We start from the raw sequence: 57,671 nt of genomic DNA on the forward strand, positions 1-57,671 counted from the left end.
TAACGATTGAAAACAACTCAAAACAAGAAAAAAATAAAAGAACCACAGAACTCTAAAATAAAAACTAAAACCAAATAAACTTAAAAATAGAAAAAACAATAAAAATTAAGAAAAAATGGATTTATTGACAAACCCCTAAAAAAAGAAAAAAAATTAGTGAGAAAATGAATTCCCACTATTTAATTGTTATTTTTACTGATTTGCTTGAAGCTTTGTATGTTACGTCACCATCGTATTTAATGGAAGCGGTGAATTTGCCTTTTTTGGTTATTTTAAGGCTGAATGTTGCCTGACCTTTAGCGTTTGTTTTTGCTGTGTAGGTTTCACCATTGATTTTAAGGGTGACTTTTTTAGCTTTTGCAAGGTATGTTTTTCCATCGATTGATGATCCTTTGATGGTTTTTAAAGTTACTGTGTATTTTTTGGTTTTTGCAGTAGCTTTAAATGTTTTTGCGCTTGCAGAGATGGATGTAGGTTTTTTGTCGATAACTACTTTGTGAACTGCCATGGAAGCTTTGTAGTTTTCATCACCGAGGAATACTACTACAAATGTGTATAGACCTGCGTTTTTCAGGTTAATCTGAACAGCTGCATAACCGTTTGCATCAGTTGTTCTGTTTAATGTTACACCGTTGTAACCGATGTAGATGGTTTTATTTTGAAATCGCTACCTGCGTAGCTGAACTCAACAATAGCATTGTTGGTATTTTTAAGCAAGAACCAGCCATTCTCATCAGTAGTGATGTTTGCTTCAGCACCATTGATTTTGTAGACAACTGTAGCGTTTGCAATAGGATTACCCATGCTGTCAACTAAAACAGCATCAATATAACCTGATCCGTCAACAGTAACATTGACAAAATCGCTTGAAATCACAGAAGCGGCAAATGTTGCAGCTTTGTGGAATCCTGCATATGTATCGTCACCATCGTAGACAACAACAACACTGTGTTCGCCAGCAGTCAAGTTTTCAATTGGAATAACAGCATTACCGTTTTCATCTAAAGGAACAACAGTTTCAACACCATCGATGATAACTGAAACATTGCCTGTAGCACCAGGAACAGAAACAGTCACATTAGCAGATTCACCAGCTTTAACATCACCAGGAGTTGTAATTGTAGCATTTGAAACCTCTTTTACCGGTTCTGTCTGATTGGTATTAACAACAGCAGTACCATTTACATACTCAATAGGATACTCAACACCATCAACAATAACAGTTTTAGTCTTATTAGCTAAAGCTTCTTCTAATTGACGAGTTAAATCATCAATTTTAGCATTAGCATCAGCAAGATCATCAGCCAACTTAGTAGCATTAGCCTTAGCATCAGCCAACTCACCAGTTAAATTATCAACCTTAACCTTAGCATCAGCAAGATCATCAGCCAACTTAGTAGCATTAGCCTTAGCATCAGCCAACTCACCAGTTAAATTATCAACCTTAACCTTAGCATCAGCCAACTCACCAGTTAAATTATCAACCTTAGCCTGAGCATCAGCAAGATCTTCAGCCAACTTAGTAGCATTAGCCTTAGCATCAGCCAACTCACCAGTTAAATTATCAACCTTAGCCTTAGCATCTTCTAATTGTTCTGTTAAATTAGTGATATTCTGTTTAGCTTTTTCAAGTTCTTCTGGTAAGTCTGTATTAACAGTAGTGCCGTTCACAGGAGTAATATTGTATTCAACATCATCAATGATAATAGTAATATTATCTGGTAATTTGTCTCCAACATCAATAGTTTGTACACCAGATTCTGCAGCGTTATATTTATCATCACCACTGTAAGTAGCAACTACAGGATAACTACCAGCACCTAAAACAACCTCTAATCCACCATCAGCAACATCAACAGCATATCTAGTACCATTAACATCAATAACAACACTACCAGATGCACCATCAGTAACATTAAACTCAATGACTGATTTCTCACCAGATTTACCAGGAACAACAGTCAAATTAATATCAGAAGCTAATTTATCAACAGCAAATGCATATGTATCAAATCCTGCAGTATAAACATCAGTTTCCGGACTTTCAACAGTCACAATATAAGTTCCAGCTTTAGTGACTTCATAATCTTCAGAAACCTCTTTACCATTAACTTTAATAGTCAAAGCACCATCAGTTTCATTAACAACCTTAATTGATACATTATCACCGACTTTAACATCATTAATCGGATCTATTTTAATTACAGCATCTTTTTTAGCTACATTATAACCTATTGTTATTTGAGAAGAATCATATTTTGAACCTTCATTTGCAATATATTTAACGGTAATGTTGTTTTTACCAGATTTTGTTTGAGCAGGCAATGCGATAACAGTTTTCTTACCTGTGATTTCATATTCATTATCATTAATTTTTATGATTCCTTCTGCATCATCAGGAAGAGTTACAGTGACATTCACTTCATCACCAATTACTGTGTCTTCAGCTTCTACGTCAAATTCGTATTTGTATATTGGCCTTACTATGAATTCCTTTGAAATAGTGTTTTCAGTGTATCTTGAAGATCCGTAATATTTTGCAATTATTGTGTAATTTCCAACTCCTAAATCAGCGTTTGTATATTTATAATAATTATAGTTTAAGGTTTCAATTGCTGAATATAACACTTGTGAGTCTTTTAATAATTTGACATATACTTTACCAGGGTCAGGTACTGTAATATATGCATTTTCAGCTTCTCCAACAGTTATATTAGCTACATCCAAACCAAGTTGAGGTTCGATTTTATTTACTGTAATTGTTATTGTAGCTGATTTTTCTAAGTATTTTTCATTTTCAAGTGCAGTTACAGTAATGGTTACTTTACCACTCATAAGTCCATATACGACACCGCTTTGAGACACATCAGCAATTTCACCATTACTGCTTTCAAATACAAGTTTTCTGCCAGTAGATTCTGTTATGACTTCTAAAATCATTGTACCAAATACATCAATGCTTGTTGCACCATATACTATGATTGTTGAAGGATTTTTGTTTACTGTTACGGTAATGTTTTTACTGCCCGGAAGGTATTCATCGGTTTCTGCAGCATAAACAGTAATGTTTGCAGTTCCTGCTTTTTTACCTGTAACCTTACCAGTATTAATATCAACAACAGCAACACCAGTATCATTAGATTCATAAGATAAGACAGCACCATTAGCACTAGCATCAATGCTTAATATTTTATCTACACCAACAGAAGCTGATTCTCCATTATTAATGGTAATTATCGGATTAATTTTATTTACTGTTACAGTTGCGGTTGTACTTCCTTCACGATATTTATCTGTTTCATTCCAGCTCAATAAGATTACAGCATCTCCACCTTTAAGACCTGTGACATCACCGTTAGTATCAACAGTTACATTTTCCGGATTTTGAGAAGCATACACAATAGTTCCTTTAAAATCATCAGGTATACTTACAGTTAGATGTTTGGTTTCAAATACATCTAAAACCAGTGCCTCTGGAGTAATTACTGCATCAATCTTATTTACAGTTACTGTTAAGTTTTTACTGCCCGGAAGGTATTCATCGGTTTCAGCAGCATAAACAGTAATGTTTACAACACCACCAATAATACCAGTAACATTACCATCATCGCCAACAGCAGCAATACTAGAATTACATGAACCATAAGATAAGACTGCACCATTCGCACTAGCATCAATAACAAAACTATCATCAGCATCAACAGAAACAGGCACAGCATTGTTAATAGTGATAACCGGATCAATCTTATTAACCTGAACAGGTACATCAACACTGCCTGCATTATATCTTTCAGTTCCAGTCACACTTACAGTTATAACAACAGGATAACCTGTAACTCCCCTAATATTTCCTCTAGTATCAATAACAGCTCTACTTTCATTACCACTAGCATATTTTAAAATACCATCACTGTCTGTAGTGACATTAATATTAACTGTAGATTTCACATCAACAGAAACAGGATTTCCATTATTAACAGTAATAACAGGAGTGAGCTTATTAACAGTCACAATAATGTTTTTAGTTAACTCATTATATTTAGGGGTTTCAACTGATTTAACGGTAATATTTACAAGACCACCGGTTACACCAGTGACATTACCTTCAGCATCAACAGTTGCAACATTAGTAGCATTACTTGCATAAGTAATATCGCCCTTACTGGTTGTGTTAGCTCTTATAATCAAGTTACCATCCACATCAACCACATCACTCTCACCATTATAAATAGTGATTTGAGGAGTGAGTTTATTTACTGTTACAGTTAAGTTTTTACTGCCCGGAAGGTATTCATCGGTTTCAGCAGCATAAACAGTAATGTTTACAACACCACCAATAATACCAGTAACCTTACCATCAGCGCCAACAGCAGCAATACTAGAATTACATGAACCATAAGTCAATACAGCACCATTCGCACTAGCATCAATAACAAAGTACTCATCAGCATAAATGGAAACAGGTTCCTTATTGTTAATAGTAATAATCGGATTAATCTTATTAACCTGAACAGGTACATCAACACTGCCTGCATTATATCTTTCAGTTCCAGTCACACTTACAGTTATAACAACAGGATAACCTGTAACTCCTCTAATATTTCCTCTAGTATCAATAACAGCTCTACTTTCATTACCACTAGCATATTTTAAAATACCATCACTGTCTCCTTTAGTTGCATTAATATTAACTGTAGATTTCACATCAACAGAAACAGGATTTCCATTATTAATAGTAATAGTAGGAGTGAGTTTATTAACAGTTACAATAATGTTTTTAGTTGACTCTTTAAATTTGTCGTTTTCAACTGATTTAACAGTAATATTTACTTTTCCACCAATTATACCAGTGACCTTACCTATCGCATCAACAGTTGCAACATTAGGAGCATTACTTGCATAAGTAATATCGCCATCACTGGTTGTGTTAGCTCTTATAATCAAGTTACCATCCACATCAACCACATCACTCTCACCATTATAAATAGTGATTTCAGGAGTGAGTTTATTTACTTTAATTATTTTACTTACAGTTAAACCACTGTATTCAAGTGTTTCAGGCAGTGTTATTGTTACTTTAACTTCCCCACCTTTAATACCGGTCAATTCATTGCCAGATAAACTAGCAACTGATGTATCATTTATAGAATAAGTTAAAGTTCCATCGCTATTAGTGGTAGCATTTATAAGTATAGTTCCATCCACATCAACGGAATATGCCTGACTATCTGAAATAATAATATTTCCGATTTGCTTGTTTGTTACAACAACATTCACTTCAATGTCCTGTGAAGTGTAGTTTTCACTTTCGCCAATTGATATTTTTAAGGTGGTTGGACCATCACTAACACCTGTAACATTACCCTTAGTGTCAACAGTCGCAATATTGGTGTCTGTAATTTCATAGCTTAATGCGCCATTACCTAAATGTGTTGCAACAACAGGTTCTGTGTTTCCAACATGGAGCAGTACAGCTTCTGCTTGGAGGTTTGGTGAAGTTTTGACTACTTTTACAGGCACTTCAATACTATCTGAGTGATATTCACCAGTCCCTGAAATAGAAATAGTCAAAGTGGTTTCACCAATTTTCAATCCTTTTACATTTCTGTTTTCAACAGTTGCAATGTTGTTATCTGCAATTTTAAAGGATAATACACCATTGCTGTCATGAGTTACAGATATTTGTTTTGTGTGATTATATTCAACTTCCAAATTTTGTGCATGAAGATTTGCAGGTAGCTTTTCAACATGTACATTGACATCATAGCTTCCAGAGAGGTACTTTTCGGTTTCTTCCCAACTAATAGTGATAACCACATCTCCACCTATTTTACCTGAAACAACACCATCCTGACCAACATATGCAATATTATTATTCTGACTTTCAAAAGTAATTTCGGCACTAGGATAATCATCAGGTCTTTGAACAACAAGAGAATTGGTATCTTTCACATTAACAACAATTTCACTAGCATTAATTTTAGCTTCAATTTTATTGACAGTTACAGTAATGTTTTTGCTTCCTGGCAAGTACTGGTCATTTTCAGCTGAATAAACTGTAATATTTACAACACCAGAAATAACACCTGTGACAACACCATTTGCATCAACAGTAGCAACAGCAGTATTATTAGATTCAAATGTTAATGTTCCACTACCAGTAGCTCCAATGTCCAATGTAGAACCAGCATCAACTGAAGCGGTTTCACCTTTTTCAATTGTTATTGTAGGTTTGATCTTATTTACAGTTACAGTTACAGTTTCACTGCCTTCAAGATATTTAGGAGATTCAGCCCAGCTTAATGTAATAACTACGTCTCCACCTCTAAGACCTGTGACATCACCGTTAGTATCAACAGTTACATTATCTGGATTTTGAGGTGTGTAAACAATAGTGCCATCAAAATCACCAGGTTTATTTACAGTTAAACCTTTAGTCTCACTAACATTAACTGTTAAAGGAACTGCAGAGATATCTGCAGTAATTTTTTTGACAGTTACAGTTACATTATAGCTTCCTTTTTTGTATAAGTCTGTTTGAGTCCATTTGATAGTAATTATAGCATCTCCACCAGTAATACCAGTAACTTTACCATCATTATCTACACTGGCAACAGCAGGGGTTTTGCTTTCATAAGTGATTTCACCGTTATAGTCTGTAGGTTTATTGACAGAAATTTCCTTATCTGCATTTACATCAACATTAAAGTCAGAAGCATCAATAACAGCATCAATTCTATTGACTGTGATTGTAATGTTTTTGCTGCCTGCTAAGTAATTATCAGTTTCAGGCACGCTAACAGTTATATTAACTTTTCCTGCTTTAAGACCAGTTGCAACATTGCCTTCCAGACTTACAATACCTGTTTCATTAGGGGTATATGTTAAGTCTGCACCACTATCCACGTTTGCATTAATATTTATAGAAGATTTTACATTGACAGAGTCTGTTTCGCCGTTTTTGATTGTGATAGTAGGAGCAATTCTATTTACAGTAATGCCTACTGTTTTTGAAACTGCATTATGGTTTCCGTCTGGGGTTGTAGTTACGTTTAATGTGTATTTGCCTACGGTCAAATTACTTACAGTAATAACATTGCCGGTCAAATCAATTACCGCTTCATCATGGTCAATGACTTTGATGTTTGCTTTCTCCACAGTACCTCCAGTTACAGTGAATGTGGTTGTGTTTGATGAGAGATAATTAAATACTATATAATCATTGCCTAAGATTAATTCTGAGTCAACTTTGTTTACTGTAACAGTAATGTTTTTCTCACTGGCCAAATAATCATCACTTTCTTCATATCTGATTGTGAGATTTGCTTTTCCAGCACTTTTAGGTGTGATTTTACCGTTTGTATCAACAGTGAATACGGAAGTGTTTGTGCTTATAAATGTTAATCCTACACTTTTTAATTTATACAGATTATTTAAATATTCCGGAGTTAAATTCACATTAATATCTTTAGGCTCGCCATCATAGTCAAAGGAGATTGGCTCAGCAGTAATTCCTGATGTGTCCTTGTTTACAGTAATGTCAAGAGTAATGCTTGAAGATACATAACTATCATCTTTTGTCGGATTAAATGTAATAGTAAGCTGTGCAGTTCCTGCTTTTAATCCTGAAATTGATTGAGAATTGGTAACATCAATTATTGTAGAATTATCAGTTGTATATGAAAATGTACCTTCAACACCTGAAGGAGTTACGACTGGAGATATTTCATCTAAAATGTTGTGATGAGCAAGTACGCTAATGCTTGTATCATCTAGTGAAATTTGAGTTGGGGTTTTACTGATTTCAAAAGTGATATTCACATATTTATCAGATACACCTAGATTTTTAAAGAAATTAGCAGTAATATTACCGGTACCTAATTGTGTTGGAGTGTAAGTGATTTCATCACCCATTTCAGCTGATCTCTTATCAATTTCACCATTTTCAGCAGATAGTGTCAAGTTAACATCATGGAGTTTTGATGCATCATAATTGGAAACTTCACCGTTATTATATGATTGGAATACAAACTTACCAAGATATATGTCTGTAATATTCATTTCCCTGTCAAAAGTTGCATTTACAAACAGCCAGTTGTCAGGTACAACGTCACCATATTCATTAATTGGTACTTGGTCATAATTATCTATTGTACTACCATACCAGTTGTTATCTATTGTAAATGGTCCATTACTAAATACTCTTCTTGCATGATTGTTTAAAAAGATTGAATTTGAAACGACTGTATCTGATTGACCGTACACCATAGCAGCCGAATAGTCTTCACCCATATTTTCAATGAAAAGACATTTATCAATTTTTAAATTGTCCTTATCATTATGAACTATAGAGCGAGTACCAGTCTCCCGATTTTTTATGAAAGTACTGTTAAATATTAAGGAATTAGATGCTCCAATATATACTGCAGCACCACAATCACCAGAATTGTTAAAGAAAGTTGAATTTATGATATTTGAACCATCTGACCAGGCAGTACAAATAGCACCTCCTTTTTGGTCAAAACCTGCAGAGTTATTATTGAAAGTACTGTTAACAATAGTTAAATTATTTCCATAATTGGCAATCGCACCACCTTCTCCAGTTACAGTATTATGGATAAAAGTACTATTGATAACAGTTAAATTAGGTTTATCATTTCTAATAGCTCCACCTTGTGGTGAGGTATTATTAATGAAAGTAGTATTATATATATAAACATCCTGAGCATAAGATTGGATAGCACCACCTTGTTCTTTTGCAGTATTATTAATAAGTTTACTGTTTATAAGTGAGAATGCTTTTGTTGCACGAATAGCACCACCACCCCAACCTGAAGTACCATTAATAAAAGTACAGTTAGATATAATTGAATTTTCACCATCCATATATATAGCACAACCATCGACAGAGGTACCGTTTATGAAAGTACAACCAGAAATCTGTGTTCTGCCAGCATATTCATGTAAATAAATAGCACCCCCCGGAGAAGAGGCAGTACCATTTATAAAAGTACAATTTGTCACATAAGAAGTATATAAAAGATAAACAAAACCGCCACCATATGCAGTACCATTGACAAATGTACAGTTTATAATATGCATGTTTGAGTATGAAAAAATAGCTGAACCCCAGTTAGAAGTTTTAGTATTGGTAAATTTAATATTTTTTAAGTCTACACCAGGATATTCAGCATCATGTATATTAAATATATTACACTGATTTTTTGCATCAATTGTAAAACCATGACCATCAATTGTTAACTTTTTAGTAATTTCAATCTGAGTATCACCAGTTTGATATATGAAATCTCCATACAGATTGATGACATCACCAGCATTAGCTTCGTTGATGTATCTTTGTAGTCTTTCAAAATCAGTTTCACCGATAACTCTTCTAAATTTAGAAGTTTCATATTCAGCAGTAATGGAACCTTTAGCTGAAACGGAAGTGTATTCAACATCATACTGACCTGATTTATTTAATTTTATTTCAGTCTCATCGAAATTAAGGTTTTCTTTAGATAACTTAAATGTAATGTCAGGCAGGTTGTAGTCATCATCGATACTGCTTTGTTTTGTTGTGGCATCATATAATTTTAATGTAACGATTGCATGGTTGGCTGTTTCATCATCAATATCCAGATAGTACCATGACTTAAGTGCAGAAGACGGAGCTACATATTCACCAAAAGTATAATTTTCACGTGTATGTCCAAACCAGCACTTTTCAATAGTTGCAGAATCTGTCACAGAAATCTGATTTTCACCATTATTCAATAAAATAGAATCATATACCTTAAGATTATTGCCTTCAGAATATATTACTGATCCTTCACTAGCAGAACCATTTGTTAAAATGAGATTCTTGATAGTTACACCCTGAGCATTTTCAGTTACATTAAATATTCTTGATTGACCTCTTGCATCAATTGTAAAACCATTACCGTCAATTGTCAATCCAGGCTTATCGATAACAATACCATTAACAATAGAATCTATATGAGGAGTATAGGTGTAGTTACGTGTCAGTTTAATCTCTTCATATGCATTAGCACTGTTTATTAACTCTTGCAAAGCATCAAATTCAGCTTCTTTTATCTCCAAATCATATTTGAATGTCTCATATTGAACACTTAACAAACCAGTTTCAGAAGTTAAAGCATATTCAAGGTCATATTGTCCTGTTTTATTCATTTTCATTTTTCTATTGTCAATTGTTAGGTTTTGCGGAGTTAAGCTGAATGTGATGTCTGGCAGGTTATAGTTTTCAACAACACTTGACTCGCCGGTTGAACGATTATATAATTTTAATGACCAAATTAAATGATTTCCTTTACTTGTTACATCAAAATAATACCAGTTATCAACAAATGGCCTTTCATTAACTATTAACGGACATTCATCAAAGTTATCCGCATCATTTCCAAACCAATTATTTGAAATGATTGGATTATTACTAAAAATATATCTACCTTCATGATTTAAGAAAATGGAATTTGTAATTTGAGCCATATAATATATTGCTGAAGTACTTTTACTCACATCAGAAACTGTATTATTAATAAAAATACATCGGTCTACAATACCTCCATTTCCATCATAATTGTAAATAGCTCCACCATCATTTAATGCAAAATTGTTAATAAAAGTAGAGTTTGCAATACTTCCTAAATCATTATTAATAGAATAAGTACCCCAGATTGCACCACCATTATTTGAAGCGTTATTATTTTTAAAAGTAGAATTGTTAATTTGAATTCTTCCAGAATGAGAAGCTATTGCGCCACCCAACTTAGCTGAATTATTAATAAACATTGAATCAGCACTAGTTATATTAGATTCATATGCATATATAGCTCCACCATAATAATTTGCAGAATTGTTTATAAATTTGGAATTAATAATATCCAAAGTTACGGAATTAGAATATATTACAGCTCCTCCACTATTACTTGATGAATCTGTATTGTTTACAAAAGTTGAATTATTAATTTTAATATTTCCTTTGGAAGCATATATTGCACCACCACCAGAGCTATCAGAATTATTAATAAACTTTGAATCAATACTAGTTATATTAGATTCAGATGCATATATAACTCCACCATAATTACTTGCAAAACTGTTTATAAATTGTGAATCAATACTAGTTATATCAGATTCAGATGCATATATAACTCCACCCCAATAATAATTTGAAGAAGTATTTATAAATTGTGAATTAATACTAGTTATATTAGATTTGGATGCATATATAGCTCCACCATAATAATCTGCAGAATTGTTTATAAATTTTGAATTAGTACTCTTTATAATACTTCCAGATGTACCATATATAACTCCACCATGATATATTCCTTTATTATTTTCAAAAGTTGAATTGTCAATATAATTATTATTTGAATTATATAAATAGACTACTCCACCATAAGTAGCTTCATTATTTTCAAAAGTTGAATTGTCAATATAATTATTATTTGAATTATATAAATAGACTACTCCACCAGAACTACCAGTATTTTTTTCAAAAGTTGAACTGTAAATTTGAATTTCTGCAGACCATGCATATATTACTCCACCAGAACTACCAGTATTTTTTTCAAAAGTTGAATTGATAATTTGAGTAGTGGCACTATATAAAAAGATTGCACCACCATATTTTCCAGAACTGTTTATAAATTCAGAATTCCTAATAATAAAATCACCAGATACTGCATATATAGCACCTCCACCATAATTTGATGAATCTGTATTATTTATAAAAGTGGAATTTATTATATTCCAATTATTAGAGCGAATGTTTATAGCCCCTCCAGCATAATTTGTTCCTAAATTCGTATTTTTTATGAATGTACAATTAATCACATTTCCTACAACTTGCTTGGAAGAATAAATAGCCGCACCACCATAATATGCTTTACCATTCATGAAAACTATGTTCTTAAAGGTCACATGCAACCCGGGATTAACAAGAAAAATAGCACTTTCACCTTTACCATCTATCTTATGGTTTTGACCATCTATTGTTAGATTCTTATCAATTGTAACACCATCATACCTAGTTTCATAATCAGACCCCATATCATATTCATAATCCCTATCCAAAACAATAGTTGATCCATCTGTTGCACTATTTATAGTTTGTTGTAAATCGGATAATGCATTTTCATTATCTGCCTTCAAAATTTCAACATCATCATTACTTTCCAGACTATAATCTTGAGACGTAGCTTCTACAGTCTCATTAGCAACACCAATAGTGACATCATCACTATCAGCAGCACTAATTGCCGAAATTGTAAAAAGCATACATATAATCAACATTATAGCGATTATCTCTCTTTTAAATTTCATATAAAATCTCCATAAATAAACTATTAATTTATAATATTATTATTTATTCACAATATAATATTTAAATTATAGTGAACTTAATGTAAAATAATCATTCCAAAAAAATAAACAATTTTATAATATAATTTTAAAAAAATATATTAACATTGAAAAATAATTAAAAAATATAAGATTAATATAATAAATATTACAATAAAATAAATTATTTTCAATTAAGATATTTTTCTTAACAAAAATTTCAAGTTAGTATCTAGATTGTTCAAATAATATTCCATCATTTTTTAAATATATTTAAAACTTACAACTAATTTATAAAATATTTTTAACAAATTGATGAAATTTTTCTCTTAAGCCACAATATTAATAAAATGTTAATTCAAAAAAAATATTAAAAGATTGTTCAAATATGAACCCAAATCCATGATGAATCTATCAACATGAAAAAGAAAAGTAAAATGAAAAAAAAAGAAAATTAAAAATTATTTTTCAATCCATGCTTTTACAGTGTCCTTTGCACCGTAAACATTTGCACCGGGAATTGACAATCCCTGTTTTATCTCAGCACCTTCACATAGCTTTGCCAAATCCTTTTGTGATGAACCGAAACCTGATCCTTCATGAGTTACAAACGGCTTTACGGTTTTTCCTGCAAAATCCAGCTGTTCCAATTGGGTAAACATTGGCATTGGAAATGTTCCCCACCAGTTTGGAAAACCTATGTAGATTGTATCATACTGATCAATGCTGTCTAATGTCTCTTTTATTTCAGGTCTTGCATCTGCCTGCTGTTCTTTTTTAGCCACATCAATACATTTCATGTAATCTACAGGATATTCTTCAGCAGGTTCGACTTTAAAGAGATCTGCACCGTCCAATTCCTGAATGTATTCTGCAATGACTTCGGTGTTTCCTTTTTCAATGTCTTTAAGTTCACCGCCGAAGTAGTTTTCACCGCTTCTTGAAAAATAAATTACTAAGCTTGACATAATAAAACCTCTTTAATTAATATTATAATAAGTATGCTATTTAAATGTTGTTATTCGCAACAATTTTATTTAGGTTTACTAAAAAAAGGCCATATAACTGATATTTTTGGCAATCCTAAATAATAATAGCTTTAAAAAATAGTATAAATTAATATTCTCATGTGGATTATTTAAAGAATTTTGTTCATTGGCTGATGACCCATAAATTCTTTCCACACTTCCGTTCGTTTTATCAAAATTTTCAATTTCATCATTTTGTATAGAATATTTTTCCTGTGAAATATCAATTTCGTACTGACCACTAGAGATACCCAAATCATGCGTTATCGTTGAATTATCAATATTTTGCGCACAAATAACATTTAAACCTAAAATCATAATCATTAAACATATAAGCATCATTAATAGCTTTCCTTTCTTGATATTTTCACCCCCTTTTATAATTAATTTAAAAAAAAAGAGGAACAAATTAATATGCTAAGCATAGCTATTTGTTCCTCATATAAAATTTAGGCTAACCTAATATATAAAAGTTTAGGTATACCGAAACAATTTGCGAGTATAAAAACTAAACATGAAAAGAAAATCAGATACAAAAAAATATACAAATTAATAAAAAAAATAGAAAAAAGAATAAACTCAATTATTCTTTAATTGAACGAGCAAGTTCTGCACCTTTTTCGAATGCTTCAGCCATTACATCCTCATCAGGTACAAACAAAACATCCAAAGTATCGGTTACAGTAAAACCTGCAGTTTCCAAATCGTTCTGGAGTTTTGCAACTGCTCCTCCACCCCAACCTTTGGATGAAAAGATTAAAGCGTTTTTCTCACTGCCGGTTCCCTTGAAGTTGACACAGTCAAGCCAGTACATCATGTTACCGATTCTTGGGAAAGGCTTGTTCATCATGGTAGGAGCACCTAATGCAATAGCTTTGGAGTCCAAAATGTCTGTAATTACATCATCAGGACCGTCTTCCTGCATGAAGTACATTGCAACTTCAACACCTTCGCTCATAATACCTTCAGCAATTTGATAAGCCAATTTCTCGGTTGAATGGTGCATTGTATCATAGATAACTGTGATTTTGTCTTTACATACTCCTGATCCCCATTCACTGTATTTTTCAACGATTGGAGCAGGGTTTTTCCAGATTTGACCGTGACATGGTGCAATCATCTTGATTTCATTGATGAGTCCAGTGTTGGTTAACTCATCAAGTTTCATACGAAGCATTGGAGATCCTAATGTTACAAGGTTAGCATAGTATTTCTGTGCTTCTCTTAAGAGATATTCCAAATCATAGTCTTCATCAAATCTTTTTGAACGTGCAACGTGCTGTCCGAATGCATCGTTTGAGAACAATATTCCTTCTTCAGCTAAAAATGTGAACATGCTGTCAGGCCAGTGAAGCATTGGAGCGGAAACAAATTTCAGGGTTCTGCCTCCGATGTCAAGTTCATCGCCTGTTGCAACTGCATTTATTTCTAAATCTGAGAAGTTATGATACTGTGCTTCCAAAAAGTTAATACAGTTTTGTGATGCATAGATTTCAGCATCAGGATTGTACTGTTCAATAGTTTGTCTTAAGAAAGTGGAATGGTCCATTTCAGAGTGATTTTGAACAAATACATCAATCTTGAATTCTTTTCCTTCCTGTTCGAATGCGTCTTTAACTCTTGCATCGAACTGTTCAAACATTCCTCTGTAAACGTTATCGATTAATACGGTTTTTTCTTCACCAAATACAAGGTATGCATTGTAGGTGGTACCTGGAATTCCATATCCGTGGAAAGTTCTGCTGTGCCAGTGGATTACACCAACCCAATAGACACCATCTGCTATTTTTACTGCTTTTGCTTTCATATTAATAACCTCAAAATAATTTAAGTTATATAAATATATATTCTATATTCTATATAAATTAGTATATTAAATACTAAGAGGTCATATTTTGAACAAAAGAATCGATTTACATATGCACAGTCTCTTCAGTGACGGGGAACTTCTGCCGTCTGAACTTGCAAGAAGAGCACTGAAACTAAACCATGAAGTTATAGCAATTACAGACCACGTGGACTGGTCAAATGTAGATACAATTCCAGCAATTCAGGACGCAATTGATGATATCAATGCAAACTGGGACATTACTGTTGTTTTAGGTGCTGAGGTAACCCATGCACCATGCGAATCCATTGACGGAATTGCTGCAAGAGCAAAAGAATTAGGTGCAAAAATCGTAGTTGTACATGGTGAGACATTAAATGAACCGGTAACTCCCGGAACAAATCGTGCAGCTGTTGAATCCAAACATGTTGACATTTTAGGCCATCCTGGTCTGATAACAAAAGAGGAAGCTGAAATAGCTTTAAAAAATGATATTTATCTAGAAATTTCAGCACGTAAAGGACACTGTCTCGGTAACGGTCATGTTGCAAATATTGCACGTGAAGTGGGAAACAAGCTCTTGGTTGATACAGATACACATGCGCCAGGAGATTTGATTACCTTTGATAAATCCTATGAAATAGCGTTAGGTGCGGGATTAAGTCATGATGAAGCTATGAAAGCTATTGTTGATAATCCTCGTGAGCTTTTAAAGTCAAAAGGAATTTTATAAAATTTATGTAAAGATTATCTTTTTGCTTGAAGAAATTGCAAATTTAACCAAACATTTAACACAGATAGTTATAATACTTTGAGATGAAAAAGATAATCTTTTTTTAAATCCACCATTTGATTATTACAATTTTAATATCCTGCTTTCTGAAAGTCATTTAAAAAAAAAAAAGTCTTCATCTTTAGAATATAAACCTGTTAATTTCAATTGATATGGATTTATGATTATTAAAAGACAGTCTTTTTATTAATTGCCTACAGTTTTTTCAAATCTGATACATTTTGGATTTAATAGTGAGTTATTGATCATACTTGCATACATATTAATCATTGAACAGGCATTTGAGTGATTAGACTATATATGAAATCTCATTTAAAAATCTTTGGGAAGAAATGAGAACAATTACATACTCAGACAATTTATCAGTTAAAAAGAAAAATAATTATTTTAAAACTTTATAAGTTAAAATCAAATCCTTTCCAAGAGAATATGAATCAACCAACTCTAATCTGACAGCTTCATCCATCAAATCAAAGCCTTCACCATCAAAGAAAGTCTTTGAATCTGCTCCCCCTACAACCATAGGAGCAACGCATATTCTTATCTCATCAATAAGACCTGCTTTTATCATTGAAAAGTTGAGAGTAGCTCCACCTTCAAGCATCAGCTTTTCAATCCCCTCTTCATGAAGATAGCTCATAAGTGATGTCAAATCGACCCTTTCATCACCGCTCCAAAAAAATTTAACTCCTTTCTTTTTAAAGTTTTCATACCTCGCAGAAGCTAGAAAATCTTCTTTATACTCATTAGCACATGCAATGATGGTTTTTGCATCGCTGTTGGTTATCCTTGCCCCGTCAGGAGTTCTGCATTTGCTGTCAACCACAACACGTACGGGATTATCTTCGGGATTTGCATCGATTTTGTGAACAGTGAGTCTTGGATCATCGGCTAAGACTGTACCTATTCCAACCATGATTGCATCGCACTGCTTTCGAATCTCATGAACCCTTTTTAAATCTTCATCGCCGGAAATATTGGAGCTTCCGGTTTTTGTTGCAATTTTACCGTCCAGTGTCATTGCCGCATTCAATATTACGTAAGGTCTCATCATGTTATCATCCCATGTGATAGAACATTTCCTTTATCTGGAGGAAGTTCATTAAAGTCTGGTTTTCAAGCATTCCAGGCATTATTAAAGCAACAATAATACCCAATATACCAAATACTATTCCGATTGCCCAGATGATTTTAACCGCATTCTTCTCAGCAATTGGTTTTCTTAAAATAAGTCTTATTAATGATTTGAAACCGACATCCGGCCTTACCAGTTTTCCTTCATCGTTTAGCTGTGTAGGTTTTTGCTGGGAGCGGTTCATTACACCTGCAGAGTAGAATTTTAAAGCCGCATCGATAATGTTCGGCATCAGTACAATAAGCGCAATAAGTTTTACCCTTCCGATAAATGCAATACAGACTATAGCTGCTCCGATAATAAGTGTACCAGTATCGCCCGGGAAAATTTTAGCAGGATATCTGTTAAAGTATAGAAATGCAAGAAGTGCACCGAGCATACTCATGGAAATGATTGTAACGTCGTATTTTCCCAAAAGGATACATGCAATGGTCAGTGATGTCATTGAGATAACGCCCAGACCTGATTCTATACCGTTTAAACCTGCAAGCATGTTTGTCAGATTTGATCCGATTGAAAGTGCAATAGGCATTGTAATCAGATATAATATACCAACATTAGGCGGTGCAGCCCACATCAGAGGAAGACCTGCGATAAAAAGCAAAAAGAACTTGGATTTTGATGAAAGTGCTAATAAATCATCGAGAATACCTATCATTCCTACAAGAAGTATTACAACAAGCACTATAACAAGCGGAAATGCCAGAATGTCGTGCATGTAGATTCCGGAAAACATTCCAAGTACAAATCCGAATATGATACCGAATCCTCCCATTTCTGCAACAACCGGCTTCCAGGATTTATGGATATCTTTTCCAACAATATCAGCTTCTTCAAGCTTTTGAATAATTTTCGGCATGAATAATCTGGTCATTGAAAAAGACAGCAATCCGCAGATTATTGCTATTACGTATAAAGGAAGTTGTGGTAAAATCATCATATTTAATTATTTAATACTCATTATTAAAAAAAGTAATTATTTATATAATGATGCATCTCTGCATTTAAAAAAAAAGAAAAAAGGTATAGCTTAAAAAATTAAGCTATATCAGAATATAATAACCCGACTGCTCTTTGAGTAAACAATACAAGATACGGAGTTATTATAATTGAAAGGAATGATAAAATAGGTACGATATTGAAGATAGCGGATAAAACAAAGTTGACAACAAAAATTACAACCATCACTAAGATTATCACTATTAATACTTTAGCTATACCAATCCTTTTGATGTCTTTTGCAGATTCAAAAATGCTTAAAGCTTCAAATAAATCACCAGTATTTGCTAATCTTGCCTGAGCCATAACTTCAAGGAATGAAAAGACTACAAATACGATTACAGCAACTGTTAAAGTGATTGTTAAAGAAATAATCAAACCGACTATTGCATCGGCCATTGCACCGAATACTAAAACAGAAAAGTCTCCGGTGGTTATAACACTTAAAATCTGTGCTAAAAGTCCTTCAAATACTATCCAAATTTTACCATAAATATCTGTTACTAATCCTGTAAGTAAAACAATTAAAGCCGGAATTAAATAGTATACGAATGATACTACAAAACTGTAAAAACCGGTGATAAAGTCTTCCCACCAATCAAATCCAGGAACTTTATCGTCAAGATTTATACCGGATTTAATAACACTGATTGAATAACCGGACATCAACCATCCGATTACCATTGCAATTATTACTGCTATTCCACCCCACATGAAGCATTCAGGAATAATAATTCCTAATACATATACTCCAATTCCAACAGTAGCAAAAATTGATGATACTATTGACAGAAGAATATAAATTGCTAGCATTTTAACATCTTTAGTCGGGAATGTAAAAGCGTCCTTAATTATTTCCATTACTTCCATATTTTCACCCATTAACTTAATTTATTTCACTCTTAATAAGAGACAATAATATATATCTAAAAAGTACTATTTAAAGTTGTTTAACAATTTATAAGAAAAATAAATTTTTAAAATTATTTTTAATTAATTTTTATATACAATAAAATACAACCTTAAATATATAACTGTTTTATTCAGCAAATGTGATTGAAAAAAATACTTGTTAGTCAAAAAAATAATGAGGGAGTGTTAATGGAGAGAAAAAAATTAATTATAATAGCTGTAATACTTTTAATAATTGCTGCAGCAGCCCTTTTTGTAATACTTACAACAGTTCATTATGAAAAAATTGAAATAACACCGAACGGAACCACTATAGACGTTCCGGCAAATCAGACTAAATATAACGGAGAATACGAAAGTGCCAAAATCTGGAACTGGAACAGCGGAATACTCCTAACATACAACAGCAATGCAGACAACAATCTTATCAAAGTAACCGAATTGGGTTTCAATACGGCAAATGACTTAATAAAAAAAGGAGAAAGAGAGGATGTTGACGGTTTAACATGTTATATTATCAATGCTGATCAGCTGTTGGAAATCCACATATTTGACATAATTAAAGTTAATTACAACGGCAAATTCTATTGCATACCTCTGACTAATGAAACAACACATGACAATATCATAATATGCTGCAAAGACAAAAACATGGCTGTGCATATGGCCAAATCAGTACAGTACAAAAATGTTTATCCCGACAAACCTAAACTGGACAATGCCGTTTCCGGCGTGAAAAACATGACCGATGATTTGCAGTCAAAGGCAACAGATTTAGTAAACAATAACAATTTAAGCAACGTCAAATCCACAATTGAAGAACAAACCGGAATTAATTTAGATGATGCTAAAACAGAAATAGAAAAATACACAGAACAATTACCCATATAATTAAAATAATGATAACGTGATTGATATGGAAATTATTAATGAAAAACAGACCCCAAAAAGAAGCTTGAAAAGAAGTTTAATCGTATTTATTGGAAATATCATAGGAATATATCTGATAAGTATTTTAGGACTGGGAGTTGAAATCAGCCATTCAGGAGACATAATGCTTTTAGTGCTGTTCTTAGGAATTATTAATGCTATACTATGGCCAATATTAACAAGAATAGCTATGCCGTTTTTAGTTTTAACATTCGGTGTAGGGACATTGATACTGAACGGAGTGCTGCTTCAGCTTTTAGCACCAATGTTTGGAATAGAAATTAAAGGTGCTGCACTTATTCTCGCACCGCTGGGAATGGCTGCCGTTACAACCCTGCTTTCAACATTAATAACCATTGAAGACGACAGTTCATATTACAGAGCTGTTTTAAACGATGCTGAAAAGAAAAGAAAAAGCGACGTCAAAGATTATCCTGGAGTGATAATTGTTGAAATTGACGGACTTGCTTATGATGTTTTACGTGAAGCTGTTGAAAAAGGCGACATGCCTACCATGAAGGAAATGATTGAAAGCAACGATTACAACCTCAGAATGTGGGAAACCGATCTTTCGTCACAGACAGGTGCAAGCCAGGCGGGAATCCTTCACGGAAACAATGAAGGCATCGTCGCATTCAGATGGATAGAAAAAAGCAACGGCAATCAGATGATGCAATGTTCAGGAATCACTAAAGTGCCTGAATTGGAGCAGAGAATTTCAAATGGAGACGGTCTGCTCGTGGACAACGGAGCAAGTAGATCCAATTTATTCTCAGGAGATACCGACAATGTGATTTTTACATTCAGTAAGATTATGGATTTCGGCAAACTCTACAATAAGGCATGGTATTCTGTATTTTCCAATCCAAGTAATTTTGCACGTATAATTGCCCTGTTTCTGGCAGATATTGTACGTGAAATCTGGTCACAATTCACACATTCCGTGAAAAATGTCAGACCAAGAATTAAACGTGGAATTATGTACATTCCAACAAGAGCCGCTACAAATGTATTCATGAGAGAAATCAACACTTCAACTTTAATCGGAGACATGATGGTTGGAGACGTTGACGTTGCATACTCAACATACCTCGGTTATGATGAAATAGCTCACCACTCAGGAGTCAGAGACAGTGACGCATGGATAGCATTAAGGCAGATGGACAAACAGATTAAGCATTTAGTCGATGCAAACAAGTACTGCCCTAGAAACTATCAGTTCGTAATTCAGTCAGACCACGGTCAGACAAACGGTGCTACATTTACCCAGAGATACGGTCAGACATTTGAGGACTTTGTAAAGTCACTTCTTCCTGAAGACATGACAATGTTTGCAAAAATGACATCAAACGACGACCACTTTGTAGGGGATTACACTCCGTTTGCAAGAAAAGATAAAAAAATAGAAAAAGAGAAAAAAGAAGCAAAAGAATTAAGTGACTCTGAAGTCATCGTACTGGCTTCAGGTAACCTTGCAATGATTTATCTGACCCAATGGAGTAAAAGACTGACCTATGAGGAACTTAACAGCTATTTCCCTGAACTGATACCTGGACTAATAAACAATGAATATGTCGGTTTTATTTTAGTCAGATCCCAGGAACACGGAGACCTTGCAATCGGTAAAAATGGTACATACTACCTCGACAGCGATAAAATTGAAGGTGAAAATCCGCTTAAAGGATTCGGAGACAATATCGTCAGACATTTAAAAAGAACCAGCTCATTTGAACACACACCGGATATCCTTGTTAACAGTTTTTATGATGAGGAAGCTGATGAGGTATGTGCATTTGAAGAACTTGTCGGAAGCCACGGTGGAGCAGGCGGAGACCAGTCAAAACCGTTCATACTCTACCCTTCAAGCTGGAATGTAAGTGATGATGATATTATCGGTGCAGAAAATATTTATAAACTTATAAAAGAGAATTTAGCAGAATTAAAAAAATTGAAATAAATAAAAGGTATGGAATTTAATCCATATCTTATTCTTTATTATTTTTAATCAATGATTCCAATTCATCCAAACGTTTATTTAACTCTTTTTCACGTTTTTGGCTATGTTTAAGTAAAATTGCAGCAGTTAACGTAGCAGTACCTACACCGGATATGATGTATCCTCCCCAAACTAAAAGGATACTTATTAATTTACCAACACCTGAATTACCAAGTACAGCATAACCGTTACTTGTAAATGCATTTGAAACCATAACTGCAGAATTTAAAGGTTCAACACCCTCTGCAAATAATGTTACAACGAAACTGAAGAATACAATGGAGAATAATAGCATAATAGTAATTCCAAGACCGTTTGTCTCGGTATATTGTCTGAATTGGTCGAAATACATCTTAATGAAATATGCATATACAAGAATATGAATCAGATAAATCGGCCAGAACATTAGAAATTCGCCAAAAACAAGGAATACCAATGATTCATAAGGCACCATGAGGAAGAACAATATTTTATTGTTCCAGGAGCTATAATCCAAAGTTAAAGCAACATATAATGATATAAGAATTTGTAAAACCGCAATCGGAAGTAACTCTTTTCCTTCAAATATCATAATGTATAATATGAAAACAAAGAAAATCAACATCATGACCAAATAATAAACCTGGTTTAATGTTTCAAGTTCCTGTTCGGGGAAATATTCCTTTGGATTAAAAAATCTGCTGTTACTGTTAACCAATTTATTAAAAATTAATTTTCCAACAGCAAACAGCACACCAAACACTAAAATTGGAATAATCAGTTCACCTACAATCTTCAAAATTTCCATATTAAGTATTTTTATCAGTACTTATATTTAATGTTTTAATCTATTCACACCATTACATGATTTATACATGAAAAATGAACAGTTTAAGAAAATACAATTTTTAATGCATTGTCAAACAATTTTAACACTACTATAAGAATAAATTATTTTAATTTACTATAAACTAAACTATCTTAATGGAATTCGTTCAATGACATATAATTTTAATGCAATTTTTCAGATGTGCAGTTACTTAGAACAACAAAGTATTAAAGAAGCATGAGAATTTCGTACAAAAATGTTAAAAAATCATCAGTATAAATTAATAACAGTTATTTAGCTACAATTAAAAGTGATATGAGTTTTAAAAATGAAAATATTTTAAATATAATGTAGATTAAAATTATAATTAAAAAGAGCAGATTAAATTTTAAAAAAGAAATTTTCTAAAAAAAAAAACACATGATGGAGGCTATACAATGATTGGAAGCATGTTAATGAATTTTATTAGAATCTTAATAATAGTTTTTATAATATATGCAATATTTAAAGGCTTAAAAACAGTATTAAAAATAGCAATAATTCTATTTGTTATTTCTATAATATTGGGATTTTTCGGATTCTAAAATCCCACTTCCTAAACTTTTTTTCAGTATGTTTACATTATATCACAAACACCAAATTATTATAATTTTTTATGAAAAATTTTAATTTAAATGTACAAAAATTGACATTCATCAGAAATTTTTCAAAGAAGATTAATCAGAACAAATTAAATGAAAATTAAAGCATTACATATTTTAAATTTAAAAAAAGTACAAAAATATTTTAAATAGGAAAGATAAATGATAAAATATGGTATAATAATTGAACATATCATAAATTGAGAAAATAACATGATTAAACTTAAAAAAATGGAGGATAATTAAAATGAATGTAACAAAAAAGGAAGCTTCATGGGGTGCACTATTAATTATAGCTCTAGCTTCATTTATTGTAGCTTTGGATGCAACATTCATGAATGTAAGTATTTCTCAGGTCGTTGCTGATTTGAATACAGATGTAAGTACTATTCAAATGATCATGTCTTTTTATACACTCATTACTGCTGCATTCATGCTTTTAAGCGCAAAGTTACAGGATATCGTCGGGAAAAAGAAACTATTTTTAATAGGTACTGCACTTTATGGTGTCGGAACATTTACAGCATCAATAAGTGCGAATTCAACAATGTTATTTATCGGATGGTCTGTAATTGAAGGTGTTGCCGGAGCATTAATGTTGCCTGCTACAGTTTCACTTATCAGTGGAACATACAGCGGTGAAAAACGTACAGTTGCTTTGGCAATTGTGGGAGTTATGGGTGCAGTTGCAGCTGCTATCGGTCCGCTCTTCGGTGGAATCATGACAACATTTCTCTCATGGAGATACGGATTTGCAACCGAATTAATAATAGTTTTCATAATATTAATAATGAGAAATAAAATACCAAATTTCGAACCTACTGAATCTAGAGAAGATTTGGATATTACCGGTGCAATAATTTCATTTATAGGTCTGGTATTATTAGTTCAAGGTGTTTTAACACTTTCAAAAGATATCACAACCAGTATAATTATAGTTATTCTGGGATTAGTTGCATTAGCAATCTTTGCATTATTTGAAACAAGAAGAAAAAGAAACGGTGATGTGCCGTTATTAGATATGGACTTATTTAAAGACAGAAATTTACGTACAGGAACTGCAATTTTATTATTAAGTTTCCTTTCAATGGGAGGAGCATTATTTGCGGTATCACTGTATCTGCAGAACGTATTACAGTTAAATGCATTTAATACTGGTATAACTACTCTTCCAATGACTATAGGTCTGCTTGTATTTGCTATTTTTGCTCCAAGTTTATCTAGTAAATGGGGTCATAAAGCAGTTATGGCTATAGGATCTATAATGGCAATCGCAGGATGTCTGCTTTTAAGCTATCAATTCAAGCTTGATGCAACATTCTTTACTTTACTGCCTGGACTCTTAATATTAGGAGCAGGACTTGGATTTAACATGTCATTATGTACTGATATTTCCATATCCAACATCCCTGCAGAAAGCCAAAACAACGCATCCGGTGTTAATTCAACCGGTCAGTCATTAGGTGAATCAATGGGTACAGCAATTATAGGAATAATTCTAATTCTCGGATTTATGGGAGGTGTTTCTCATGCAGTCGATGTATATGCACCTCAACATTCAGGAGACGAACACTTCCAACAAGTTGTAATTGAACAGTTCCAGAAGGTAGGTAATATAAACGATATTAAGTCAGATCAAACTGTAGTTCAAATTGTAGACACAGTTATTCAGGAAACCATGGCCTTTGTAATGCAGATTACGGCTCTGATAATGGGTATTGTATTTATTCTAACGCTACGGCTGCAGAATCCAAATATTAAAAAACAATGAGAGTCCCACTCTCATTTACTTTCTTTTTTTTGAATTTTTTACTAATTTTCCACTAATCTGTAAAAAGCATTAGAGATTAAAACATTATATTTTAAGCAAAACATAATTAATATAACATGAATGACCGGAAACCATCATTTTATAATATCTGCAATTAATTTAATTACAGACAGTTAAAAAAAAAGAAAAAAAAGTATAGCTACGTATATAGATAAATTTTTAAAAATAAAAAAATAAAAGCAATCGGAAAGATTGCTTATTGACTTCTATTCAAGATATAAACTTACACCTTTAACGATTAAGCTTACTCCTATAAGGATTGGAGCGAATAAAGGCTGATCGATTGAAAGTCCTCCAAGAACAAATGAAATAATACCGAATATTATTATCAAGATAGAAGCGATTTTTGACATTTGCGGACCTGAGAAAAGACCAGTAATACCTGCTAAAATCATTAGGATACCAATGACATAGAACTGCAGTGAAAACAGAATTGCCAATGCCGCAATATTAAATGTAAATGCAAACCCAACTATAATAGCCAGAATACCAATAATAATATTGAATGCTGTAAATCCGCTTAATATCAATACTATACCAAGGAATACTAAACTTAATCCAATAAGAACAGTCAATGCTACTGAACTAAAAATAGGACAAATTATAAAGATTAATCCTAAAATAATGGCTAATATTCCTGAAGCTTGATTTCTTTCCATGTTTTTTTCCTCCCATAAATTGTTTTGTTCACTATCCAAGTGAAAAATATAAAAATCCAAAAAGCAAAATGCTTCTTAATTATTATTTATCTTTTTTCAGTATATAATTATTATTACATGCATCATAGAAAATTTAGATTTTACCATGAAATTTTTTATTTATTATTTTAAATATGAACGCAATCATATAATTTCAGTTAAAAAAATATATGCCTGTAATTTTTTATACAACTTTTGCAGAAAAAATTAAAAATATAAAACACTGAACTAATTTTCTTGGTTAATTTAAATTTAAATACAATTTTGACAATCCAAATTAAATTTTGAGTCCATACAATGAAAAAATCAACTAAAATATCTTGAACAATAACACTAATAATTAAATACTTTTAAATAGATAATTAAAAATAATAAAAGCAGTTTGCTTTTTGAATTTTTAAGTATTGCCTTGAAAAAGGGAATATAACAATTTTATGGGAGGTAAAACATGGAAAGAAATCAGGTATCCGGAATATTGTCAGTACTCTTAGGGTTAATTTTTATTATATTCCCGACAATTAGTTCTGTAACACTTTCAGTTCTTATCGGAGTAAGCTTAATATTCTTAGGTATATCATTCATACTGGGCGGATTTTCAGCATTCAATATCATTATTGGAATTCTGGCCATCATATTCGGGTTATTGTTCACATTTAACTTTTCTGCAGTGTCATTCCTTTTAGGATTACAATTCTATATCATTGGTATTCTAATGATTATAGCAGGTATTCTTGGTCTTCTTTCAGGAACACAAGTATCTAAAATCTTTTCAGTATTGATGATAATCTTAGGTATAATCTCATTTGCTCTTGGAGGATTATCACTCGACCAGCCAATATTCGCTGCAATTCTTATCGGAGTAGCTTTAATCGTTCAAGGTATAAGATTATATTTGGAATAGAAACATGAATAAGCAATCTTTTGATTGCTAAATTTTCTTTTTTTAAAAATATCAATTAAATAATTATTATTTTTTATTTAAAATATAATAAACACTTCTTAACGGAATATCCAGCTTTTTAGAAATTTCTTTTGCAGATAATCCTTCTTCTTTAAGGCTTTTAACCTCATCATGATTATTTTTACGTTTTCTGTTATCAAAATTAGCTTTGCTTTTTTTAAGCAAATAGTAAACACGGTTGAGAGTAATATCCAATCTTTCAGCTATCTCTTTAGGTTTAAATCCCTGATTTGACAATTCAAGAACTTCAAATTCAGCACCATTGCTTTTGGATTTTGCTCCCCAGTTGTATTTTTTAACAACTTCAATATCAAGCTGGCTTAACGCATCAATATATGTCTGTGAAGTTCTTTTATAGACACTTGGCGAACAGGTTATCTCACTTAAATTGGGAAATTCTTCTATCAGCTCCACAATCATTGAAGATGAGAGAGCCTTAGTTATATGAATTGTAGTTACGTCTTCATCCATATAATCACTATTTTTTGATTAAATCAAGGAATTTTTTGGATTTGTCGCTTTTCGGATTTCTAATCTGGTCAATGTGTTTGATTTCCTTTTTGATTTTGGATTCATTTACATTGAATGCATTGCTTATTTCTTCAAGTTCAATGTCTGAGTTCTGATGAACCAGCGCAGCCCCTAAAGCAACCTGATTGAATTTGATATTGGAATTTCTTGACTGCTTTTCAAACTTGAACTTTTCATACAGCAGCAGATCCATTTCATGTACTGGGATGATTTTAATATCTGTAAAATTATTTAAGGTTTCAATTACCTTGGTGTAGGTTGTCTGGAAAACCTTTCTCTGTTCACGGTCAAGTTCAACACGAATATACGGGAAGGGTCCAAGAACGATTTTACGGGAATTATTGGATGTTGTCATATAATACCTGAAGATATCCCACATTATTATTGCTGAGGCAATATTTTTAAAGGCATTCTTAAAAATTGACTCCCGTATTTTCAAGTCACGGCTTAATGACCTTTTGATATTACCGAATCTGTCGACATAGTTCAATTTTTGGAATTCCTTTTGAATCTGTGACTGTCTCCATTCCTCAATTGCATTTTGGTCGTATTTATCAATAAAATCAGGTGTCTGGTTTTCATATTCTGCAATAATTTCAAAGTATCTGTTCATACGTTTAAAATCTGTAAGTCTTCTTTTAAGGATATCATCTTTAATTTCGCCGATTATTGATTCGGCGTATTTGACATATGCCAGCGCCAGTGCGGTTCTTGCATGCTTGTCATCTATGATTGCAGGTTTTGTTCTGTGGAATCTCAGGGTTTCAATCCTAACGTTTCTGCCGTACTGACGTCTAACTTCCTCTTCGTAATTGTTGACATAATCAGAACCAAGAGAAACGTTTTTTCTAATTAAACGATTGTTTTTGTCCCTGAATCTTATGACCAGAGAAATTGTCTTAACAACACCTTTACGTTCCTGTTTAAGTAAATTCAGAACCTGTTTAAAAGATTCTCTGCCGTATGATGACAGTTCACTCATCAAAACCATATAATTTCCGGATAACGGCAGATAAGGTATAATCTGCAGGCGGTGAGTGGCTTCCTTGTTGACTTTAAATGTAAATCCCTGAGATGAACAGGTACATTTTCCGTCAATCTGACCGTATTCGTCAATTGAATATTTCTTGTAGCAGTTGTTGCATTTTACATATCCGAACTGCTCAAGGTTTCCGATTGCAATTTTATGTGAATCAATAGCTGATTTGACCCTATCCAGAATGTTCTTTTTTGAGTTGGCTTTCATTCTGAATATCTGGTTGTGACGGCTGTTTTCACCAACCTCTTCAAGAGACACTTCGGAAACTGATTTTGTTCCGTATCTTGAAAGTGATGTAAAGGGAGTGGTGTATCCCTGTGCATCCATATCGTCTTTAAGGTTTTGCAAATAGTTTAATCTGTCGACTAGCTTAAAGTAAAGACTTTTGAAATTGTCAAAATCTTCAATATCATTTAAGATGATTGAATCATTTGCAATTTCTTTCAGATAGTTCTCGGCTTTATTTACCAGGACAGATTCTTCCATTTAAATCAATTTTATTGTATTCTTTCACCGACTTCAGCGTTTTCATCAGGTGTGAGAAGTGCTCCGGAAGCTCCAGTTGCTAAAATCATACCTTCAGATAATGTTCCGAAGAGTTTTGCAGGCTGGAGGTTAGCGACTACACATACTTTTCTTCCGATGAGTTCTTCTGCATCATAGAATTTTGCAAGTCCTGCAACGATTTGTCTAGGTTTTTCTTCACCTAAATCCACCTGCAATTTTAATAATTTGTCGGATTTTTCGATTTTTTCCGCTTCTTTAACTTCACCTATTTTTATTACGAATTCATCAAATTGATCAATAGTTACTAAATCACTCATAGTTTCATCCTCATTTTCTTTTAAGTTTTCCTTAAGTTTAGCCTTTTGGGCTTCAATTTCTTTATCTTCAATCTTTTTGAATAATGGTTTGGCTTTGTTTATTTCATGACCGGTCGGCAATGGAATTTTAGCATCCTCCCAGTTGTCCAAAGTGCCGAGATTCATAATCTCAGCAATCTTGTCCGCTTTTGTTGGAAGGAAAGGTTTGAGCATGTAGGCCAGAGTTTTTGCCAGCTGATTGGATAAGTATAAACAGTTTGCCGCTTTTACTTTGTCTTCTTTTACGGCTTTCCATGGTTCTGCATCGTTGAAATATTTGTTTCCTTTTTTAGCTACTTTAAATATTTCAAGGAGTGCTTCTCTGAATTCATAGTTTGCTATGTATTCACCGGCTTTGTCAGGCAGCTCTTCAATAGCAGCTCTGAACTCTTCATCCTCTTCAGTAGGATTTGTGTATTCAGGGATTTTGCTTTCAAACTGTTTTTTGGTGAAAACAAATGTCCTGTGAAGGAAGTTTCCGATAACATCTGCCAGTTCGTCGTTGTTTCTTCTCTGGAAGTCATCCCATGAAAAGTCTGAATCCTTGTTTAGAGGAGCGTTAATTGTCAGGTAGTATCTGAGCAAATCAGGTTCATAGTCTTTTACAAAATCAGCTATCCATATGACCCAGTTTTTACTTGTTGACATCTTTTCTCCTTCAAGGGATAAAAATTCACCTGCATAAATCATGTCAGGCAGTTTGCATCCGTATGCTTTTAAAAGTCCCGGCCAGAATATTGAGTGGTGGTAGATGATGTCCTTACCGATAAAGTGAACGACATAGTCATTCCAGTATTCTTCCCATTTCCTGCCGGATACGTGTGACCATTGTGATGCTGATGAGATGTAACCCAGGAATGCTTCAATCCAGACGTATAATACTTTACCTTTTGCTTCATCAAGAGGTACCGGAATACCCCAATCCATATCACGAGTTAAAATCCAGTCGGTTAATCCTTCTTCAAGCCAGTTTGACGCATAGTTTTTAACGTTTGCCGGAAGATTTTCATTATTGTTGATGTATTCTTTTAACTCATCCTCCAGTTCGGACAGCTTGAATGCATACTGGAATGTATCCCTGATGACAGGTGTTGTTCCACATGTAATACAGTGAGGTTCGTCAAGTTCAGTCGGGTTTAGAGCTTTACCGCATTTTTCACAGTGGTCTCCGCGAGCTTCTGAACCGCATACAGGACATAATCCTTCAACATATCTGTCCGGAAGGAATTTGTTACAGTTCGGACAGTACAGCTGCTGTATATCCTCCCTGTAGATATATCCGTCATCGTATAATTTTTTAAAGAAATTTTTAGCAATTTCATAGTGAGCTTCATCTGTAGTTCTTGTAAAATTATCTAAAGAAATGTTCATTGATTCTACATCGCTGACAATCATGTCATGATATCTTTTGGAAATTTCAATAGGTTTTTTATTCTCTTTATCTGCCTTAACTGCAATTGGAGTTCCATGTTCATCAGTAGCACAAACCATCAGCACGTCATTTCCAATCATCCTGTTGTATCTTGCATAGATGTCTGCAGGCAAATATGTAGAACGGATATGGCCTAAATGACATGGACCATTTGCATAAGGAAGTGCACATGAAATAAAAATTTTTGACATTTAACTTTTCTCCTTAATTATTTTAAACATGATATAATTATGTCATTTATATATAATAAAGTATTATTTTTAACAGTGTTATATGCTCATGAAATGAACTTTTTAAAAATAATGGAAAACAAGCCGAATTTTCAAACAGAAAACAATATTGCTTTTTAAAATGAGTTAGCTATTTAATAGATGAAATAAAAAGTTAAAATCATGGCTGAAGTTTCATATATCAACCCATTGTCAAATGAGGGAAGACAAATTGTTAGACAATACGGTGATTTAAACCAGATTTTTGAAGAAGACGAATCACTGATAGATACCATTATCCACACCACAAACCAGAGAATTTCTGACGATTCCCTGATTCCAAAATCATATGCAGATTATGCTATAAAGCGCATGCAGTGGGCTATTGAAAAAAAGAACAACAAAAATTACACACAGGCAGAATTTGAATTTCTAACCAATTCAGATTTGTTTATGCAGGACGTTGTTATATTCCATATCCTGTGCCAGGCAATAGCTATACAGTTCAATACAGGTTCACGTGAAACAAGGCTTTTTGTTGAATCCCAAGGGACACTGATTTTAGAAAGACTTGCAAAAATACCTCCAATGTCAAGAGCGGAAATCATTGATGAGGTTTTGGATGAAGTAAAAGTTGACGGGTCAATCAACTGGAAATCCCTAAGGGACGTAGTTTCAACAAAAAAACTCAAATTAACAGATCTTCTTATTGACAACGGTGAAATAATTCTCCAGCAGGATGACTTTCTCGAACGTTTCAGCGACAAGTTTACAGACAGAAGCCCCGACAGAATGTATTCCATACTTATTGGAGACAGTGTTAAAGAACAGATTCTCTCAAGGCTGATTATGCAGAAAACAGAAGAATACATTGCAAGAATCAAGGAAATGTCTGCAAGAATAGAAATTCACCCTGCAATCATTGAAATTGGAGAGCAGCTCAAAGACTTCATACCTGAAGAAATCAGCAAATACAACCAGTATTATGCAGGAAGCGGAGGAATCTACGGAACTGTTCAGGCTGGAAAACTGAATCCTGACGCATTTCCACCATGTATTCAGGCAACTGTTGACGGAGTATCTTCAGGAGGCCGTAATGATGCGATTGTGCTCCTTTTAACATCCTTTGCATCATATGCAAGACTATATCCGAGAATTTTCGCATCAGATGAAAGTGTTAAGGTATCTGATATGGATCCCGATTTAAGCATTACCGAAAATGAGATTTTACCATTGATTTTTGATGCTGCAGACAACTGTACACCACCTTTATTTGAAGATCAGCCGCAGGAAAAAATCAATATCATATCAAAACTGGGATTCGGAATGCATGACCGTGTAGACATCAACCACGAAGGAGAAACCAAATGGTATACTCCAATGAGCTGTGAGAAAATTAAGATACACCTTCCTCAGCTGTGCCATCCGGACAAGTCATGCAAAGGAATTAACAATCCTCTGTCATGTTATGGACGTAAGAAATTCCAGCTGGATAAGGAAGCCCCTAAAGAAGAATAATTTTTACAGTTCCTATCAATTTTAGAATTTCGGCTTCAATTTCACCGGCGTGCATGATGTAAAAACCATGCCAAATAAATCATCATAGCCACTAAAATCATGATAGTTTAAGGTATGAGTGCAATAATTATGAAACATTTATTCACAATTATTGATTGACATCTAATTTTAAGTATTTAATTATAGTTTTGGAAGGATGTCGTGGCAAATAATCATTAGAATTTTCAAAAAGCTTGCCCATCAAAGAAAAATAAACACTGAAAATAATTTTTCAGAATCAATAATATTGTCTATTTTATTTTAAAAAATATATAATCATATTGTTTTATATTGAAAAAAGCTTAAAAAGAGAATAATTTTAAAAAAAAAGAGTCTGTGAACTTTTAAAGCAACTAAAATTAAACTTAAAAAATCAAATTAATCAGATGCTTGAGTGTGAAAACTTAAAGGGATTGTGGTCTTCAAGAATAGCATCATAATACTTGTTTAATATTTTAGATTCCCACATGTTATAGTTAGCCTGCTCATTTTTTTCAAAATTATAGGCTAAAAGACCGATTTTACGTTCATGCTCGTCAATTCCTTTCATATCACAAAAATCAGATATAATATCAGGAATATATTCACAGGGATCATCGCTGCTGAACTCAAGAAACTCCTCATATTCATGAGATGAAAAAAGCTCCCGCTCATCAATCGGATATTCGCTGGACTTGATTGTAAACAGTTCAATATACATTTCAGTTACAAGATGAAGCTCATTCAAATCCACTCCAATACCGTAAACGTTACCTGTTTCAAGATTAACAATAGTATGACCTGTTTTGATGCCGGGCATCCAGTTGTCATAAGCAGGCTTTACAATTTCTTCCGGAGTCAGGGATGATAAAACTGTTTTTAAATGTTCAACACCTATAACTTCAACAAATTCTTCCATATGATTATATTATAAAACATAACTAATAAAAGTGTGCAAAATCACACTTAGCCAAATAATATATACTTTAAAAATAAACTATTAATCATGTTTTCTAAAGCTACAATTAAAGAGCGAAGGCAGTATTATCGTGAAGAATGGGACCCTTCAGACTTGCCGGAATTCATTGCCAAAGACATTAAAAAAAGGGAGTTCGGTTTTGACCATAACGGAAGAGGTCCTAACGACAGATACAAGGTGTTCAGAGGAACAGAATCTTTAAGAAAATTCCTCAGATATAAAGCGCCCTTTGCAGCATATATCTCTGTAGCTTTCTACAACAATCCAAGAAGAAGGGAAGACTGGCTTAAGGCCGAATACATTTTCGATGTTGATGCAAAAGACATCCCAATCAGGTCATGCCAGTGCGACGGAGTCTGTGAAACCTGCCTCGGTGAAGCTTTAGAAATAGTAAACTCCCTTATTGACACACTGGAAAGTGACCTGGATTTAAAAAACATTCATCTGATATATTCCGGAAGAGGATACCACATCAGAATTTTAGATGACGAGATGATGCTTGCAAACAGTGAACTTCGCTCAGAAGTCCTCAAATATGTTGCAGGCGCTGAAGTTCCAAAGTCCCAGTTCATCAACTCCGAAATTTCAAACAAGAGCTTTAACTTCGAGCATTTCTCAATTCCTATAGGCTATTCCAAGATATTTACAGATAAGGTAAAGTTCAACGTTCAGCATCTGGTCGGCAATGAAAAACTGGACGGAATCAATCCCAAACTGATGAAAGACATCATGGCATCAAGATACCACCTTGAAGAGGATAACTGGGGACTGTTCAAAAGAGATATAGGTCCAAGAAGATATAAAAACTTCGTTGAAGCTATGGCTCGTGTCAATCTTTCAACAATTGACGCTAAAGTATCTATAGATTTGAAAAGGATTTTAAGGCTTCCTTCATCACTTCACTCAAAAGTCAGCATGAAATGTATGGAAGTTAAAAACAGGGAAACATTCGATCCCTTTGACAAAGCAGTTCCTAAATTTGTTTATGAAAGAAAAGGTGTATAACATGGATAAGGTTTTAAGAGAAATTTTAAGAAAAAACGAATATTTTGAAGAGATAAATGAAAACAGATTTGTACCTGAATATCTGGGACTTATCGTTAACGGAATTGTTGTCTATCATGTCAACTGGATTGATATTGTTGATAAGGAACTTATTTTCATGCACAAGGACATTCAGACTCATCCAATAGTTTCAGTTGTCCTTGAAAATCTTAATTCAATGATGATAATTACCAGTGACGGCATAAAAGAAATATTATAGTTTTAATCAGTCTGGAAGCATTTGGTAATGATTTTTTCGGAAATCACTTCAGGAGCATCGTCAGCAGGAACAACGTTCCAGTTATATGTGAACTTCTGTGATTTCTGACGGTTTTCCCTTAGTGAATCTATATTTTCAAACATTTCAGTTTCTTCATTACGTGCACCTATACGTCTTAGGGACTCTTCAGGAGTAATGTCCAAAAAGAACATGCAGTCTGAGGTTGGAAGAACAAAAGCCACAATCTTATATACGATAGTGTTTATAACTTCCGGAAGATACATTACGGCTAAAATGTATCTTGAAAATATCACCACATCAACGTCCTTGTTATAATAATACATTTGAACTGAGCGAATTGCATCGAGTCCAAAATAAACAGTAGCTTTAATTTTATTAAATTTTCCAGTTTTTAGAAGTGCCTGTTTTGATTTTCTGCCGAATTTATTATCACTGCATGGATGAGATCTGACAATGACATCTCGGCCTTTCTTCTTATAGGCTTCAGCAAGAAGATTAACCTGCGTATCTTTACCAGAACCATCCAGTCCGTCAATAACAATAAATTTCCTCATAACATCACAAAAAACTTTATTTTGAAGGCATTTCTATACCTTTTTGAATTGGGTAAAACTCAGTATATTTGGAATTTCTCTCAATAGGATTTCTACCTAAATCTTCAACCATGCGAGCTAAAGTACCAATAGAGGCTTCAACTCCATCAGGAGCTCCTGAAGCTTCTGACAATTCATCTCCACCTAAAGTACCTCCAAGGTCATTGGCACCTGCAGTTAAAGAAACCTGTGCAAATCTGTATCCCATTTTTACCCATGACACCTGGATGTTTGGAATCAGGTCTCTGAGCATCAGTCTTGAAACTGCATATAGCTTTAAATCCTGAGTTCCTGTAGCTCCAAGGTCTGATTGTCCTTCCAAAAAGATTGGAGAGTACTCATGCATAAATGTCATAGGGATAAATTCTGTAAATCCGTGAGTTTCTTCCTGAATTTGTCTGATAATATCAATATGTTCTACTCTTTCTTCCAATGTTTCCACATGACCGTACATTATTGTTGCCGAACCCGGAATTCCTACTTCATGAGCTGTTTTGACTATATCAACCCATTCACTTACGCTTACCTTTTCAGGACAGATCAGATCTCTTGAACGGTCTGTAAGAATTTCAGCCGCTGTTCCTGGAAGTGTGTCCAGTCCTGCATCCCTCAGACGTTCACATCCTTCAGCAATGTCCAAACCTGACACAATGCAAGCGTCGTTAATCATTGTCGGTGAAAATCCGTGAATCATTACATCAGGATATTCCCCTTTAAGCAATGTGAGAAGATGTTCATAATATTCAATATCCGCATCCGGAAGCACTCCTCCCATAACGCAGAACTCATGAGCTCCCTTATCAACTGCTCCCTGAGCCTTTTCAAGAATCTGTTCGTCGTTTAAAATATATGCTTCAGGATCATTTGCATCTTTTCCGAATGCACAAAATCCGCATCTGACGGTACATATGTTTGTAAAATTGATATTGCAGTTGTTGATGAATGTTACTTTGTCCCCAACGATTTTCTGTCTAAGATAATCAGCGGTTGCAAGAAGAGGATATAAATCTGAACCTTGAATGTTCATCAAATGATTTGCTTCTTCAACACTGATGGGTTCGTCTAACGATTTGGTCAAAATCTTTTCTGTTTTAGAAGAAATTGGTAGTTTATCAAACATGATTGTATATAAGTTAAAAGGTAAATAAAAAGGTTACTATAAATTAAAATTAATGTATAAAAATGTGCATTAATTAAACTGAAAAAATACAATTAATATTCATATAAACTAAAAATCAATTAAAAAAACTAAATTAAATACATTTTTATAATATTAACATTATATGTTAAGATGTGATACTATGGATAGTAGCGAAGCTATTTATAATGGACTTAAAGATGCAGGAATTGACTTTATTGTAAGCGTTCCATGCGTCAATCTATCAAAATTACTGAATATGATTGATGAAGACGAAGAAATAACTCATATTCCGGTAACCAGAGAGGAAGAAGGTATCGGAATATGTGCCGGAGCATATCTCGGAGGCAAAAGAACAGCAATTCTAATGCAGAATTCAGGGCTTGGAAACTCCATTAATGCATTAAAATCACTTATGGAACTGTATGAATTCCCATTAATTATGATAATGAGCCATAGAGGAACAGAAGGCGAAAACATCTGCGGACAGATCCCTATGGGAGAGTCAACACCACTGATTTTAGAGGCAATGGACTTTAACTTTTTTAAACCTTCAAATCCTGATGCCGCATATGTGGACGTTAGAAATTCCTGGGAACTTTCAGTTGAAGACGGAAAACCAGTCAGCATATTGCTGGAGATTAAATATTGGTGATAATATGGCAAGATTTGAAGCAATTTATGAAATAATGGAATATATCGATGATGAAATTGTTGTCTGCAATATCGGATTTCCTTCAAGAGAACTCTATGAAATCAACGACAGGCCTAAAAACTTTTACATGATCGGTTCAATGGGTCTTGCATCATCAATCGGTTTCGGACTTGCACTGGCAAAACCTGACGAGAAAGTTGTCGTTATTGACGGAGACGGATCTCTTTTGATGAATATGGGTTCACTTGTAACAATCTTTGCAAATAATCCGCAGAATTTAACATGGATTGTTATTGACAATGGTGCATACGGTTCAACAGGAAATCAGGACACTTACGCTCAAAAGTTAGATTTGGTTGAAATTGCAAAAAGCGTTGGTTTTAAAAACAGTTTTAACTTTAATGATATTAATTTAAAAGACATTATAAATAGCGATGACGCAAGTTTTATTGTTTATGAAACCGAAGCTGGAAATTCATCTGCACCGATTATTGACCTTGAACCGGTTGAAATCAAAAAACGATTCATGGATGCTATTGAATAATTTCAATAGCTATTACTCTTTTTTTACACTTCATTCTACTTTAATCAATCTATTTTAAGATATTATCAATTTTTGCGTAATATATTTCAATTATTAGGCTAAATAATGTTTTTAGACACATAATTTTATTAAAAATTAAATTAAACAATAAATGTATGGAAAAACAAGTATTTTTTAATAAGCTAGGATATGTTAAAGTATCCACATCAAGAACAAAAATCCTGAAAAGTTTAGAAAACAGTATAAAATTACCTTCAGAAATTGCAAAAGAAACTCGATTAGGAAATACTCAAGTATCTAACGGCCTATCCGACCTGAAAAAGGAAAATTTAGTAGTTTGCCTTAATGAAGAATTAAAAAAAGGACGGCTTTATCAGATTACCGATGAAGGCAGAAAAATCGTTCAGTATTTAAATAATGACATGAAATAATCAAACTTTTCACAAAATTATTTTTTAGGGCATAAAAAAGCCCTATTTTAAATTTTTTAAAAAAAATAGGCAATAAACTAGTTTTAGTGAGATTTAGAAAATAATAATTACTAGATTATCACCCATAGATTATATGTTTAAACCAATATATAATTAAATTAAAGCAAAGCATTTAGCTAAATCGATGAGAGAAAAATAATTTAAAAAAATTATTATTCCGATTCATCCAGTTCTGCAATTCTTTTATCAAAGTCAGTTAATTTACGGGCAAGTCCTGAGAAGTATGGAATATATACTTTTGAGAATGTAATCCTTTCAGGATCCTCTCCCATCTCTTCAATTCTGTTTTTAACCCCCTGAATTTTACGTTCAACTTCATCGTACATCAAATCACCCGGAAACTCACCTATGAATACTCCGTCAGCACCGTTGTCAAGTGCATAGCGGATGTGTTTTGGTCTTACACGGTTTACTGAAATGACTTTGATGATATGAATAGATTCAGGATAGGAAAGCCTGTTAACACCAATATTGTCAGCAGCAGTATAACCGATATTGTCTAAAAATACCAGAATCATACGTTCGCCTTTTTGTTTTTTGGACAGTACCCCGTTGATTGTTGCCATAATCTTTTCATCGATATTACCGTTTACAGTAATGGCTCTCTGGCTGCATCCGACAAGACATTTGCCGCATCCAGTACAGCTCATAGGATCAATGTAGATTTCATCATTTTGAACACTCATTGATTTGTATTTGCAGCGTTTGATGCATTCACCACATAACGTACATTTTTCATTGTCAATTTCTGCAATGAACGGTTCAATTTCCACACCACCGTAATTGTATTCGGATACTTTTGATGCAGCCGCCGTTGCCTGCATAATTGAGTCTGTGATGTCTTTAGGGTCCTGTGCTGTTCCGCAGACAAATATTCCCTGAACATCAGTAGCTACCGGCTTGATTTTTGGATGTGACTCCTTGATAAAACCGTCTTCTGTTGTTCCTATATTGAGGATTTCGGCAATTTCGCGAGTACCTGAAGAGGGTTCCATTGCTGTTGAAAGAACTACCATATCTGCTTCGATTTCAACAAATTCACCTTTCAGAGTATCTTCTGTTCTGACAATGAAATTGTCCCCTTTTCTGACAACTTCACCAGGTCTTCCTCTTAAGAATCTCACTTCATTTTCCTGAGTGTGCTTGTAGTATTTTTCAAACATTCCAGGAGTTCTCACATCAGTGTAACATATTAAAACGTCAGTATCGGGATATTTATGCTTTATGATGTTGGCATTTTTCAGGGCTACTGTACAGCATATTTTTGAGCAGTATTTGTGTCCGTCTGGCTTTTCATCACGGGATCCTACACACTGTATCATTACGACACGTTTTGGAACTTCACCATTTGCTTTTAGAAGTTTTCCTTTTGTAGGTCCGTTTACACCAGTTATACGTCCCAGTTCAGACTGGGTTATGACATCATCGTATCTTGTGTAACCATATTCCGGACGTTTTTCCATATCAAACAGCTTATGGCCTGTTGCAACAATGATTGAACCGACCTGAAGAGGAATCCTTTCAGGTTTTCCTCTAAGTTTAATAGCTCTCATGTTACATGCCTTTACACAGTTGCTGCATTTAGTACAGTTTTCCATATCAATGACATATGATTCTGGATATGACTGACCAAATGGTCTGTAAATCGCTTTTCTTAATGAAAGATTATCATTCCAGTCATTTGGAACTTCAACTTCACATACTTCGGCACATTTGCCGCAGGCGATACATTTTTCTGTATCAACATATCTTGGAGATTTCTCCAAAATCAGATTGTACGTTCCAGCTCTTCTTTCGGATTCTATAACTTTGGTATTTGTCAAAACCTCAATATTGTCATTCCATACAAGTTCATTCAGTATCGGATTTAAAAGACACATTCCGCACTCTTCTGCAATTTTAACAGGTGAGAAAACCTTACCTATTTTTGCCATGTGCCCGCCGATTGAAGGAGACTGTTCTATTAAAGTTACTTTTGTTCCCTGCTTTGCAAGTGATAATGCGGCATTCATTCCTGCAATTCCGCCGCCGATGACTGCAACTTCATCAGGAGTCTGGCAGTAAATAGGGTCAACCGCATCGGACTGTTTTACCTTTTCTATTGATGCATTGATTAATGTTATGGCCTTGTGGGTTGCTTTCTTTTTATCAGAGTGTACCCATGAGCACTGTTCTCTGATATTTGCCATGTCCATAAGATAGGGGTTTAGAGGTTTTACATAATCCTGAAATGTCTTTTCATGACTGATTGGTGAGCATGCTGCAACAACTACCCTGTCAAGGTCATGGTCAAATATTGCATCACGGATAATCTTACGTCCGTTGAGTGAACATAAATTTTCAAACTGTCCTATAAATTCAACATCCAGGGATGCTCTTACTTCATCCAGATCAATTATATCTGCTATATTTCCTCCGCACTCACATAAAAACACGCCAACTTTTAAATCATCTCTCATTTTTCAACCTCCTTCAAGTCCTTTATAATTGAATCTATCGCTACGGTATGTGCCTTGACACCGATGACCTTATCAAAATCACCACCCATTGCAAGAGCAATGAACTGTGCAATGTTCAAATGAATAGCCTTAAATTTTCTGCCTTCCCTTTCAGCTATCAGATGCTGATATCTGTCAAACTGAATATGACAGTTAGGACAAAGATGAACAAGAATATCAACATCCTCATCACAGATTGCATTCATCTTATCAGCTGTAGCTGTAAATGACAAATCAGGATTGGAATATCGCTGTCTGAATCCTGTTCCGCAGGTAGCTCTTTTGTGATCATACCATCCAATAGTTCTGCATCCGCATTCCTCAATTATTTCATCCATAATGTTGGGATCCCTTACTCCACCGATAGTATCTTCATAATGCACCTTACAGTAATGACATCCGTGATGGGTTGCTATTGTATAATCACTTAAATCATATTTAATATGCTTTTTAATCTCATCCTTTTTATTATAGATGATATCAACTACATGAAATATGTTTTCAGTCGGTTTAAGGTCATCCTTTTCATATTTTAAGTGTGAAAGACCATTTTCATCAAACAGCCGATTGATGTGATTTCGCAACTCATCCTTTTTGTTTAACAGCTTTACGGATTTCTTGTTGATTGCATAGCATGTTGCACACATCATTACAAGATTTAGCCTTCCCATATCTTTTGCAATCCTGAAATTCCTTGCACCGATTGCTGAGGTATCAATCTGGTTGAATACATCAGAATAATGTCCCAGTCCTGTACAGCAGGTCTGTTTTTCAGATATTGCATAGTCAATTCCCAGTTTATCAAAAACAAATTTTGTAGATGCTTCAACGCCAGGATATTCAACGCTTACAAGACAGCTTCTGAAAAGAAGGATATCTTTATCTGGAACGTTTTTCATGGTTTATCCTCCTCACTCTCTCTTATCTTATCTATTTTTGCCTTAAAACCAGTTATTGTCAGTATTGTACTTACCTCATCAATGACTTCCTTGGAAGGCATCAGCGGAGGGTCAAGTTCCAGCTCATTTCTTATTTCATCAAGGTTCTGTCTGAACTGCCACCAGCCCGGAACATCCCTGTCGATGTCCGGGAAAAACCTCTCAGGAATAGCTCCGATGGCCGCTGTAAAGTAGGAATCTGCAAATCCCAGATATTCATAAAGTTTTTCATAACAGTTTCCGTTTTCAATTGTAATCTGTTTTAGAATCTGATTTACTTCACAGACGCTGTTTCCAACAGGGCATACGCTGTGACATGTATAACAGTAAAAGCAGTTCCATATATTGTCATCTTCCAAAATTGTTTCATCACCATCGAGAACCCTTTCTATGATTTCTCGAGGATTATAATCCGAATGTCTTGCAGCAGGACATGTTGATGTGCACATTCCGCACTGCACACACTTTAAAACACCTTCATCCTTTGAGTTTTTAACATCATTGATTATTTCTTCTGCAAAATCAATCGGAGAGTCTGTAATTTTTTGTTGGGTAGACATATTACCACCTGTTTTACAATTTAAACTCTTTATTTTCAATCATTTTCTTTAATTTTAATGATAATTTGTTTCCTCTTAACCTGTCTGACTGTCTGCATATAATAGGAATATTGACATCTTTGCCGTTTATGTTTAAATCAACGCTTCCTGTGTTCATGTCAAATGCATTATTTTCACAGTAATTTGCACACATTCCGCATCCGTAGCAGTATGCAAGATTCATTCTCTGGTTTTTGAATGCATTTGTAGGACATATTTTTTCGACTACACAGTTTTCACAGCCTGAACATCTATTCCTGTCATACTGCGGTCTTAAGTCATAATCTCCCCAAAGTTCAGCATAATTGGTTTCATCCAGCGGCAGGTGACGTCCTTTAATGTCAGCTACAGGAATGTCAACCATTTCATCGCGAACTAAAAGATTATTATATATCTCCTCATTTAAAACTGGAATCGGAATTGCTACAGTATCATAGATTTCTCCACCCTGACCTGTCTTAAATCCGCCTATATAATAAGGGTCCATTTTACATAAATCCGCTGAAAGCATGAGGTTAGGTTTTTCAGGGCTTGACCTGGTACCGTCACCTAAAATATAACCCTGCGCCCCGTTGATTAAAACTTTTGAACCTTCCTTAATCACATTGTGAGGAATATCATTTTGAAGAGGGTTCAGGTCTCCGCAGCCTGAAAATGTCAGACCCCTCAGGTTTCCTTCCAGAGGTGTTGCTGCAAATATTGATGATACTGATTCGGGATTCGGATTTGTAAATGCAGTATAGTTTTTAAATGCCATACGGGCACCGATAAGCTGACCACGAGTGATATCCTCAAGCGTTATAGTGTTTTCTATTGTTTTTCCGTCTGCACTTTCAACCCTTACGTCAACTTCATGACCTTCAAGAAGTTCTTTTAGCAGAAATCCTCCGCCGTAGCTTTCATCATAAATTGAATGTGCAGTTCCGTGAAGAATAACATCAACTGAACCCAGCCATTCGTTCGGGCAAGGCCCTGCATAAGCAGGCACTCCGTTAATATAAACTTCAGATGCCCTTATGAATTCTCCGGGTTCAGAGATGATAAAGTTAAGGATTGCTGCTGTTCCACTCATTACGCCGCATGTTCCGCAGGTTACTACATCAACATCTTCAAAGCTTGGAGTGTCTCCTTTTTTTATGAGTTTTTTGAATTCCTCTGCAGTGTAGATGTTTGCTTCGCCTTTATCTATTTTTTCGTTTATTTCACTGATTGTTCTATTATTAGTCAATTTAGACACCCTTAAATTTTGCCTAAAGTATCTCCTCTCAATCCCTGCCTTAATGTTTCAAGAGAAGTTATGTCATCTGAGGAAATATTTCCCAAATTAACGGTATTTCCCAATTTTAAAATGAAAAAGACCTGCTGGTCTTTGTTTGGAGCTTCCCAAAGAATTTTACTGCCGTCAAAATTCTCAAGTATGTAATCTATTTCATCCTCTTTAGCGTTTCCGGACGGGTCAAATATTCCTATGTTTTTGCCGCCTTCCCTTGCCTCCACAATAACAAGAGAAGAACCTGCATCAAGTTCATCCTGCATATATTCGATTCTTTCATCCAATGTGAGCTCCTTATCCAAATCAGGATTTTTCTTACCCACTTCAGACAGTACTTCAAAGCCTTTTTCTTTGGCCATTTGAATGCATTTCAGTTTATCGCCGTGAGATATGGTAGTTGAACCGTCTGATATTTCAACGGCAGGAAAACCTAATTCATGAGCTTCAGCAAAAAACTCTTCAAGTTTATCTGCCATATAAGCCAGTTCAAATAGTGTTCCGCCAGTATAGGGAGTAATATCATGCTTTTTATACATTTCAACTTTAGCCTTGACTATTTCCCTATCATGTACAATAGAAGTTCCCCATCCGAATTTAAGATAGTCCACATAATCTCCGGAAATATTCATCAGGCTTTCTGCACTCTCAAGGCCAAGACCCTTGTCCAAAACCATTGTTATTCCACAATTTCTTGGTTTCGCTTCTCTCTTTTTTGATAAAAATTCAAATGATTTCAAAATATCACGCGTGTTAATTTTTATTATGTAATCTATAAATAATATGAAATTGTATATAAAAGTTTTTAACACTTTGCATTAAAAAAAAATTAAAAATAATATGAAAAAAAGTAAAAAAATCAGTGCGCATTAATTTCATTTTCAGATCTTTTAACTAAATCTGCTAGTGAATTGCGGACATTTTCAGGAATAGATTCATTTTCCTTTTCAGCAACTAATTGAGAAATTATCTTGCATAACACAAAAATAGCATGTTTATGCTCAGCTTTTGTTTTGTGAATATGATGAGGACTAATTTTTAGGCTAATATACTCACTGCAATCATTGGTAATTTGGTCATCTTCTGCTAAATATTTTAAAACATATACTAAAAATTGATGTAATTGTATCATTTCGTCTTTATACATAGATATCTAACCCAAAATAACTAATTTAATTTTAGTTAAAATTTAACTCCTTTTTCTATACAATAATATTATAGTGTAATCATATTTAAATATTGCATTAAAAAATACTTTACAAAATTTGAAATCTGCAAAAATTAGAATAAATGAAATAAGATATCTAACTGTAATCAAAATAATTTTAAAATTAAAAATAATGAACTGCACAGATGAAAAATTCGGACTAGAAAATAAGGTTTTAATCTTTAAACAATACTTTTAATTAATCAGTTCTATGAGAATATGAAAAGGAAAATCAGTGCTTTATGTCAAACTCATTGGTCTCTACAATCTTAGGCAATTTTCCCAGAGTACCCACATTATCATCACAAATAATAAGAACACCGTCAAAATACTTTCTGTAATTATCACAGCACTCCAATGCATTGACCACCTTATCTTCACTTGTAGAACCGTCAACACGGTTGGCAATTTTTGTTGCAAGTCCGTCACATACTGATGCAGAATTGCCTATGACAGTAACTGCATCAGATACGCCAAAACTTATTGAATGGCCAATCTTTCCAGAAGAAGTTGAAATGCCCAAAGGTTTTTTTCTTTTCTTTATTTCAAAAGCAATATCATTTCCCAAAACTTCATTGTTAGAGTAAATTCCGCACAATACCTTTCTGTCGTTTAAAATCGCAACATCTCCACCGTTTTCAACTATCGAATGACTTGAATTATTTTTAATGAGATACTCAAGGGCCATCTCAGAAATTGTCCCCGCAACACATGCCATCGGACCAACATCACAGACAATTGAAGATTCATACATCCTCAAAACTATATCAGAGAGATTATCATCAGGGATTTTTAAAGGGGAAAATGAAAGTAGAAAGTCATCATTTCCAAGGATATAATCTTTAAGATTCCTTCGAATGGATAAAATATATCTTTTCAAATCATGACTGACCAAATCTGTTGTAAGTCTTATATGGGTTTCGCCGATATCAATTTCTGAAAACTGCATATTTTATAATTTAACTTATAAAATATAAAAATTATATTAAATAGTATGAAGGCTTTAAACAGAATGCTTTGTTTAGTTGATGGTGAACATTACTTGCCAGTGACACAGGAAGCAATAGATACATTAAACAATTTGGAACACATCGATATTATAGGAGCAGTTTTTATTGGAGGAACAGAAAAGCTCAGGGACGATTCAGAGGAATCCTACTCTGAAAAATTGGGCGTTCCTGTTCAATTTGCAAAAGATAAAGACATTCCCTATGACATCATAGTTGAAATGATTAGAAAATATGATGCAGATACAGTCTTTGATTTAAGCGATGAACCTATTCTGGACTATCCTAAACGATTCAAAATAGCATGCAAGGTTTTAAATGAAGGAATCACCTATGAAGGACCTGACTTTAAGTTTGAACCTACATCACAATACGACATAATGGAAAAACCATCAATAACCATACTGGGAACAGGAAAACGTATCGGAAAAACAGCAGTTTCAGGATTTGTATCAAGACTCATTGACAAAAACGGATATGAACCGTGTGTAATTGCAATGGGCAGAGGAGGACCTGAAGAACCTGAAATAGTACACGGTGAAGAACTGAAAATCAATGCAGAATTCCTGCTTGAGCAGTCTGAAAAGGGAGTTCATGCAGCAAGTGATCACTGGGAAGATGCGCTGATGAGCAGAATCCTGACAATAGGATGCAGACGATGCGGAGGCGGAATGGCTGGAGAAGTATTTCTTACAAACATGAAAAAAGGAGCAAGACTTGCAAATCAGGTAGATTCAAAATTTGCAATATTTGAAGGAAGCGGAGCTGCAATACCACCTATAAAAACAGATAAAAAAATCGTACTTATCGGTGCAAATCAGCCTATTGAAAACCTGACAACCTATTTTGGACCTTATAGAATCGCCCTCGGTGATATGGTTATTTTAACAATGTGCGAAGAACCTATGTGCAGTAATAAAAAAATAAAAGAAATAGAAAATTTTGTAAGTGAAATTAATCCGTCTGCAACAGTAATATCTACAGTCTTCAGGCCTAAACCTTTAGATAACATTGAAGGTAAAAAAGTACTGTTTGCAACTACTGCCCCTGAAGAAGTTAAAGACAAACTGGTGGAATATCTGGAAAGCAATTACAGCTGTGAAGTAATCGGTACAACTGCTCACCTGTCAAACAGACCTCTGCTTCGTCAAGACATGGAAAAATACATGGACAAAGCAGATGTCATGCTGACCGAACTTAAGGCAGCTGCCGTTGATGTGGCTACAAAGGATGCCCTAGCACACGGACTTGAAGTGGTGTACTGCGATAACATACCGGTAGCCATTAATGACACCTATCCCGAACTAGACAAGTCAGTTTTAAAAATTGTCGATAGTGCAATTGATGATTTTAACAAATCATCATAAAACTATCTTTTTTTATAATCAAAGTAATTCTGCAATTGATATAACCATCTTAATGTTAAAAGATTTAATAATTCTGTTTTTCTGATTATAAATATTTTAAAATTTCAAGACCCAAATCTGTATTTTTGTAGAGTCTGCCTTTACGGGCATCCTCATTTAAACACACAACAATTTAAGGTCTTTTAAAACATTGGAGACATGGTTTGTTCTCAAACCTATATCTTCAGCGATTGCAGATGGGATTTTAATACTTTCACCAATACTTTTTATAATATTGCATCTGTACTCTGAGGCCATTACATAACCTACAATATCAAAAATCTCATCATTATTATTCATAATTATAATAACTCAATTTTATTAAAAAAATGTTTCTATAATTTAAACATTTTTATATACAAAATAAGAATTGTTAAACATAAAACCGCAAGAAAAAAAATTATGAATAAAAATTTACACATAAATTTTATACATAATGATAAAAAATACTATCAAAAAATATACAGATTTTAATATTTTAAAAATAAACTGAATTTGAAAAAAAAACATAAAGCATACAATAACTTAGTAAAAGAATCTTCCATACCTAAACATTTTTATATAAAAAAAAGAAATCGATGAACCTTAATTTTAACAAAAAAATTAATAAAAAAAGATAATAAACTTTATACATAATGATAAAAATTGCTATAGGAATAGGAACAAACAACAATATTTTAAAAGCCATAGAAGAATTTGAAAAAGAATATCAAGCAGATATAGATTTAGTACACGATGACAACGATTTAGCAAATGCAATACTTGATGATGATATCGATGCCGTGGTTCGAGGTTCACTTGCCGCATCAGGCGTGATAAAAAAAGTGAAAGAAAATTTTCCAGACATCTCAAGGGCAACTTATGTCAACGGAGACGGGAAGGAATTCCTGCTTTCACCAGTTGGAATAGATGAAGGAAGCACAATTGATGAGAAGTTTAAAATTGCTGAAAACTGCGGAGAATTTTTAGAAAAACTTGGAAAAGAACCGAAAATTGCCGTTCTTGCAGACGGAAGAAAAGGAGACTACGGAAGAAGCGAAAAGATCTCCAAATCCATTGACGATAGTGAAAAGCTTACCCAAATGATTAAGGAAAATACTGATTTTGAAGTGAAAAACTATTATATTCTAATAGAGCAGGCAATAAAAGACCAATGCAATGTAATCATTGCACCGGACGGAATAATAGGAAACATAATTTTCAGAACCCTTATTTTAGTAAACTCATGGCCAAGTTATGGTGCAGTAACATTTGGAATCAACGGAATATACATTGACACCAGCAGAGACCAGAGTGTTGAAGGATATCTTAGAAGCTTAATATTTGCATACCATTTAGCTAACCTTTAAAAACATTAAGACACATAAATATTAATTACTATAAAACTTTTAAGGGATTTGATTATGGCAGAAAATATACTTTATAGAATATATGAATGGTACATATCCAGAGGACTTGTTCCGGAAAAGATGCCAAAACATGTAGCTATAATTATGGACGGAAACAGAAGATATTCCAAACTCCAGGGAAACATAGACGTTGTCAAAGGACATGAAATCGGAGTAGATACATTAGAAAAAGTTTTAGACTGGAGTATTGAACTTGGAATTGAAATCATTACTGCCTATGCATTTTCAACAGAAAACTTTAATAGGCCAAAACATGAAGTTGAAGGGCTGATGAACCTGTTTGTCATCAACTTCAAAAGGCTTGTGAACCACGAAAAGATACACAAAAACGAAGTTAAAGTACAAGTCGTCGGTAGAACTGAACTTTTGCCCGACAATGTGCGGGAAGCAATACATGAAGCTGAAGAAGCAACAGCACACTACAATAAAAGATATTTTAACCTTGCAATAGGTTATGACGGACGTTTGGAAATCGTCGATTCAATTAAAAAAATCATTGAAGATGTACAGGCAGGAAAAGTTTCAATCGATGACGTTGATGAAGATATGGTAAGTAAAAATCTGTATACTGCAGGTCTGGATGATCCGAACCTTATTATCAGAACAAGCGGTGAAGAACGCTTAAGCGGATTCCTCCTATGGCAGTCATCATATTCAGAACTTTATTTCTGTGAAACATTATGGCCGGATTTAAGAAAAGTCGATTTTATCAGAGCCATAAGATCATATCAGGCAAGAGACAGAAGATTTGGAGTTTAAATATGATTGATACACATTGCCACATTGATTTTGAAGACTTTGACAAGGACAGAGAAGAGGTTATCAAAAGAGCAAAGGACAAACTCGATTACGTTGTAGCATCAGGTTACAGCATAGAAAGCAATCGGGATGTTTTAAAACTTTCACAGGAATACAAAGGTTTTATTTATCCTACTTTTGGTTTTCACCCTGTAAGCTCTCAAAATTGCACTAACGAGGAACTTGAAGAGGCACATAAATATCTTATTGAAAATTTAGACAATATTGTGGCTATCGGCGAGGTTGGAATGGATTACTACTACGTAACAGATAAGGAATTACGTGAAAGACAGCAGGAAATATTCAGAAGCTTTCTTGAAATCGCAAACAATCACAAAGTTCCAATCGTAATGCATGTAAGGGACTGTGAGAAAAAAGCTGTCAACATCATCGAAGACTACGATGACATTCCTTATTTTATTTTTCACTGCTATGGGGGAAGTCTAAAAACAGCAAAAAGGATTATGAACCGTGATGATTCATATATGAGCTTTTCCACAATGCTTTGCTATTCAAAACATCACCAGGATTTAATTGAAAAAATTGACCTGGACTATGTTTTAACTGAAACTGACAGTCCATATCTGGCAATGACAAAAGAAGAGCGTAATGAACCGGTAAATGTTGTTAAAGCAGTTCATAAAATTGCTGAGATAAAACAGATGGATGTTAAAGTTGTTGATGAAATTACCACCAACAACGCCAGAAAAATTTTTAAAATTTAGTAATGAAGTGTGAAATTCAAATTAATCAGCACATCATTATTTTCCTTAACGGCTTCGATTTCCAATTCGAAGTCAGTTAAATCTTTTTTTACCAAATCAACCAGATGCCAATCTAAAAGAGAATCATTCAAATAGATTATAAATTGGTTTCTGTCAATTTTAACGGATTTTCTGCAAAAGAGTTTGAAAGCATAGAAATACAGTTCTATTCTAAATATCAAATCTTCCTTATCGCCTTTGCCGTTAATGAAGAAATCCTTTAAATCTTCCTGCAGAATTTTACCTTCATCACCGGTATCGGCTCTGAATGTTTCCATTTCCTTTAAATCATTCATCAGTTGTTCTTTTTCTTCATCATTATACATTTAATCACCGTCGAGTGAAAATTTTAACTTTATTATATTGTATTTATTAGGCATGAAACTTAATGTGAACTTATCGAAAACATCATCCAGCTTTCTTAAAATACTGAATTTTAAATCATCAGGAATTATATAAAGCATAAATGAATCTTCCTTGATTTCTACACCCAAATCCTCAAGAAGAGGGATTCCAAGTTCGCTTATGAATACATATTTGTATACAATAAGCTCATAGTCATTGACTTCCTTATTGCTGGAAATTATATCATAAAGTTCTTCCTGCAGTTTGGATGCAACTGCATCAAAAGTTTCGCCGTTAATTCTAATCCCTCACAGGCATTAGTCCTCTTTCACTAAAGACCTCTTTTGCGGCTACAATACCGTTGATTGCTTTTGGAAATCCGCAGTAAGCAGACATCTGCATTATGATTTCAACAATTTCAGTCGGACTGTTTCCTACATTTAAAGCGGCATTAATATGTTCTTTAAGCTGTGGAATTGCCCCTAAAACTGTTATTGCAGCGACTGTACATAACTCACGAGTCTTTAAGTCAACTTCAGGCCTTGAATAGATTTCAGAATATGGAAATTCAATTACAAAGCGTGACAGGTCCGGTGCAATATCTTCCAGTTCCTTGAAAATCTCTTCAACAGGCTTCTTTTGAATGTCTTCCAAAATTTCCTTTCCTTTTTCATATCTTGACATAACATTAACTATGTCTTTAAACCCATTTAACATTAGCTGTTGTGTAAACATAATGAGGTGAGAAAACGGGATTGTAAAGTTTGTTTGTAGATGCCGTTGAATTGAAACTTAACGCAACAGACTTTCTTAAATTATAGTTTATTCTATCCCCAATGGAATCCAACTGTTTTTTTGAAAAGTCTCTCGATGATGTTGCATAAACCTTAAACTGAATTTTTTTCTTGTTAAAGTTGTTGTCCATCCCCATCTCCGAATAGGTGACATTTACTATTTCAACCGAATATGGAATTAAAAGCATACTTTTATCCTTTGAATAATCAGAATAAGTCTGTTTTGGATAAATTCCACTTGAAGATGAGGCAATTCCATCGTTAATGCCGTTTCTGGCCGCACTCATAGCAATATTCAATTCCTGATCTCCAGCTATAAAAACAGCTGAAAGCATAATTACCAATATCAGTACTCCCGATAAAAGCAGATATTCCCCGCTGATTTGTCCTTTGTTGTCAATTTTCATGTTATCACTATTTTTCCTTCACTATTTTTTGAAATCATATAGCTTTGTCCACTATGCAATTTATATTTTGAATCAATATTTGAAAGTGGAAACAATGTTTCTCCCTTTTTGCCATCATATTCTATCGTTAATTTTGTTTTATCGACCGTTATTTCATAATAACCTAAATTAGAAGGCAACTTAATGGATTTAGAGTAACCTTCCCCATTGGAATTCACCTGACTTATTTCATTTGCAACGCCGTCCAAAACAAGCCTGTGTGCAACATTATCTTCAATATTGAAACTTGATTCAATAGCCGATTGAGATAAAAATAATAATGGAATAGTTATCAATAAAATAACAAAGATTGAAAACAAATATTCTATTGAAATAAAACCTTTATTATCCATATTTTTAAATTATCTTGAAGATTAATAAAGTTTTCTCAAATTAAAAGACAATATTGAGACAAAATCATTAAATAATATATTAAATATAAAATTTACCATGAAAGGAAAAGTAATTTTCATAGGTGCAGGTCCTGGAGACCCTGATTTAATCACCGTAAAAGGAAGAAAAGTAATTGAAAATGCTGACGTTATTATTTATGCAGGTTCACTTGTTAATAAAGATGTTTTAAACCCTGCTAAGGATGAATGTGAAATACACAATAGTGCTTACTTAAACCTGGAAGAAACTGATGCAATTATTACAGAAGCAGTTAATGAAGGTAAATTGGTTGCCCGTGTACATACAGGAGATCCTTCAATTTACGGAGCAATAGGCGAACAGATTCGTGAACTTAAAAAACATGATATTGAATATGAAATCATTCCGGGCGTAAGTTCTCTTTTTGGTACTGCAAGCGTGCTTGAAGCTGAATTGACACTGCCTGAAATTTCACAGAGCGTTATAATAACCCGTCCGGAAGGAAGAACTCCAAAACCTGCCGGTGAAAGTTTAGCCAGCTTTTCCAAGCATCATGCAACCATGTGTATCTTTTTGGGAATAGGTATGATTGATAAAGTAGTTGATGAATTGCTTGAAGGTTATGAAGAAACTACTCCCGTTGCAGTTGTAAAAAAAGCTACCTGGCCAGACCAGCAAATAATTAAAGGAACCCTTGCAGATATTGCAGGAAAAGTTAAAGATGCCAATATTACAAAGACTGCGATGATTGTGGTGGGAGATGTCTTAGACCCAGGTGACTTTAATGCATCTAAGCTATATGATAAAAACTTTAAACATGAATACAGATAAAAAATTAATTTCCCAAAAGCCATTTTTCCAATGAATTTTGGGAAAGCAACTTATTTTTTTAATATTATTTGTTTTTACAGCATCCGAAAAAGAAGTTTCTTATTTTTTTGGTTTTTTTATTGCTGTCTGCTTTTTTCTTCGCTTCCATTTCATGCAAATGGTTTCTGGCTTGAGCCATATTATCCATAATTTCACCTCATTTTTAGTTATGCCTAAATATTATTATGAATCATAATATATTTAAAATTATCTGAAAAAAAAGTAAAGAAAAATTAATAAAATCAGTTATATTTATCTTTAATCTGATTCATCAACTGCAGTTTTTTAAATGCAACATCTTTAGGTGCTCTACGAAGGCCGCAGTCAGGATCCAAAAGAAGATTGTCTTTTCCAACAATATCAATAGCTTTGGTGACTAAATTTTCAATGTCATTGATGTCATCAACTTCATTAACTGATGAATCAACACATCCGAAACCAACTTTTTTACCTGATAAAAGTGAAGCGTTCTCTTCCAATACACCCAAATTAACATTGTTTCCTGCAAATTCAAAGTCCAGAATATCAACATTGAATTTTGCAATGTCTTTGAATGCATCTTTTAAAATACCGCAGACATGCATTGCCAATGGCACTTCCAGACCATCATGTAAAATATCAATGGCTTCACGGGCTGTTTTCATTTCCACCATTCCTGTAGATAAAAACGGCTCGTCAATTTGAATGTAAACCGGTTCAACCTTTTTAGCGATAGCATCAACTTCATATTTTAAACTATGAGCCAAATCAATGATTGCATCTTCCTTATTTTTATAGAATGATTGGATTCTGGAAGAGTGAACAATAGTATTCGGTCCAGTGATTATTCCTTTAACTCCTTTGCCTTCAGGGATTTTACCGCCATAGTAATCTTTCATAACATCCTTGGCGTATTTCAGGTCCTTGACTGAAATTTCCTGAGTAGGTCTTAATATTTTGGATGTGATGAATGTATTTCCGTCTTCAATCACCATTCCGGAAATATATTTTGTAAAAATAGAAACCATGTCACCTCTAACCTGGCCGTCGGAGATAATATCTACTCCTGCATCAAGCTGAGCTGTGACACAACTTTTAATAGCATCCTTAAAAGGATCATGTGCTCCAAGAGCACTTAATAATTTATCTTTTGCTGAAGAAGGTTTACTTACTTCAACCGGAAAGCTTCCGACAACTGTAGATTTCATTTTTTACCGGTATCCAATTTTCTTATTTTTTCAACTTCTTCTTCATCTATTGGCAGTTCCACAACGGAAGTCCCATGACAAGGTTTTGTGTAAGGTAAAAAGACAGTACCTTTTTCATGGTCAAATCCTATTGGAATTGGCGGAATCCCAATAACTCTAACGCCCAATACTTCATCTCCAGGTTTGATATAAACCAAATCATCAGCTTTAAATCTGATAATCATGGCACAGTCTTTAAAACCTGCTTTTGAAGCATGTATTTCATAATTGTCTGATTGTTGAAGATAAGTATCTAAACAGAATGACATGACTATTCAAACTCCTTAATTGCTTTGTCAAATTTAACTTTAATTGGTGAAGGATTATGGAAAGCTCTAACTGCTGTAATTTTAGCGTTACTGCCACTTTCTTCTATCATATTTACAAATTCAGCAACTTCATCCGCATCTCTTGAAAATACCAGTGCAAGAGATTTGGTCTGCAGGATTTGATCAAATGTTACGAAAAATGATGCAGCCGCATCCTTGTGGACAAATCCAACAAGTAAATCATAATCCCCTTCGTTAATGTCTCCCAACAATCTTTCCAAATCAACTAACTTAAGATTATAGAATCCTTCGGGGTCTGAAATTTTTACAAGTTTTGATGCTGCAGGATTAGCAGCTATTGTAACATCATAACCTAATTTTGTTAATTTATTAAAAACATAAACTGCCATCGGAGTTTGTGATGGAGTCTCCGGACATCCAAGTAAAACTAAAGCTTTCATTTATACACCCTCATTATGATCTTGTTTTAAGTGTAACTACATTAGCTAAAATTAATGCACCTATAAAAATAAATGTCATCAGCGCCATACCGTTGATGGTTCTGTTGAAAACAAACATACCAATTAATGCCTGAGCACAAAATGCAGCTAATGCACCTGTTAACAATACTTCTCTTCCCAAGTATTTTTTATTATTTTTCTCTCTTTTTTCTCTGTAAATGGTTAAGACTTTAAAACCGATGAGAATTGTACCTAATACAAATACCATCAATCCGATAAGACCTAAATATCCAAAGTCAAATCCATAACCGAAAATACCCGGAAGCATATAATCAATTGTATCTTTCTGGTTTACAAGTATACCGAAAAACATCGGGAACGGCAAACCAAAGAACAATACGAACTGCATCGGAAGCGTAATATATCCTTCAGCAAACGCAGTACCTTCTGCTCCCCAATAAGAAGCATTTGCATTATGTCCTATCAATTGGATGTTATTCAATACGGTTTTAATACTTGATAAGGAGTACTGTTCAATCCTTGTCAATCTCAACACAGGAGAGAAAATTGTCATACCCGTAACTCTTGCAATTGCTTCGAGTAAAAAGAACCCTCCGACAGCTGCTCCCAACAGTATCATGATTCTTTTTCCGGTAATGAATGATTTTTCTCTGAAAGATTTTGAAATAATCAAATAACCTAAGAATAATCCTAAAATCCATAAAATCAAAAAGGATCTGTGCATTAATCCACCAAAGACTGTAATTCCAGCTATAAATAAAATTACAAATCTTCTAAGCGGCCGTATATCTACACCCGATTCCTTCATGACCTTCAGCGATGCTAATGCTGCAACTGCTCCTAGAAGAGCAATTGGTCCGAATGGGTGAGTAAATTCTGCTTGACTTGAAGAAATAATCAATAGAATAATGTCCGCTCCAAAAATAACTGTAAAACCACCTATAATAAATAGTGATAAAAAAGTCACTACACTTAAAGAAAGCGGAATCAAGTTAAGAGCAAATACTAATGTAACAAATAACATTACTCCTACTTCTACAATTAATTGTAAATGATTTTGAGCAATCAATAACATAATTTAATCACAATTCGTCTTTATTATAAAAAATTAAGTGGACTGACCGGGATTTGAACCCGGGGCCTCCGCCATGCCAAGGCGACGATCTCCCATCTGAGCTACCAGCCCAAAAAAATTTGAATCAAATATCAATTAAGATATTTGAAATTAATAGTATAAATATCTATTTACCATTTTTGGCCAAATCATATAAATTATCAATTATGACCTGGAACAAATCATCGGTTTTCAAATCAATTTTTTCATGAGGATTGACAATATAATCAAGAGCCTTATTAATTACCTCATCAGAATCAATTGACCTGTACATCAGACCCTTGTTGATGTAATACTGGTCAACAGACAATGTTTCACCAGGATAACATGAAATTACAGGAGTCTGCAGGATTGCAGCTTCCCTGTTCATTGTTCCACCCGCACCGATTACCAAATCACATTTTTTGATTATGCTTGATGTATCAACCGGGGGCTTTAATATTGAAACGTTTTCAATTCCTTCAAATATCTCAGCCTGTTCCTTGAATCTTGGAAGAATTAATATGTTAGCTACATTTTTCAGTTCATCCACAATAGGTGACAGGACAGATTTTCTGCAGTCAGTATTCAGGTAGGATGCGAGTGAAGGTTCCGGCCTCATAAGTATTGTTTTTTGATGATTTAAGTCCAAGTTCAAGTCATTGAATACATTGTCATTGTATTTGAAGCTTTTGAAGTGCATCAGTTCAGAAGTACCTTCATATGAAATGATTGTGTTTGGATCGGCTCCGAATTTCATCAGTTTCCACATGTCGATAATTTTAGGCGTAATTATTCTATCACATAAAGGCAATGTTAATTTGTTAGCTGCAAGAGCATGTTCGTTGTCCAAAACGTACAAACTAGGGATTCCCAGACCAAATGAAATTCTAGGAAGCTCTATAGAATGCTTGCTAAGGGCAACATCCACCTTTTCGCCATGTATAATATCTACAAGATTATAAACACGGGATGTGCTTTCCCTAAGCTTGTCATATAAGCTCACACCATGTTTTCCTACAGATATAAAGTCAATGTCATACATTTCCATTAATTTATGGATATCACCGAATTGTCTTGCAGTGACAATTACATCCTCACCTTCAGCCTCAAGGTACTTGATTACATCCTTGAAAAATCTTACATGAGGAGCATTTGAAATATCAACCCAAACTTTCACAAAAACCACCAACTAAATACAGATTCAGTTTTTCATTGCATCTTCAATAACTTTAATGATTTCATCCAATCCAATGCCTTCTTTTAAACTGGATTTGATGACTTTAACTTTAGGATTTAATCTTTGAGCATCTGCAACCATCTTATCTGCATCTGCTCCGACAGCATCAGCCAGATCAACCTTGTTGATTACAACCACATCGGAAGTCTGGAAGATAATCGGATGTTTTTCAACAGTGTCGTCACCTTCAGTAACACTGACAACGACAATTCTTAAATGAGAACCTAATTCAAAGTCAACCGGACAGATAAGGTTTCCTACATTTTCAATTATTACCATATCCAAATCATCAAGAGGTAAATCAGCAAGTCCGTGACCTACAAGGTGTGCATCCAGGTGGCATTCTTTACCTGTATTCAAACCTACAACAGGCACATCATGTTTTTCAATACGTCCTGCATCAAATTTAGA

52 protein-coding genes and 1 tRNA gene (1 of these 53 running past the window's edge) are annotated in these 57,671 nt (G+C 33.9%); 16 read left to right on the plus strand and 37 right to left on the minus strand.

What is annotated here, in order from left to right; translation table 11 throughout:
* Positions 1 to 175 precede the first annotated feature (175 nt).
* From QZN33_RS03880 to QZN33_RS03900, 5 genes are all read right to left on the minus strand, one after another.
* On the minus strand, positions 176 to 508 hold the full coding sequence (locus QZN33_RS03880; RefSeq protein WP_296789637.1) for a hypothetical protein: 333 nt from the start codon (positions 506 to 508) through the stop codon (positions 176 to 178).
* A 116-nt stretch (positions 509 to 624) separates the two neighbouring features.
* Positions 625 to 12,354, minus strand: coding sequence for an Ig-like domain-containing protein (locus tag QZN33_RS03885; protein WP_296789638.1), 11,730 nt, complete (start codon positions 12,352 to 12,354; stop codon positions 625 to 627).
* Positions 12,355 to 12,833: 479 nt separating this feature from the next.
* Positions 12,834 to 13,340, minus strand: coding sequence for a flavodoxin (locus QZN33_RS03890; protein WP_296789639.1), 507 nt, complete (start codon positions 13,338 to 13,340; stop codon positions 12,834 to 12,836).
* Positions 13,341 to 13,418: 78 nt separating this feature from the next.
* Complete coding sequence (locus QZN33_RS03895) at positions 13,419 to 13,718, minus strand: hypothetical protein (protein WP_296789640.1); 300 nt, start codon at positions 13,716 to 13,718, stop codon at positions 13,419 to 13,421.
* Positions 13,719 to 13,983: 265 nt separating this feature from the next.
* On the minus strand, positions 13,984 to 15,207 hold the full coding sequence (locus QZN33_RS03900) for an FprA family A-type flavoprotein (protein WP_296789641.1): 1,224 nt from the start codon (positions 15,205 to 15,207) through the stop codon (positions 13,984 to 13,986).
* An 88-nt stretch (positions 15,208 to 15,295) separates the two neighbouring features.
* Between QZN33_RS03900 and QZN33_RS03905 the strand changes: the two genes are divergently transcribed.
* Positions 15,296 to 15,961: a histidinol phosphate phosphatase domain-containing protein gene (locus QZN33_RS03905; RefSeq protein ID WP_296789642.1), complete on the plus strand. Its 666-nt coding sequence runs from the start codon at positions 15,296 to 15,298 to the stop codon at positions 15,959 to 15,961.
* 442 nt (positions 15,962 to 16,403) lie between these two features.
* Here QZN33_RS03905 and QZN33_RS03910 read toward each other — a convergent pair whose 3' ends face one another.
* The 3 genes from QZN33_RS03910 to QZN33_RS03920 all read right to left on the minus strand — a co-directional run bounded on the left by QZN33_RS03910 (position 16,404) and on the right by QZN33_RS03920 (position 19,025).
* On the minus strand, positions 16,404 to 17,072 hold the full coding sequence (locus QZN33_RS03910; RefSeq protein WP_296789714.1) for a 2,5-diamino-6-(ribosylamino)-4(3H)-pyrimidinone 5'-phosphate reductase: 669 nt from the start codon (positions 17,070 to 17,072) through the stop codon (positions 16,404 to 16,406).
* A 7-nt stretch (positions 17,073 to 17,079) separates the two neighbouring features.
* Positions 17,080 to 18,096: a glycosyltransferase 4 family protein gene (locus tag QZN33_RS03915; protein ID WP_296789643.1), complete on the minus strand. Its 1,017-nt coding sequence runs from the start codon at positions 18,094 to 18,096 to the stop codon at positions 17,080 to 17,082.
* 98 nt (positions 18,097 to 18,194) lie between these two features.
* Complete coding sequence (locus tag QZN33_RS03920; RefSeq protein ID WP_296789644.1) at positions 18,195 to 19,025, minus strand: DUF4013 domain-containing protein; 831 nt, start codon at positions 19,023 to 19,025, stop codon at positions 18,195 to 18,197.
* Between the two features lie 231 nt (positions 19,026 to 19,256).
* Here QZN33_RS03920 and QZN33_RS03925 point away from each other — a divergent pair, with 231 nt between their 5' ends.
* Both QZN33_RS03925 and QZN33_RS03930 read left to right on the plus strand, forming a co-directional pair.
* On the plus strand, positions 19,257 to 19,958 hold the full coding sequence (locus tag QZN33_RS03925; protein WP_296789645.1) for a hypothetical protein: 702 nt from the start codon (positions 19,257 to 19,259) through the stop codon (positions 19,956 to 19,958).
* 25 nt (positions 19,959 to 19,983) lie between these two features.
* Entirely contained in the window at positions 19,984 to 21,954 is a 1,971-nt protein-coding gene (locus tag QZN33_RS03930) for a phage holin family protein (RefSeq protein WP_296789646.1), read from the plus strand.
* Between the two features lie 28 nt (positions 21,955 to 21,982).
* On the opposite strand, the gene QZN33_RS03935 is transcribed toward QZN33_RS03930, so the two are convergent.
* Positions 21,983 to 22,780 carry a hypothetical protein gene (locus QZN33_RS03935; protein WP_296789647.1) on the minus strand — a complete coding sequence of 266 codons (798 nt, stop codon included), beginning with the start codon at positions 22,778 to 22,780 and terminating at the stop codon, positions 21,983 to 21,985.
* Between the two features lie 909 nt (positions 22,781 to 23,689).
* Here QZN33_RS03935 and QZN33_RS03940 point away from each other — a divergent pair.
* Positions 23,690 to 25,213, plus strand: a complete 1,524-nt coding sequence (locus tag QZN33_RS03940; protein ID WP_296789648.1) for an MFS transporter — start codon at positions 23,690 to 23,692, stop codon at positions 25,211 to 25,213.
* 266 nt (positions 25,214 to 25,479) lie between these two features.
* Here the strand turns inward: QZN33_RS03940 and QZN33_RS03945 are convergent, their stop codons facing one another.
* On the minus strand, positions 25,480 to 25,932 hold the full coding sequence (locus QZN33_RS03945) for a DUF308 domain-containing protein (protein ID WP_296789649.1): 453 nt from the start codon (positions 25,930 to 25,932) through the stop codon (positions 25,480 to 25,482).
* Between the two features lie 487 nt (positions 25,933 to 26,419).
* Here QZN33_RS03945 and QZN33_RS03950 point away from each other — a divergent pair, with 487 nt between their 5' ends.
* Positions 26,420 to 26,872: a DUF308 domain-containing protein gene (locus QZN33_RS03950; protein WP_296789650.1), complete on the plus strand. Its 453-nt coding sequence runs from the start codon at positions 26,420 to 26,422 to the stop codon at positions 26,870 to 26,872.
* A gap of 66 nt (positions 26,873 to 26,938) precedes the next feature.
* On the opposite strand, the gene QZN33_RS03955 is transcribed toward QZN33_RS03950, so the two are convergent.
* The 3 genes from QZN33_RS03955 to metG are packed head-to-tail and all read right to left on the minus strand — an operon-like array spanning position 26,939 to position 30,988.
* The gene (locus QZN33_RS03955) at positions 26,939 to 27,403 is read right to left on the minus strand and encodes a hypothetical protein (protein WP_296789651.1); all 465 of its coding nucleotides are present in this window, start codon (positions 27,401 to 27,403) and stop codon (positions 26,939 to 26,941) included.
* Positions 27,404 to 27,410: 7 nt separating this feature from the next.
* Positions 27,411 to 28,988 (minus strand): DUF530 domain-containing protein, encoded by a 1,578-nt coding sequence (locus QZN33_RS03960; RefSeq protein ID WP_296789652.1) that lies wholly within the window; start codon positions 28,986 to 28,988, stop codon positions 27,411 to 27,413.
* 11 nt (positions 28,989 to 28,999) lie between these two features.
* Positions 29,000 to 30,988, minus strand: a complete 1,989-nt coding sequence (gene metG, locus QZN33_RS03965) for a methionine--tRNA ligase (RefSeq protein WP_296789653.1) — start codon at positions 30,986 to 30,988, stop codon at positions 29,000 to 29,002.
* A 201-nt stretch (positions 30,989 to 31,189) separates the two neighbouring features.
* Between metG and priL the strand changes: the two genes are divergently transcribed.
* Positions 31,190 to 32,524 carry a DNA primase large subunit PriL gene (gene priL / locus QZN33_RS03970; RefSeq protein ID WP_296789654.1) on the plus strand — a complete coding sequence of 445 codons (1,335 nt, stop codon included), beginning with the start codon at positions 31,190 to 31,192 and terminating at the stop codon, positions 32,522 to 32,524.
* 421 nt (positions 32,525 to 32,945) lie between these two features.
* Here priL and QZN33_RS03975 read toward each other — a convergent pair whose 3' ends face one another.
* Positions 32,946 to 33,461 (minus strand): hypothetical protein, encoded by a 516-nt coding sequence (locus QZN33_RS03975; protein ID WP_296789655.1) that lies wholly within the window; start codon positions 33,459 to 33,461, stop codon positions 32,946 to 32,948.
* Positions 33,462 to 33,548: 87 nt separating this feature from the next.
* Here QZN33_RS03975 and priS point away from each other — a divergent pair, with 87 nt between their 5' ends.
* Positions 33,549 to 34,526, plus strand: a complete 978-nt coding sequence (priS, locus tag QZN33_RS03980) for a DNA primase catalytic subunit PriS (RefSeq protein WP_296789656.1) — start codon at positions 33,549 to 33,551, stop codon at positions 34,524 to 34,526.
* Position 34,527: 1 nt separating this feature from the next.
* Positions 34,528 to 34,785, plus strand: coding sequence for a hypothetical protein (locus QZN33_RS03985; protein WP_296789657.1), 258 nt, complete (start codon positions 34,528 to 34,530; stop codon positions 34,783 to 34,785).
* Positions 34,786 to 34,787: 2 nt separating this feature from the next.
* Here QZN33_RS03985 and QZN33_RS03990 read toward each other — a convergent pair whose 3' ends face one another.
* Positions 34,788 to 35,360, minus strand: a complete 573-nt coding sequence (locus tag QZN33_RS03990; RefSeq protein WP_296789658.1) for a thymidylate kinase — start codon at positions 35,358 to 35,360, stop codon at positions 34,788 to 34,790.
* Between the two features lie 16 nt (positions 35,361 to 35,376).
* Entirely contained in the window at positions 35,377 to 36,519 is a 1,143-nt protein-coding gene (gene cofH / locus QZN33_RS03995) for a 5-amino-6-(D-ribitylamino)uracil--L-tyrosine 4-hydroxyphenyl transferase CofH (protein WP_296789659.1), read from the minus strand.
* A 181-nt stretch (positions 36,520 to 36,700) separates the two neighbouring features.
* Between cofH and comD the strand changes: the two genes are divergently transcribed.
* The 3 genes from comD to QZN33_RS04010 all read left to right on the plus strand — a co-directional run bounded on the left by comD (position 36,701) and on the right by QZN33_RS04010 (position 38,167).
* The gene (gene comD / locus QZN33_RS04000) at positions 36,701 to 37,192 is read left to right on the plus strand and encodes a sulfopyruvate decarboxylase subunit alpha (RefSeq protein WP_394347043.1); all 492 of its coding nucleotides are present in this window, start codon (positions 36,701 to 36,703) and stop codon (positions 37,190 to 37,192) included.
* A gap of 4 nt (positions 37,193 to 37,196) precedes the next feature.
* The gene (gene comE, locus QZN33_RS04005; protein ID WP_296789661.1) at positions 37,197 to 37,736 is read left to right on the plus strand and encodes a sulfopyruvate decarboxylase subunit beta; all 540 of its coding nucleotides are present in this window, start codon (positions 37,197 to 37,199) and stop codon (positions 37,734 to 37,736) included.
* Positions 37,737 to 37,891: 155 nt separating this feature from the next.
* Entirely contained in the window at positions 37,892 to 38,167 is a 276-nt protein-coding gene (locus QZN33_RS04010) for an ArsR family transcriptional regulator (RefSeq protein WP_296789662.1), read from the plus strand.
* Between the two features lie 212 nt (positions 38,168 to 38,379).
* Here QZN33_RS04010 and hdrA read toward each other — a convergent pair whose 3' ends face one another.
* The 7 genes from hdrA to QZN33_RS04045 all read right to left on the minus strand — a co-directional run bounded on the left by hdrA (position 38,380) and on the right by QZN33_RS04045 (position 45,688).
* Positions 38,380 to 40,686, minus strand: a complete 2,307-nt coding sequence (gene hdrA / locus QZN33_RS04015) for a ferredoxin:CoB-CoM heterodisulfide reductase subunit HdrA (RefSeq protein WP_296789663.1) — start codon at positions 40,684 to 40,686, stop codon at positions 38,380 to 38,382.
* Complete coding sequence (gene hdrB / locus QZN33_RS04020; RefSeq protein ID WP_296789664.1) at positions 40,683 to 41,624, minus strand: ferredoxin:CoB-CoM heterodisulfide reductase subunit HdrB; 942 nt, start codon at positions 41,622 to 41,624, stop codon at positions 40,683 to 40,685. The genes hdrA and hdrB overlap by 4 nt, the downstream gene beginning before the upstream one ends.
* On the minus strand, positions 41,621 to 42,223 hold the full coding sequence (hdrC, locus tag QZN33_RS04025; protein ID WP_296789665.1) for a ferredoxin:CoB-CoM heterodisulfide reductase subunit HdrC: 603 nt from the start codon (positions 42,221 to 42,223) through the stop codon (positions 41,621 to 41,623). The genes hdrB and hdrC overlap by 4 nt, the downstream gene beginning before the upstream one ends.
* 13 nt (positions 42,224 to 42,236) lie before the next feature.
* Positions 42,237 to 43,490: a methanogenesis marker 16 metalloprotein gene (locus QZN33_RS04030; protein WP_296789666.1), complete on the minus strand. Its 1,254-nt coding sequence runs from the start codon at positions 43,488 to 43,490 to the stop codon at positions 42,237 to 42,239.
* 11 nt (positions 43,491 to 43,501) lie between these two features.
* Positions 43,502 to 44,272, minus strand: coding sequence for a phosphosulfolactate synthase (comA, locus tag QZN33_RS04035; RefSeq protein WP_296789667.1), 771 nt, complete (start codon positions 44,270 to 44,272; stop codon positions 43,502 to 43,504).
* Positions 44,273 to 44,391: 119 nt separating this feature from the next.
* Entirely contained in the window at positions 44,392 to 44,679 is a 288-nt protein-coding gene (locus QZN33_RS04040; protein WP_296789668.1) for a UPF0058 family protein, read from the minus strand.
* 292 nt (positions 44,680 to 44,971) lie between these two features.
* Positions 44,972 to 45,688 (minus strand): UPF0280 family protein, encoded by a 717-nt coding sequence (locus tag QZN33_RS04045; RefSeq protein WP_296789669.1) that lies wholly within the window; start codon positions 45,686 to 45,688, stop codon positions 44,972 to 44,974.
* 45 nt (positions 45,689 to 45,733) lie between these two features.
* On the opposite strand from QZN33_RS04045, the gene QZN33_RS04050 reads away from it, so the two are divergent.
* Positions 45,734 to 47,113, plus strand: a complete 1,380-nt coding sequence (locus QZN33_RS04050) for a 2,3-diphosphoglycerate synthetase (protein ID WP_296789670.1) — start codon at positions 45,734 to 45,736, stop codon at positions 47,111 to 47,113.
* Between the two features lie 156 nt (positions 47,114 to 47,269).
* Here the strand turns inward: QZN33_RS04050 and QZN33_RS04055 are convergent, their stop codons facing one another.
* Entirely contained in the window at positions 47,270 to 47,452 is a 183-nt protein-coding gene (locus tag QZN33_RS04055) for a hypothetical protein (RefSeq protein ID WP_296789671.1), read from the minus strand.
* 335 nt (positions 47,453 to 47,787) lie between these two features.
* On the opposite strand from QZN33_RS04055, the gene mtxX reads away from it, so the two are divergent.
* From mtxX to QZN33_RS04070, 3 genes are read left to right on the plus strand one after another with little or no spacing between them, the layout of a single operon-like run.
* A complete protein-coding gene (gene mtxX / locus QZN33_RS04060; protein WP_296789672.1) occupies positions 47,788 to 48,501 on the plus strand; it encodes a methanogenesis marker protein Mmp4/MtxX in 714 nt (237 codons plus the stop codon).
* Positions 48,502 to 48,555: 54 nt separating this feature from the next.
* A complete protein-coding gene (gene uppS / locus QZN33_RS04065) occupies positions 48,556 to 49,320 on the plus strand; it encodes a polyprenyl diphosphate synthase (protein ID WP_296789673.1) in 765 nt (254 codons plus the stop codon).
* A gap of 2 nt (positions 49,321 to 49,322) precedes the next feature.
* A complete protein-coding gene (locus QZN33_RS04070) occupies positions 49,323 to 50,084 on the plus strand; it encodes a TatD family hydrolase (RefSeq protein ID WP_296789674.1) in 762 nt (253 codons plus the stop codon).
* On the opposite strand, the gene QZN33_RS04075 is transcribed toward QZN33_RS04070, so the two are convergent.
* The 5 genes from QZN33_RS04075 to QZN33_RS04095 all read right to left on the minus strand — a co-directional run bounded on the left by QZN33_RS04075 (position 50,081) and on the right by QZN33_RS04095 (position 52,061).
* The gene (locus tag QZN33_RS04075; protein WP_296789675.1) at positions 50,081 to 50,449 is read right to left on the minus strand and encodes a hypothetical protein; all 369 of its coding nucleotides are present in this window, start codon (positions 50,447 to 50,449) and stop codon (positions 50,081 to 50,083) included. The genes QZN33_RS04070 and QZN33_RS04075 overlap by 4 nt on opposite strands.
* Positions 50,450 to 50,587 carry a hypothetical protein gene (locus QZN33_RS04080; protein WP_296789676.1) on the minus strand — a complete coding sequence of 46 codons (138 nt, stop codon included), beginning with the start codon at positions 50,585 to 50,587 and terminating at the stop codon, positions 50,450 to 50,452.
* A 181-nt stretch (positions 50,588 to 50,768) separates the two neighbouring features.
* The gene (locus tag QZN33_RS04085) at positions 50,769 to 51,152 is read right to left on the minus strand and encodes a carboxymuconolactone decarboxylase family protein (protein ID WP_296789677.1); all 384 of its coding nucleotides are present in this window, start codon (positions 51,150 to 51,152) and stop codon (positions 50,769 to 50,771) included.
* A gap of 16 nt (positions 51,153 to 51,168) precedes the next feature.
* The gene (locus QZN33_RS04090; RefSeq protein WP_296789678.1) at positions 51,169 to 51,669 is read right to left on the minus strand and encodes a hypothetical protein; all 501 of its coding nucleotides are present in this window, start codon (positions 51,667 to 51,669) and stop codon (positions 51,169 to 51,171) included.
* A complete protein-coding gene (locus QZN33_RS04095) occupies positions 51,666 to 52,061 on the minus strand; it encodes a hypothetical protein (RefSeq protein ID WP_296789679.1) in 396 nt (131 codons plus the stop codon). The genes QZN33_RS04090 and QZN33_RS04095 overlap by 4 nt, the downstream gene beginning before the upstream one ends.
* Before the next feature lie 97 nt (positions 52,062 to 52,158).
* Here QZN33_RS04095 and cobM point away from each other — a divergent pair, with 97 nt between their 5' ends.
* Positions 52,159 to 52,911 carry a precorrin-4 C(11)-methyltransferase gene (gene cobM, locus QZN33_RS04100; protein WP_296789680.1) on the plus strand — a complete coding sequence of 251 codons (753 nt, stop codon included), beginning with the start codon at positions 52,159 to 52,161 and terminating at the stop codon, positions 52,909 to 52,911.
* A 64-nt stretch (positions 52,912 to 52,975) separates the two neighbouring features.
* On the opposite strand, the gene QZN33_RS04105 is transcribed toward cobM, so the two are convergent.
* From QZN33_RS04105 to hypB, 8 genes are all read right to left on the minus strand, one after another.
* Entirely contained in the window at positions 52,976 to 53,098 is a 123-nt protein-coding gene (locus tag QZN33_RS04105; RefSeq protein WP_296789681.1) for a hypothetical protein, read from the minus strand.
* Between the two features lie 94 nt (positions 53,099 to 53,192).
* Complete coding sequence (locus QZN33_RS04110) at positions 53,193 to 54,137, minus strand: methionine synthase (protein ID WP_296789682.1); 945 nt, start codon at positions 54,135 to 54,137, stop codon at positions 53,193 to 53,195.
* Positions 54,134 to 54,445, minus strand: coding sequence for a DUF1894 domain-containing protein (locus QZN33_RS04115; RefSeq protein ID WP_296789683.1), 312 nt, complete (start codon positions 54,443 to 54,445; stop codon positions 54,134 to 54,136). The genes QZN33_RS04110 and QZN33_RS04115 overlap by 4 nt, the downstream gene beginning before the upstream one ends.
* A 2-nt stretch (positions 54,446 to 54,447) precedes the next feature.
* Complete coding sequence (locus QZN33_RS04120) at positions 54,448 to 54,906, minus strand: DUF1890 domain-containing protein (protein ID WP_296789684.1); 459 nt, start codon at positions 54,904 to 54,906, stop codon at positions 54,448 to 54,450.
* A 13-nt stretch (positions 54,907 to 54,919) separates the two neighbouring features.
* On the minus strand, positions 54,920 to 56,002 hold the full coding sequence (locus QZN33_RS04125; protein WP_296789685.1) for a hypothetical protein: 1,083 nt from the start codon (positions 56,000 to 56,002) through the stop codon (positions 54,920 to 54,922).
* Between the two features lie 38 nt (positions 56,003 to 56,040).
* Positions 56,041 to 56,113: transfer RNA gene (locus tag QZN33_RS04130), tRNA-Ala, on the minus strand.
* 55 nt (positions 56,114 to 56,168) lie between these two features.
* The gene (locus QZN33_RS04135; RefSeq protein ID WP_296789686.1) at positions 56,169 to 57,209 is read right to left on the minus strand and encodes a DUF354 domain-containing protein; all 1,041 of its coding nucleotides are present in this window, start codon (positions 57,207 to 57,209) and stop codon (positions 56,169 to 56,171) included.
* A gap of 15 nt (positions 57,210 to 57,224) precedes the next feature.
* Positions 57,225 to 57,671, minus strand: the 3' portion of a protein-coding gene (hypB, locus tag QZN33_RS04140; RefSeq protein WP_296789687.1) for a hydrogenase nickel incorporation protein HypB. Its footprint extends 207 nt past the window's final position; the window shows 447 of its 654 coding nt (coding positions 208–654); the start codon falls outside the window, past its right edge; it ends in the stop codon at positions 57,225 to 57,227.

It is taken from the genome of uncultured Methanobrevibacter sp. (assembly GCF_900314615.1).
Classification (GTDB): Archaea; Methanobacteriota; Methanobacteria; order Methanobacteriales; family Methanobacteriaceae; genus Methanocatella.

Coding starts and splice junctions, on each gene's coding strand:
- QZN33_RS03880 (WP_296789637.1), bottom strand. CDS start 508: ATGGCAGTTCACAAAGTAGTTATCGACAAAAAACCTACATCCATCTCT.
- QZN33_RS03885 (WP_296789638.1), bottom strand. CDS start 12,354: ATGAAATTTAAAAGAGAGATAATCGCTATAATGTTGATTATATGTATG.
- QZN33_RS03890 (WP_296789639.1), bottom strand. CDS start 13,340: ATGTCAAGCTTAGTAATTTATTTTTCAAGAAGCGGTGAAAACTACTTC.
- QZN33_RS03895 (WP_296789640.1), bottom strand. CDS start 13,718: ATGATTTTAGGTTTAAATGTTATTTGTGCGCAAAATATTGATAATTCA.
- QZN33_RS03900 (WP_296789641.1), bottom strand. CDS start 15,207: ATGAAAGCAAAAGCAGTAAAAATAGCAGATGGTGTCTATTGGGTTGGT.
- QZN33_RS03910 (WP_296789714.1), bottom strand. CDS start 17,072: ATGAGACCTTACGTAATATTGAATGCGGCAATGACACTGGACGGTAAA.
- QZN33_RS03915 (WP_296789643.1), bottom strand. CDS start 18,096: ATGATGATTTTACCACAACTTCCTTTATACGTAATAGCAATAATCTGC.
- QZN33_RS03920 (WP_296789644.1), bottom strand. CDS start 19,025: ATGGAAGTAATGGAAATAATTAAGGACGCTTTTACATTCCCGACTAAA.
- QZN33_RS03925 (WP_296789645.1), top strand. CDS start 19,257: ATGGAGAGAAAAAAATTAATTATAATAGCTGTAATACTTTTAATAATT.
- QZN33_RS03930 (WP_296789646.1), top strand. CDS start 19,984: ATGGAAATTATTAATGAAAAACAGACCCCAAAAAGAAGCTTGAAAAGA.
- QZN33_RS03935 (WP_296789647.1), bottom strand. CDS start 22,780: ATGGAAATTTTGAAGATTGTAGGTGAACTGATTATTCCAATTTTAGTG.
- QZN33_RS03940 (WP_296789648.1), top strand. CDS start 23,690: ATGAATGTAACAAAAAAGGAAGCTTCATGGGGTGCACTATTAATTATA.
- QZN33_RS03945 (WP_296789649.1), bottom strand. CDS start 25,932: ATGGAAAGAAATCAAGCTTCAGGAATATTAGCCATTATTTTAGGATTA.
- QZN33_RS03950 (WP_296789650.1), top strand. CDS start 26,420: ATGGAAAGAAATCAGGTATCCGGAATATTGTCAGTACTCTTAGGGTTA.
- QZN33_RS03955 (WP_296789651.1), bottom strand. CDS start 27,403: ATGGATGAAGACGTAACTACAATTCATATAACTAAGGCTCTCTCATCT.
- QZN33_RS03960 (WP_296789652.1), bottom strand. CDS start 28,988: ATGGAAGAATCTGTCCTGGTAAATAAAGCCGAGAACTATCTGAAAGAA.
- metG (WP_296789653.1), bottom strand. CDS start 30,988: ATGTCAAAAATTTTTATTTCATGTGCACTTCCTTATGCAAATGGTCCA.
- priL (WP_296789654.1), top strand. CDS start 31,190: ATGGCTGAAGTTTCATATATCAACCCATTGTCAAATGAGGGAAGACAA.
- QZN33_RS03975 (WP_296789655.1), bottom strand. CDS start 33,461: ATGGAAGAATTTGTTGAAGTTATAGGTGTTGAACATTTAAAAACAGTT.
- priS (WP_296789656.1), top strand. CDS start 33,549: ATGTTTTCTAAAGCTACAATTAAAGAGCGAAGGCAGTATTATCGTGAA.
- QZN33_RS03985 (WP_296789657.1), top strand. CDS start 34,528: ATGGATAAGGTTTTAAGAGAAATTTTAAGAAAAAACGAATATTTTGAA.
- QZN33_RS03990 (WP_296789658.1), bottom strand. CDS start 35,360: ATGAGGAAATTTATTGTTATTGACGGACTGGATGGTTCTGGTAAAGAT.
- cofH (WP_296789659.1), bottom strand. CDS start 36,519: ATGTTTGATAAACTACCAATTTCTTCTAAAACAGAAAAGATTTTGACC.
- comD (WP_394347043.1), top strand. CDS start 36,701: ATGGATAGTAGCGAAGCTATTTATAATGGACTTAAAGATGCAGGAATT.
- comE (WP_296789661.1), top strand. CDS start 37,197: ATGGCAAGATTTGAAGCAATTTATGAAATAATGGAATATATCGATGAT.
- QZN33_RS04010 (WP_296789662.1), top strand. CDS start 37,892: ATGGAAAAACAAGTATTTTTTAATAAGCTAGGATATGTTAAAGTATCC.
- hdrA (WP_296789663.1), bottom strand. CDS start 40,686: ATGAGAGATGATTTAAAAGTTGGCGTGTTTTTATGTGAGTGCGGAGGA.
- hdrB (WP_296789664.1), bottom strand. CDS start 41,624: ATGAAAAACGTTCCAGATAAAGATATCCTTCTTTTCAGAAGCTGTCTT.
- hdrC (WP_296789665.1), bottom strand. CDS start 42,223: ATGTCTACCCAACAAAAAATTACAGACTCTCCGATTGATTTTGCAGAA.
- QZN33_RS04040 (WP_296789668.1), bottom strand. CDS start 44,679: ATGTATAAAGACGAAATGATACAATTACATCAATTTTTAGTATATGTT.
- QZN33_RS04045 (WP_296789669.1), bottom strand. CDS start 45,688: ATGCAGTTTTCAGAAATTGATATCGGCGAAACCCATATAAGACTTACA.
- QZN33_RS04050 (WP_296789670.1), top strand. CDS start 45,734: ATGAAGGCTTTAAACAGAATGCTTTGTTTAGTTGATGGTGAACATTAC.
- QZN33_RS04055 (WP_296789671.1), bottom strand. CDS start 47,452: ATGAATAATAATGATGAGATTTTTGATATTGTAGGTTATGTAATGGCC.
- mtxX (WP_296789672.1), top strand. CDS start 47,788: ATGATAAAAATTGCTATAGGAATAGGAACAAACAACAATATTTTAAAA.
- uppS (WP_296789673.1), top strand. CDS start 48,556: ATGGCAGAAAATATACTTTATAGAATATATGAATGGTACATATCCAGA.
- QZN33_RS04070 (WP_296789674.1), top strand. CDS start 49,323: ATGATTGATACACATTGCCACATTGATTTTGAAGACTTTGACAAGGAC.
- QZN33_RS04075 (WP_296789675.1), bottom strand. CDS start 50,449: ATGTATAATGATGAAGAAAAAGAACAACTGATGAATGATTTAAAGGAA.
- QZN33_RS04080 (WP_296789676.1), bottom strand. CDS start 50,587: ATGCTTTATATAATTCCTGATGATTTAAAATTCAGTATTTTAAGAAAG.
- QZN33_RS04085 (WP_296789677.1), bottom strand. CDS start 51,152: ATGTCAAGATATGAAAAAGGAAAGGAAATTTTGGAAGACATTCAAAAG.
- QZN33_RS04090 (WP_296789678.1), bottom strand. CDS start 51,669: ATGAAAATTGACAACAAAGGACAAATCAGCGGGGAATATCTGCTTTTA.
- QZN33_RS04095 (WP_296789679.1), bottom strand. CDS start 52,061: ATGGATAATAAAGGTTTTATTTCAATAGAATATTTGTTTTCAATCTTT.
- cobM (WP_296789680.1), top strand. CDS start 52,159: ATGAAAGGAAAAGTAATTTTCATAGGTGCAGGTCCTGGAGACCCTGAT.
- QZN33_RS04105 (WP_296789681.1), bottom strand. CDS start 53,098: ATGGATAATATGGCTCAAGCCAGAAACCATTTGCATGAAATGGAAGCG.
- QZN33_RS04110 (WP_296789682.1), bottom strand. CDS start 54,137: ATGAAATCTACAGTTGTCGGAAGCTTTCCGGTTGAAGTAAGTAAACCT.
- QZN33_RS04115 (WP_296789683.1), bottom strand. CDS start 54,445: ATGTCATTCTGTTTAGATACTTATCTTCAACAATCAGACAATTATGAA.
- QZN33_RS04120 (WP_296789684.1), bottom strand. CDS start 54,906: ATGAAAGCTTTAGTTTTACTTGGATGTCCGGAGACTCCATCACAAACT.
- QZN33_RS04125 (WP_296789685.1), bottom strand. CDS start 56,002: ATGTTATTGATTGCTCAAAATCATTTACAATTAATTGTAGAAGTAGGA.